Source organism: Streptomyces sp. NPDC007929, assembly GCF_042959065.1.
Taxonomy (GTDB): domain Bacteria; phylum Actinomycetota; class Actinomycetes; order Streptomycetales; family Streptomycetaceae; genus Streptomyces.
Genome location: NZ_JBIBKD010000004.1, coordinates 171097 through 225512, shown reverse-complemented (window position 1 = coordinate 225512; position 54416 = coordinate 171097). Strand labels below are relative to the sequence as shown.

The 54416-nt window shown below is 72.0% G+C and carries 54 protein-coding genes (1 of these 54 running past the window's edge); 22 read left to right on the top strand and 32 right to left on the bottom strand.

The window, feature by feature from the left end; all coding sequences use genetic code 11:
* The first annotated feature begins 52 nt into the window (after positions 1-52).
* From ACFZDE_RS14650 to ACFZDE_RS14640, 3 genes are all read left to right on the top strand, one after another.
* The gene (locus ACFZDE_RS14650) at positions 53-454 is read left to right on the top strand and encodes a DUF2795 domain-containing protein (protein WP_390995399.1); all 402 of its coding nucleotides are present in this window, start codon (positions 53-55) and stop codon (positions 452-454) included.
* Between the two features lie 76 nt (positions 455-530).
* Positions 531-962 (top strand): CBS domain-containing protein, encoded by a 432-nt coding sequence (locus ACFZDE_RS14645; RefSeq protein ID WP_390995396.1) that lies wholly within the window; start codon positions 531-533, stop codon positions 960-962.
* 76 nt (positions 963-1038) lie between these two features.
* On the top strand, positions 1039-1587 hold the full coding sequence (locus tag ACFZDE_RS14640; RefSeq protein ID WP_390995393.1) for a DJ-1/PfpI/YhbO family deglycase/protease: 549 nt from the start codon (positions 1039-1041) through the stop codon (positions 1585-1587).
* An 84-nt stretch (positions 1588-1671) separates the two neighbouring features.
* Here ACFZDE_RS14640 and ACFZDE_RS14635 read toward each other — a convergent pair whose 3' ends face one another.
* A complete protein-coding gene (locus tag ACFZDE_RS14635) occupies positions 1672-1959 on the bottom strand; it encodes a DUF6158 family protein (protein WP_031109777.1) in 288 nt (95 codons plus the stop codon).
* Positions 1960-2025: 66 nt separating this feature from the next.
* Here ACFZDE_RS14635 and ACFZDE_RS14630 point away from each other — a divergent pair, with 66 nt between their 5' ends.
* Positions 2026-3126, top strand: a complete 1101-nt coding sequence (locus ACFZDE_RS14630) for a Vms1/Ankzf1 family peptidyl-tRNA hydrolase (RefSeq protein WP_391200092.1) — start codon at positions 2026-2028, stop codon at positions 3124-3126.
* Positions 3127-3216: 90 nt separating this feature from the next.
* On the opposite strand, the gene ACFZDE_RS14625 is transcribed toward ACFZDE_RS14630, so the two are convergent.
* The gene (locus ACFZDE_RS14625; RefSeq protein ID WP_391200091.1) at positions 3217-4836 is read right to left on the bottom strand and encodes an ATP-binding cassette domain-containing protein; all 1620 of its coding nucleotides are present in this window, start codon (positions 4834-4836) and stop codon (positions 3217-3219) included.
* Positions 4837-4899: 63 nt separating this feature from the next.
* Positions 4900-5442 (bottom strand): MOSC domain-containing protein, encoded by a 543-nt coding sequence (locus ACFZDE_RS14620; RefSeq protein ID WP_391200090.1) that lies wholly within the window; start codon positions 5440-5442, stop codon positions 4900-4902.
* Between the two features lie 198 nt (positions 5443-5640).
* On the opposite strand from ACFZDE_RS14620, the gene ACFZDE_RS14615 reads away from it, so the two are divergent.
* Positions 5641-6462 carry a methyltransferase domain-containing protein gene (locus ACFZDE_RS14615; RefSeq protein ID WP_391200498.1) on the top strand — a complete coding sequence of 274 codons (822 nt, stop codon included), beginning with the start codon at positions 5641-5643 and terminating at the stop codon, positions 6460-6462.
* 53 nt (positions 6463-6515) lie between these two features.
* Here ACFZDE_RS14615 and ACFZDE_RS14610 read toward each other — a convergent pair whose 3' ends face one another.
* The 13 genes from ACFZDE_RS14610 to ACFZDE_RS14550 all read right to left on the bottom strand — a co-directional run bounded on the left by ACFZDE_RS14610 (position 6516) and on the right by ACFZDE_RS14550 (position 16539).
* Positions 6516-6779, bottom strand: a complete 264-nt coding sequence (locus tag ACFZDE_RS14610; RefSeq protein WP_030843810.1) for a gas vesicle protein K — start codon at positions 6777-6779, stop codon at positions 6516-6518.
* Between the two features lie 38 nt (positions 6780-6817).
* The gene (locus tag ACFZDE_RS14605) at positions 6818-7006 is read right to left on the bottom strand and encodes a gas vesicle protein (protein WP_003994122.1); all 189 of its coding nucleotides are present in this window, start codon (positions 7004-7006) and stop codon (positions 6818-6820) included.
* Between the two features lie 16 nt (positions 7007-7022).
* Entirely contained in the window at positions 7023-7778 is a 756-nt protein-coding gene (locus ACFZDE_RS14600) for a GvpL/GvpF family gas vesicle protein (protein ID WP_390995381.1), read from the bottom strand.
* A complete protein-coding gene (locus ACFZDE_RS14595; RefSeq protein WP_053673813.1) occupies positions 7775-8113 on the bottom strand; it encodes a gas vesicle protein in 339 nt (112 codons plus the stop codon). The genes ACFZDE_RS14600 and ACFZDE_RS14595 overlap by 4 nt, the downstream gene beginning before the upstream one ends.
* On the bottom strand, positions 8110-9234 hold the full coding sequence (locus ACFZDE_RS14590; protein WP_391200089.1) for an SRPBCC family protein: 1125 nt from the start codon (positions 9232-9234) through the stop codon (positions 8110-8112). The genes ACFZDE_RS14595 and ACFZDE_RS14590 overlap by 4 nt, the downstream gene beginning before the upstream one ends.
* Entirely contained in the window at positions 9231-9920 is a 690-nt protein-coding gene (locus ACFZDE_RS14585; RefSeq protein ID WP_391200088.1) for a DNA primase, read from the bottom strand. The genes ACFZDE_RS14590 and ACFZDE_RS14585 overlap by 4 nt, the downstream gene beginning before the upstream one ends.
* Positions 9917-10180 carry a gas vesicle protein GvpG gene (locus ACFZDE_RS14580; RefSeq protein ID WP_390995373.1) on the bottom strand — a complete coding sequence of 88 codons (264 nt, stop codon included), beginning with the start codon at positions 10178-10180 and terminating at the stop codon, positions 9917-9919. Before ACFZDE_RS14580 ends, ACFZDE_RS14585 begins: the two co-directional genes overlap by 4 nt.
* 4 nt (positions 10181-10184) lie before the next feature.
* Positions 10185-10958 (bottom strand): GvpL/GvpF family gas vesicle protein, encoded by a 774-nt coding sequence (locus ACFZDE_RS14575; RefSeq protein WP_391200087.1) that lies wholly within the window; start codon positions 10956-10958, stop codon positions 10185-10187.
* Positions 10955-11389 (bottom strand): gas vesicle protein GvpJ, encoded by a 435-nt coding sequence (locus ACFZDE_RS14570; RefSeq protein ID WP_391200086.1) that lies wholly within the window; start codon positions 11387-11389, stop codon positions 10955-10957. The genes ACFZDE_RS14575 and ACFZDE_RS14570 overlap by 4 nt, the downstream gene beginning before the upstream one ends.
* Positions 11390-11435: 46 nt before the next feature.
* Positions 11436-11807, bottom strand: a complete 372-nt coding sequence (locus tag ACFZDE_RS14565) for a gas vesicle protein GvpO (RefSeq protein ID WP_390995369.1) — start codon at positions 11805-11807, stop codon at positions 11436-11438.
* A 93-nt stretch (positions 11808-11900) separates the two neighbouring features.
* Positions 11901-12830 (bottom strand): non-homologous end-joining DNA ligase, encoded by a 930-nt coding sequence (gene ligD / locus ACFZDE_RS14560; protein WP_391200085.1) that lies wholly within the window; start codon positions 12828-12830, stop codon positions 11901-11903.
* Positions 12827-14674 carry a transketolase gene (locus ACFZDE_RS14555; protein ID WP_390995364.1) on the bottom strand — a complete coding sequence of 616 codons (1848 nt, stop codon included), beginning with the start codon at positions 14672-14674 and terminating at the stop codon, positions 12827-12829. Before ACFZDE_RS14555 ends, ligD begins: the two co-directional genes overlap by 4 nt.
* Positions 14671-16539: an FAD-dependent oxidoreductase gene (locus ACFZDE_RS14550; protein ID WP_391200084.1), complete on the bottom strand. Its 1869-nt coding sequence runs from the start codon at positions 16537-16539 to the stop codon at positions 14671-14673. Before ACFZDE_RS14550 ends, ACFZDE_RS14555 begins: the two co-directional genes overlap by 4 nt.
* 170 nt (positions 16540-16709) lie before the next feature.
* Here ACFZDE_RS14550 and ACFZDE_RS14545 point away from each other — a divergent pair, with 170 nt between their 5' ends.
* Entirely contained in the window at positions 16710-17672 is a 963-nt protein-coding gene (locus tag ACFZDE_RS14545) for a TIGR03557 family F420-dependent LLM class oxidoreductase (protein WP_391200083.1), read from the top strand.
* Between the two features lie 22 nt (positions 17673-17694).
* Here the strand turns inward: ACFZDE_RS14545 and ACFZDE_RS14540 are convergent, their stop codons facing one another.
* Positions 17695-18753 carry an SDR family oxidoreductase gene (locus tag ACFZDE_RS14540; RefSeq protein ID WP_391200082.1) on the bottom strand — a complete coding sequence of 353 codons (1059 nt, stop codon included), beginning with the start codon at positions 18751-18753 and terminating at the stop codon, positions 17695-17697.
* Positions 18754-18759: 6 nt separating this feature from the next.
* The gene (locus ACFZDE_RS14535) at positions 18760-19239 is read right to left on the bottom strand and encodes a phage holin family protein (RefSeq protein WP_391200081.1); all 480 of its coding nucleotides are present in this window, start codon (positions 19237-19239) and stop codon (positions 18760-18762) included.
* 48 nt (positions 19240-19287) lie between these two features.
* Here ACFZDE_RS14535 and ACFZDE_RS14530 point away from each other — a divergent pair, with 48 nt between their 5' ends.
* Positions 19288-19635 carry a VOC family protein gene (locus tag ACFZDE_RS14530; RefSeq protein WP_184907755.1) on the top strand — a complete coding sequence of 116 codons (348 nt, stop codon included), beginning with the start codon at positions 19288-19290 and terminating at the stop codon, positions 19633-19635.
* A 16-nt stretch (positions 19636-19651) separates the two neighbouring features.
* Here the strand turns inward: ACFZDE_RS14530 and ACFZDE_RS14525 are convergent, their stop codons facing one another.
* The 11 genes from ACFZDE_RS14525 to ACFZDE_RS14475 all read right to left on the bottom strand — a co-directional run bounded on the left by ACFZDE_RS14525 (position 19652) and on the right by ACFZDE_RS14475 (position 34919).
* Entirely contained in the window at positions 19652-20212 is a 561-nt protein-coding gene (locus ACFZDE_RS14525; RefSeq protein WP_391200080.1) for a GNAT family N-acetyltransferase, read from the bottom strand.
* Positions 20213-20255: 43 nt separating this feature from the next.
* Positions 20256-22037: a CocE/NonD family hydrolase gene (locus tag ACFZDE_RS14520; RefSeq protein WP_391200079.1), complete on the bottom strand. Its 1782-nt coding sequence runs from the start codon at positions 22035-22037 to the stop codon at positions 20256-20258.
* Between the two features lie 132 nt (positions 22038-22169).
* On the bottom strand, positions 22170-23102 hold the full coding sequence (locus ACFZDE_RS14515) for an LD-carboxypeptidase (RefSeq protein ID WP_391200078.1): 933 nt from the start codon (positions 23100-23102) through the stop codon (positions 22170-22172).
* Positions 23099-25063: a prolyl oligopeptidase family serine peptidase gene (locus tag ACFZDE_RS14510; protein WP_391200077.1), complete on the bottom strand. Its 1965-nt coding sequence runs from the start codon at positions 25061-25063 to the stop codon at positions 23099-23101. Before ACFZDE_RS14510 ends, ACFZDE_RS14515 begins: the two co-directional genes overlap by 4 nt.
* Positions 25064-25067: 4 nt before the next feature.
* A complete protein-coding gene (locus ACFZDE_RS14505) occupies positions 25068-26381 on the bottom strand; it encodes a M20/M25/M40 family metallo-hydrolase (protein ID WP_391200076.1) in 1314 nt (437 codons plus the stop codon).
* Positions 26374-27207, bottom strand: a complete 834-nt coding sequence (locus ACFZDE_RS14500) for a M55 family metallopeptidase (RefSeq protein WP_391200075.1) — start codon at positions 27205-27207, stop codon at positions 26374-26376. The genes ACFZDE_RS14505 and ACFZDE_RS14500 overlap by 8 nt, the downstream gene beginning before the upstream one ends.
* Before the next feature lie 74 nt (positions 27208-27281).
* Positions 27282-28379, bottom strand: a complete 1098-nt coding sequence (locus ACFZDE_RS14495; protein WP_391200074.1) for a GDSL-type esterase/lipase family protein — start codon at positions 28377-28379, stop codon at positions 27282-27284.
* A 102-nt stretch (positions 28380-28481) separates the two neighbouring features.
* Positions 28482-29207: a methyltransferase domain-containing protein gene (locus tag ACFZDE_RS14490; protein ID WP_391200073.1), complete on the bottom strand. Its 726-nt coding sequence runs from the start codon at positions 29205-29207 to the stop codon at positions 28482-28484.
* Between the two features lie 123 nt (positions 29208-29330).
* A complete protein-coding gene (locus ACFZDE_RS14485) occupies positions 29331-31769 on the bottom strand; it encodes a SpoIIE family protein phosphatase (RefSeq protein WP_391200072.1) in 2439 nt (812 codons plus the stop codon).
* Between the two features lie 164 nt (positions 31770-31933).
* On the bottom strand, positions 31934-34318 hold the full coding sequence (locus ACFZDE_RS14480) for a DHA2 family efflux MFS transporter permease subunit (RefSeq protein ID WP_391200071.1): 2385 nt from the start codon (positions 34316-34318) through the stop codon (positions 31934-31936).
* 157 nt (positions 34319-34475) lie between these two features.
* A complete protein-coding gene (locus ACFZDE_RS14475) occupies positions 34476-34919 on the bottom strand; it encodes an SRPBCC family protein (RefSeq protein WP_390995323.1) in 444 nt (147 codons plus the stop codon).
* 169 nt (positions 34920-35088) lie between these two features.
* Here ACFZDE_RS14475 and ACFZDE_RS14470 point away from each other — a divergent pair, with 169 nt between their 5' ends.
* The 3 genes from ACFZDE_RS14470 (at position 35089) to ACFZDE_RS14460 (ending at position 38479) form a co-directional block, all read left to right on the top strand.
* The gene (locus ACFZDE_RS14470) at positions 35089-36129 is read left to right on the top strand and encodes an Rv2578c family radical SAM protein (RefSeq protein WP_391200070.1); all 1041 of its coding nucleotides are present in this window, start codon (positions 35089-35091) and stop codon (positions 36127-36129) included.
* Positions 36130-36273: 144 nt separating this feature from the next.
* Positions 36274-37854 carry an alpha/beta fold hydrolase gene (locus tag ACFZDE_RS14465; RefSeq protein WP_391200069.1) on the top strand — a complete coding sequence of 527 codons (1581 nt, stop codon included), beginning with the start codon at positions 36274-36276 and terminating at the stop codon, positions 37852-37854.
* Between the two features lie 97 nt (positions 37855-37951).
* A complete protein-coding gene (locus tag ACFZDE_RS14460; RefSeq protein ID WP_391200068.1) occupies positions 37952-38479 on the top strand; it encodes a GNAT family N-acetyltransferase in 528 nt (175 codons plus the stop codon).
* Positions 38480-38538: 59 nt separating this feature from the next.
* Here ACFZDE_RS14460 and ACFZDE_RS14455 read toward each other — a convergent pair whose 3' ends face one another.
* Positions 38539-39114, bottom strand: a complete 576-nt coding sequence (locus ACFZDE_RS14455) for an adenylosuccinate lyase (RefSeq protein ID WP_390995311.1) — start codon at positions 39112-39114, stop codon at positions 38539-38541.
* A gap of 395 nt (positions 39115-39509) precedes the next feature.
* Here ACFZDE_RS14455 and ACFZDE_RS14450 point away from each other — a divergent pair, with 395 nt between their 5' ends.
* The 9 genes from ACFZDE_RS14450 to pssA all read left to right on the top strand — a co-directional run bounded on the left by ACFZDE_RS14450 (position 39510) and on the right by pssA (position 50443).
* A complete protein-coding gene (locus ACFZDE_RS14450; protein WP_391200067.1) occupies positions 39510-41315 on the top strand; it encodes a 3-hydroxybutyryl-CoA dehydrogenase in 1806 nt (601 codons plus the stop codon).
* A gap of 160 nt (positions 41316-41475) precedes the next feature.
* Positions 41476-42285 (top strand): TetR family transcriptional regulator, encoded by an 810-nt coding sequence (locus ACFZDE_RS14445; protein ID WP_390995305.1) that lies wholly within the window; start codon positions 41476-41478, stop codon positions 42283-42285.
* 403 nt (positions 42286-42688) lie between these two features.
* Positions 42689-44032: a crotonyl-CoA carboxylase/reductase gene (gene ccrA, locus ACFZDE_RS14440; protein ID WP_390995302.1), complete on the top strand. Its 1344-nt coding sequence runs from the start codon at positions 42689-42691 to the stop codon at positions 44030-44032.
* Positions 44033-44047: 15 nt separating this feature from the next.
* On the top strand, positions 44048-46096 hold the full coding sequence (locus ACFZDE_RS14435) for a methylmalonyl-CoA mutase family protein (RefSeq protein ID WP_391200066.1): 2049 nt from the start codon (positions 44048-44050) through the stop codon (positions 46094-46096).
* Positions 46093-47052, top strand: a complete 960-nt coding sequence (locus tag ACFZDE_RS14430; protein ID WP_390995296.1) for an aldolase/citrate lyase family protein — start codon at positions 46093-46095, stop codon at positions 47050-47052. Before ACFZDE_RS14435 ends, ACFZDE_RS14430 begins: the two co-directional genes overlap by 4 nt.
* 2 nt (positions 47053-47054) lie before the next feature.
* A complete protein-coding gene (locus ACFZDE_RS14425; protein ID WP_391200497.1) occupies positions 47055-47567 on the top strand; it encodes a MaoC/PaaZ C-terminal domain-containing protein in 513 nt (170 codons plus the stop codon).
* Positions 47568-47569: 2 nt separating this feature from the next.
* On the top strand, positions 47570-48775 hold the full coding sequence (locus ACFZDE_RS14420) for an acyl-CoA dehydrogenase family protein (protein ID WP_390995294.1): 1206 nt from the start codon (positions 47570-47572) through the stop codon (positions 48773-48775).
* A 170-nt stretch (positions 48776-48945) separates the two neighbouring features.
* Complete coding sequence (locus ACFZDE_RS14415; RefSeq protein WP_033309199.1) at positions 48946-49602, top strand: phosphatidylserine decarboxylase; 657 nt, start codon at positions 48946-48948, stop codon at positions 49600-49602.
* A gap of 58 nt (positions 49603-49660) precedes the next feature.
* The gene (pssA, locus tag ACFZDE_RS14410) at positions 49661-50443 is read left to right on the top strand and encodes a CDP-diacylglycerol--serine O-phosphatidyltransferase (RefSeq protein WP_037832427.1); all 783 of its coding nucleotides are present in this window, start codon (positions 49661-49663) and stop codon (positions 50441-50443) included.
* Positions 50444-50530: 87 nt separating this feature from the next.
* On the opposite strand, the gene ACFZDE_RS14405 is transcribed toward pssA, so the two are convergent.
* A complete protein-coding gene (locus ACFZDE_RS14405; RefSeq protein WP_391200495.1) occupies positions 50531-51649 on the bottom strand; it encodes a glycerate kinase in 1119 nt (372 codons plus the stop codon).
* Positions 51650-51850: 201 nt separating this feature from the next.
* On the opposite strand from ACFZDE_RS14405, the gene ACFZDE_RS14400 reads away from it, so the two are divergent.
* The 3 genes from ACFZDE_RS14400 (at position 51851) to ACFZDE_RS14390 (ending at position 54172) form a co-directional block, all read left to right on the top strand.
* Positions 51851-52822, top strand: a complete 972-nt coding sequence (locus ACFZDE_RS14400) for an ADP-ribosylglycohydrolase family protein (protein WP_391200065.1) — start codon at positions 51851-51853, stop codon at positions 52820-52822.
* A 44-nt stretch (positions 52823-52866) separates the two neighbouring features.
* Positions 52867-53361, top strand: coding sequence for an NUDIX domain-containing protein (locus tag ACFZDE_RS14395; protein ID WP_391200064.1), 495 nt, complete (start codon positions 52867-52869; stop codon positions 53359-53361).
* A gap of 79 nt (positions 53362-53440) precedes the next feature.
* Positions 53441-54172, top strand: coding sequence for a Sir2 family NAD-dependent protein deacetylase (locus ACFZDE_RS14390; RefSeq protein ID WP_391200063.1), 732 nt, complete (start codon positions 53441-53443; stop codon positions 54170-54172).
* Here ACFZDE_RS14390 and ACFZDE_RS14385 read toward each other — a convergent pair.
* Positions 54169-54416: the 3' portion of a methylated-DNA--[protein]-cysteine S-methyltransferase gene (locus ACFZDE_RS14385; RefSeq protein ID WP_390995285.1), read on the bottom strand. It continues 235 nt past the right edge of the window; only the last 248 of its 483 coding nucleotides appear in the window; its start codon lies beyond the right edge, outside the window; its stop codon occupies positions 54169-54171. The two genes, ACFZDE_RS14390 and ACFZDE_RS14385, sit on opposite strands and share 4 nt — an antisense overlap.

Below are 54416 nucleotides of genomic sequence, written 5' to 3'. Positions count from 1 at the left end.
CCCTCCGGTGTGCGGGTACGCGGTGCGGGCCCCCGAACGTCTGGAGGGAGACATGCAGCGAGGCAGCGACCGGCTGAGCGTCCACCGGGACGACGAGATGAAGCACGAACTGCAGGGCCTGCTCAGGTCGGGTCACCCCACGCGCAGTGAGGAGTGGCACGACCCGGAGCCGGCCGCCGAGGACGACCCCGAGGTCGCCCACGGGCCGGTGACGCCGAGCCGTGCGCCGACGTCCCTGGAGTCGGTCCGGCTGGAGCTGGCCCGGAACCTGGGCCGCAGGGCGTTCCCCGCGAACGCCCGCGAACTGGCCCGCGAGCTGCGCGGCAACCAGGCGCCCGACGCCCTGGTCGAGGCCCTGGAGGGCCTGCCGCGCCAGGAGCGCTACGGCAATGTCCAGGAACTGGCCCAGGCCCTGGTCCGGGCCCGTGAGACCGGGCCGCAGGAGTACGCGTAGGGACCGTGCCGGGGGCGGCGCCGGCTGCGCGGCGCCCCCCCACCGGCCGCCTGGGAACGGAGGGAAGGCGCCAGTGATGGCCGAGTACGTCAAGGACGTGATGACAGCGGGTGTGGTCGCCGTGCGCCCGGACGCCTCGCTCGTCGAGGCGGCGCTGCTGATGCGCACGCAGAACATCGGCGACGTGGTGGTGGCCGAGGGGCAGGACGTGATCGGCGTACTCACCGACCGTGACATCACCGTACGGGCCGTCGCCGACGGCGTGGACCCGATGACGGTCAGCGCTCGGACGGCGTGCACCCGCAATCCCGTGACGGTGACGCCGGAGGACCGGGTGGCGACCGCGGTCACCCTGATGCGCGAGCACGCGGTGCGCCGCCTGCCGGTGGTGGAGAACGGGCTGCCGGTGGGGATCGTGAGCCTCGGCGACGTGGCCGAGTCCGAGGACCCCGCGTCCGCGCTCGCCGACATCAGCCGCGCCGAGCCCGACGCCGGGGGAGACGCGTGAGCCCGGACCGGTCCGGGCGGATCGGCGTCACCGGCGTCACCACGACAAGCCCAACAGGAAAGGACGTCAAAACATCATGCGTATCGCGTTTCTGGTCGCGCCCGAGGGTGTCGAGCAGGTCGAGCTGACCGATCCGTGGCAGGCCGTGAAGGACGCGGGTCACGAGCCGGTCCTGGTGTCGACGCAGGCGGGCGAGATCCAGGCCTTCAACCACCTCGACAAGGCGGACACGTTCCCCGTGGACGTGGTCGTGGGCGACGCCTCGCCGGACTCGTTCGGCGCTCTCGTGCTGCCAGGCGGCGTCGCCAACCCGGACTTCCTGCGGATGGACGACAAGGCCGTCGCGTTCGTCCGGGACTTCTTCGAGCACGGCCGGCCCGTGGCGGCGATCTGCCACGCGCCCTGGACGCTCGTCGAAGCGGACGTCGTACGCGGCCGGGAGCTCACCTCGTGGCCGAGCCTGCGGACGGACATCCGCAACGCGGGCGGCACCTGGGTCGACCAGCAGGTCAAGGTCTGCGACCACGGGGCGAACAAGCTGGTCACCAGCCGTAAGCCGGACGATCTGAAGGCGTTCTGCGAGACCTTCCTGGACGTCTTCGCGAAGGAGACCGCGTCCGCGTGAGGGCCCTCGCGCACAGGGCGCCCTGAACGTCCCCCGCCGGCCGTGAACGGCGTCGGCGGGGGCATCGGGCGCGTCCTCAGGGGCTCAGGTGCCGGGGGCCGTGGGAGTCGCCGACTCCCCGCTCCCCCGCTCCCGGGCCCCTTCGCGTGTGCGGCCCGCGGCCACGGGGCGGCTCGGATTGCGGCGCAGGTACTCGCCCTCCAGCTGCGCCATGCGCTCGTTGTGGGCGCGCAGGGCGTCGTTCGAGCCGTAGAGCAGCGTGTCGTGGCGCGTGCGGTGGATGGTCTCCAGCTCTTTCATGAGCTGCTGGTCGTCCAGCCGGTCAGGGTCCACTCCGGTCATCGTGTCGCCCCGTTCCTCGTGTTCGTCCATGCGGCCCGGGTACCCGCCCCCGGAGCACCTGAGCACTGCCCCCGAGCGGCATCCGGGAGGAACACCATGGATCTCGCCTTTCTGCACCCACTGTACGAACACCCCGGGCCTTGGGCCTCCGTGTACGTGGACACCTCACGGCACACCGAGGCCACTCCCCACGAGCGGGAGCTGACGGCTCAGGCGATGGCCAGGGAGCTGGCCGCGCAGGGAGCGGACGAGGCGACGTGCCAAGCCGTGCGGAGCGCGATCGAAGGGCTGCGGCACTCCAGTGAACCGCACGGCCGGGCCCTGTTCGCACGCGCCGGCGAGGTCGTGCTCGACCCGCCGCTGGTCCGGCCCCCGCAGGGCGGTGACCAGGCCGAATGGGCACCGTTGCCGCGGGTCGCGCCGCTGCTGGAGCTGGCCGGGGAGGACCCGGTGTGCGTGGTGGCGTACGTCGACCGCAAGGGCGCCGACTTCGAGCTGCGCAGCGCGCTGGGCCAAAAGGATGCCGGGAGCGTCACCGGACGGCAGTGGCCGGTGCACCGGACGAGTTCCGCGGACTGGTCCGAGCGGCACTTCCAGCTGCGGGTGGAGAACACCTGGGAGCACAACGCGGCGGAGATCGCCGACGCGCTCGCCGTCTGCCAGGAGGAGACCAAGGCCGACCTGCTGGTTCTCGTGGGTGACGACCGGGAGCGGCGGTCCGTGCACGAGCGGCTGCCCAAGCGACTGCACGACCTGGTGGTCGAGGCGCCGCACGGCACCGGCAGCCGGCTGCTCGACGAGGACGTGGAGCGGGCCCGGGCCGAGCACGTGGGGCGGCGGGCCGAGGCGGAGCTGGAGCGCTTCCGCGCCGCCCGCACCCCGGGCGGCGAGGGCCGGGCCGGGGCCGCGGAGGGCGTGCCCGCGCTGGTCGAGGCGGCGCGCGAGCACCGTATCGGCGAGCTGCTGATCAGGACGGACGGACCGGACGCGCACCGCGAGGTGTGGATCGGGGAGGACCCCGACCAGGTCGCGGTGCGCCGCACCGACCTGAAGATCCTGGGCGAGCAGCACTCCTGGCCGGCCCGGGCGGACGACGCGCTGATCCGCTCCGCGGTGGCCACGGACGCGCCCGCGCTGGCGGTTTCCCAGGAGGAGGTGCCGGTGGGGGGCCTTGGAGCGCTGCTGCGCTGGAAGTGAGCGAGTCGTTCTGCGCCCGGCCGCCGTTCGCGTGCTTCCCGTAGCGCGTGTGCGGGTGCGTGGTGGCTGATCGCGCAGTTCCCCGCGCCCCTAACGGGCGCGTTCCACCCGGCGTTCGTCCCAGACCGGGTCCGGGGTCTCCCGGACCCGGCCGTCGCTGCCGAAGACCAGGAAGCGGTCGAAGGAGCGGGCGAACCAGCGGTCGTGGGTGACCGCGAGGACCGTGCCGTCGAAGGCCTCCAGGCCTTCCTGGAGCGCCTCGGCGGACTCCAGGTCGAGGTTGTCGGTCGGCTCGTCCAGCAGCAGTGCCGTCACGCCCTGTAGCTCCAGCAGGAGGATCTGGAAGCGGGCCTGCTGGCCGCCGGAGAGACGCTCGAACGTCTGCTCCGCCTGCTGGGTCAGCTCGTAGCGGCGCAGGCGGGAGGAGGCCGCGCCGCGGTCCTGCGCGTGCTCCTTCCACAGGATGTCGAGGAGCGTGCGGCCCTCCAGCTCCGGGTGTGCGTGGGTCTGCGCGAAGTGGCCGGGCACGACCCGCGCGCCCAGCTTCCACTCCCCCGTGTGCGCCACGTCGTCCCCGGCGAGCAGGCGCAGGAAGTGGGACTTGCCGGAGCCGTTGGAGCCGAGGACGGCGACCCGCTCGCCGTAGAAGACCTCCAGGTCGAAAGGCTTCATCAGGCCGGTGAGCTCCAGGCCCGCGCAGGTGACGGCCCGGACGCCGGTGCGGCCGCCCTTGATCCGCATCCTGATGTCCTGCTCGCGCGGCGGCTCCGGGGGCGGACCGGCCTCCTCGAACTTGCGCAGGCGCGTTTGCGCGGCCGCGTAGCGGGAGGCCATGTCGGGGCTGATGGCGGCCGCCTGACGGAGATTCAGCACCAGTTTCTTCAGCTGGGCGTGCTTCTCGTCCCAGCGCCTGCGCAGTTCCTCGAAGCGGGCGAAGCGCTCCCGCCGGGCGTCGTGGAAGGTGGCGAAGCCGCCGCCGTGCACCCAGGCGTCGGCGCCCGCGGGCCCGGGCTCCAGCGAGATGATCTTCTCGGCGGCGCGGGCGAGGAGTTCGCGGTCGTGGGAGACGAACAGGACCGTCTTGCGGGTCTCCTTCAGCCGTTCCTCCAGCCATCGCTTGCCGGGGACGTCGAGGTAGTTGTCGGGCTCGTCGAGGAGGAGCACCTCGTCGGTGCCGCGCAGCAGCGCCTCCAGGACGAGCCGCTTCTGCTCGCCGCCCGAGAGCGTGCGCACCTCCCGGAACTGCGCCTTGTCGTAGGGCACCCCGAGCGCGGCCATCGTGCACATGTCCCAGAGCGTCTCGGCCTCGTACCCGCGGGCCTCGGCCCAGTCGGCGAGAGCCTGGGCGTACGCCAGCTGGGCGGCCTCGTCGTCGACGGTCATGATCGCGTGCTCGGCCTTGTCGACGGCCTTCGCGGCCTCCTGGATACGGGGCGTCGCGACGGAGACGAGCAGGTCGCGCACGGTCGTCTCGTCGCGTACGGATCCCACGAACTGCCGCATGACCCCGAGCCCGCCGCCGACGGTCACGGAGCCGCCGTGCGGTTTGAGCTCACCGGCGAGCATCCGCAGCAGGGTGGTCTTCCCGGCGCCGTTGGGCCCCACGAGGGCGACGACGGCACCCTCCCCCACACGGAACGAGACGTCACCCAGCAGTGCCCTTCCGTCGGGCAGGTAGTACTCCAGGTGCGCGGCTTCGAGGTGTCCCATGGGCGCGATTGTGTGCGGGCGCGGGGGCCCGGGGCAAACGGGTTTCGGGTACGGGGGTGCCGGTCAGACCCGTTCCAGCGGCCGGTGCGGCTCGCTGGGCAGCTCCGCCCGGATCGGGTCGCCGGGGCGGACCACGCCGCCCTCGCGCACCACGCTCATGATCCCGGCCTTGCGCACCAGGTTCCCCGCCTCGTCCCGTCCGACGACCTGCTTCAGCAGTCCGTCGCGGAAGAGGTCGATCTGGAGGCAGGGGTTGCGCAGCCCGGTGACCTCCAGGACGGCGCTGTCGCCGATGCGCAGCAGTGTGCCGGTCGGCAGGGCGAGCAGGTCGATGCCCCGGGTGGTGATGTTCTCGCCGAGCTGGCCGGGCGCCACCTCGAAGCCGTTCTCGCCGACCTCGGTGAAGAGCTCCTCGTGCATGAGGTGGACCTGCCGCAGATTGGGCTGGGTGGGGTCCTGGGCGACGCGCGAGCGGTGCTTGACCGTCACGCCGGCGTGCACGTCCCCCTCCACCCCGAGCCCGGCGAGCAGCGTGATGCTGTCCCGGTTCGGCTTGGTGAACGAGTACTCCCCGTTGCTGCTGACCGCCGTCACATGCGCGTTCATCTCTCGGTTCCCCCTGATGCGGTGATGATGATCAGCCCCGAGCCTGCCCCGGGAGGGACGGCGTGTCCACCCCGTTCCCGGCGGGACACGGCACACTGACGGCCCGTCAGTCCATATTGCGGGATGCTGGTCTCAACATACGGAAATCCTGCGTACGGTGATCCCATGCCGACCCGACCGGAAGGGGTGGGATCCGCCATGCCGGAACCCCGGGAGACCGCCGTCTACACCCACGGGCACCACGAGTCCGTGCTGCGCTCGCACACCTGGCGCACCGCCGCCAACTCCGCCGCGTACCTGCTGCCCTCGCTCAAGCCGCACATGAGGATCCTGGACATCGGCTGCGGGCCCGGCACGATCACCGCCGACCTGGCCGGACTCGTGCCCGACGGGCGGGTCACCGGCGTCGACCGGGCGCCGGGGATCCTGGAGCAGGCGCGGGCCACGGCGGCCGGACGGGGTCTGGCCAACATCGACTTCGCGGTCGCCGACGCGCACGCCCTGGACTACCCGGACGACACGTTCTGCGTGGTCCACGCCCACCAGGTGCTCCAGCACGTGGGCGACCCGGTGCGGGCGCTGCGCGAGATGCGGCGCGTGGTCAAGCCGGGTGGTCTCGTCGCGGTACGGGACGCCGACTACGCGGCCATGACCTGGTACCCGGCGTCCGAGGGGCTCGACAGGTGGCTGGACCTCTACCGCCGGGTGGCCCGGGCCAACGGCGGCGAGCCGGACGCCGGGCGGCGGCTGAAGGCCTGGGCGCTGCGGGCCGGCTTCACGGACATCACGGCGACCTCAGCCACCTGGACCTTCGCCACACCGCAGGAGCGGGCCTGGTGGAGCGGGCTGTGGGCCGACCGCACCCTGGCGTCGGCCTACGCGGACCGGGCCGTCGAGGGCGGGCACGCCGACGCGGCGGGGCTGCGGGAGGTGGCCGAAGCCTGGCGGGAGTGGGGCACGCGGGAGGACGGGTGGTTCGGCGTGCTGCACGCAGAGATCCTCTGCCGCAAGGAAGCCTGACGCACGCGCGCGGCGCCCCGGGCCGGTCAGGGCCCGGGGCGCCGCGCCTGGAGTCAGTCCCTCGGAAGCAGCGGTCCGAGCGGCCCGAGGTCCAGGTTGAGGTCCTCGGGGCGCAGTCCGTAGCGGTCGCGCAGCTCCGTCATCCGCTCGTCGAGCAGCATCAGCGTGAGCCCGATCCGCTCCTCCTGCTCCTCGCTCAGGTCCCCCACGTCGAAGCGGCGCAGCGCCTGGCGCTCCATGAGCTGGCGCAGCAGCTCCACCACCGTCAGCACGAGCTTGACCAGATCGCGCTCGACCGTGTCGGGCTCCAGGTCCATGTGGGTACGGCGCGGCCGGGGATGGTCGTCGGGGGTGGTCACAGCAGCTCCTCGAACGGTGACGGCACCTGGGCGTTCACCGAGCTGATCAGCGCGTTGAGGTCGATACGGACGAGGTCGACGTCGGCGATGCGCAGGGTGATGTCCCCCGTGATCACGACGCCGCCGGCGAGCAGCCGGTCCAGCAGGTCCACGAGGGCGACCTCACGGCGTTCCACTACGGTCACGGATTCACCCCGCTGTTCATGTGGCCTCCCCGGCGAACGAGTAGGCCGCCCAGGGGCCGGTGAGTTCGATGCGCATGCCGGGCACCTCACCCTTCGTGCGGTCGACGAGTTCCACGAACTCCTCGGAATGCGCGCGCGGCACGAGGTAGGCGGCGTTCAGTACGTTCCGCCCGGTCGCCTTGGACAGCGCGGGGTTCTGCGGCGGATGCGTCCGGGCGTCCTCCGCGAACGCGGCGAGCTCCTCGTGCAGCCGGGTCGAGAAGGCCTCGGCCTTCTGCCACATCTCCTCGTGGGACCTGGTCTGCATACGCCGCTGCCGCAGATAGTCCCGGCCCGACGCGGGCTTCTGCGCGGGCCCGGCGCTCTCCTGCGGTTCGGACTCCGCGTACACCTTCACACCCCACTCGACCCGGCCCTCCAGCCGGTCGAGGGTGCTGAGGAAGTCCTGCTCGCGGGCCTCGATCATGGTCCGTACGCCGCTGTCGTCGTGGAAGACGGTGCCGAGCCGCAACGGCAGCGGGGTCGTGACGGTGGTGAGCGCGTCGATCACGCCCTGGTGGGCGCGGGCGGTCTCGGTGAGCCAGTCCAGGTCCTCCAGATGGGCCCGGAGCGGCTCCTGGGCGAAGTCCCGCTCCGGCACGTGACTCACCACGGCCACCAGGCCGTGGTGAGTCAGCGCCCTGGGCGGGTCGCCCGCCACACCCGTCAACTGGGCCTGGAGCGGGGTTCCGAAGGGGCGGCAGACGGCGTAGACGTACCGCAGTCCGGTCACGGGGCCTCCTTCTTCTCCGCGCGGCCGGGCTCCAGTTCCTCCAGCCGGGCCAGCCTTTCGCGCAACTCGGCGTTCTCACGGGTCAGTTCGTCCCGGCGGGCACGCGAGCTCAGGGCCGGGTCGGTCTCCCACCAGTCGATGCCCATCTCCTTCGCCTTGTCGACCGAGGCGACGATCAAACGGAGTTTGATGGTGAGGAGTTCGATGTCGAGCAGGTTGATCCGGATGTCGCCCGCGATCACGATGCCCTTGTCCAGCACCCGTTCAAGGATGTCGGCGAGGTTGGCACTGCTTCCCTGACCGTAGGGCTCGGGCATCCTGCTGGGCGTCGTCATCGCCGGCTCCCCGCCTCGACTTCCTCATCCTCGTCCTCGTACTCCTCGTCCTCGTCGTATTCGCCCTCGGGCTCCTCCTCGGGCTCTTCCTCCTCGTCGTACTCGTCCTCGGCGTCGTCGTCGTACTCGCCTTCGGGCTCCTCGCCCTCCTGGGGCTCCTCCTCGTCGTACTCGTCCTCGTCGTACTCGTCCTCGGGGCGCTCCTCCCCGGACTCCTCGGATTCCTCCGAGTCCTCGGACTCCTCCTCGGCGAGCGCGTCCTCGTGGCTGCGGACGACCTCGCCGTCGCGGATCTCCCCGCGCCAGCCGTCCTCCGCCTCGCCCTTGATCGTGATGAAGCGGACGAAGTTCTTGAGGTCGAGCCGGGCCCGGCGGCCCTGGGCGCGCCAGATGTTGCCGGTCTTCTCGAAGAACCCGGAGGGGTAGTACTCGATGACCAGCAGGACGCGGGTCAGGTTGTCGGTGAGCCGGTGGAAGGAGACGACGCCCTTCGTGGTGCCCTTGGCGCCCTCGGAGGTCCAGGCGATGCGGTCGTCCGGGAGCTGCTCGGTCGTCTTCGCCTTCCAGCTGCGGTTGGACCACCAGATCTTCGCCTGCCAGTCGGAGTGGGTGTCGTCGTCGCGGCTCGCGCTCTTGACGCCCTTCGCGAAGGTGCTGAAGTCCTGGTACTTGGTCCACTGGTCGTAGGCGGTGCGCAGCGGCACGCCGACGTCGATGTGCTCGATGATGACGGTGGGCTTGTTGCCGGAACGGCCCTTGCCCTTGCCTTTGCCCTTGCCGCCCAGGCCCTTGACGGCACCCGTGACCTTGTCCTTGAGATGCGAGCCGCCCATCTCCAGGGCGGAGCGCAGCGGCCCCTTGCCCTCGGCGACCTTGCGACCGCCGTCGAGGGCGAGCTTGGCGAAGCCGGGGCTGTTGCCCTCGGCGATGTCGTTCAGCTTGCCGGTGGTCTCGCCGAGCTTGCGGCCGACACCGGTCAGCATGCGGGTGGCCTGGGCCGCGAGGTACTCCTGCAACTCGGCCTTGAGCCGGTCTGCGGCCTCGCTGTGGGCCAGGTCGGTGAGCGGGTTCTTCGCCGCTCCGTTGGCGGCGGACTTCGCCGAGCCGAGCGTGTCGCTCATCCCTCACCGCCTCCCTTCGGCAGCCGGGACCGGGCGCTGCCGCCCCTGCTCCCGGACGTCGTCTTCCTGGCGGCCGACGTCTTCTTCGCCGCCGTCTTCTTCGCGGGGGCCTTCTTGGCGGCGGCCTTCTTCGCGGGGGCCTTCTTGGCCGGAGCCTTCTTCGCGGCCTTCTTCGCGGACGGCCGCTTCGCCGGGGCCTTCTTCGCCGCCGGCCCGGACTCGTCGTCCTCCGGCTCCTTGTCCTCGTGGTCCGCGGAGTCCTCGGGCTCCTCGTCCTCGTGGTCCGCGGAGTCCTCCGGCTCGTCCTCCTCGGGCTCCTCGTCCTCGTACTCGGAGTCCGCGTCCGCGTCCTCGCGACCGCCGGGCACCGCGCCGGTCAGCTGCTCGCGCATCTGGGTGGTGCGGCCGTGCAGCCGGTCGGACAGGGCGTCCAGCTGACGCTCGACCATGGCACCGGAGGCCGCCTTGCCCACGCCGCGCAGATCCTCGCGCAGCTGGTCCCCGATCTCCTTGAACTGCGGGTTGTTCCGCAGCTGCTGCTGGAGCAGCTCCGCGACCATCCGCGGGCTCAGGTTCAGCTTCTTCCCGGCGACCAGGCCTCCGACGGCCACGGCCATCTTCAGCTTCTTGGTACGCCCCAGGAGATATCCGGCCCCCACCGCGAGGCCCAGTCCCATTCGGTTCATCGTGTCGTCCCGTCGCCCGTTCCCGCGCTCCTGCGCGAAGCAATCTCCAGCCGGTCGAGAAGGTCGTCCTCAAGGCGGTCGAATTCCTCCTCCGTGATCTCCCCGGCCTCCAGCCGCTCTTCCAGGCGACCCAGTTCGGCCCGTACCGTCGCGGGGTCGTAGTAGATCCGTTCGGCCTCCTGGAGTACCTGTCTGATGGCCCAGGCGCTGCCGCGAGCCGGTGCGAGCGGCAGCAGCAGCACCTCCGAGATCAGGCCCATGTCCTCACCCCGATCCGGTCTCCGTGCCGCTCGCCACGGTGCCCGCGGGCTCGGCCGGGCCGGGCTCGACGAAGCTGTACGGCGGCAGCGGACCGTTGACCCGCACCTCCAGGTGCGGCATGTCCTTGCGCAGCCGCTCGACCGCGGCCAGGAACGACTCGGCCGTCTCCCGGTCCACCAGGAACGACACGTTCGCCAGCCAGCCCGTGGACTCGGGGCCCTCGCTCACGTCGTCGGCGGCCGGTTCCAGTGCACGCCGTACCGCCGCGCCGTCGTCGGCCTCCTTGGCCTTGACCGCGGCCGCGACCAGCTCGCCGAGGCGGATCTTGTCGTCGTAACTGCCGCCGCCCGACTGCCGGTTGGCCTCGGCGAGCCCGCGGATGTCGGGGCTCTCGGCCATCACCTGGTGCAGCACGGCCTCTTCGACGTGATTGGCCTTGACGTTGTACTCGACCCGGTTGTCCAGGGCCCGCAGCCGCTCCTTGTAGTGGTCGGCCCGCTCGGCCAGCACCGCGGTGATGGAGTTGTCGTCCGGGGCGACGCTGCCGAACCGCATGGGCAGCACGCAGCCGGCCGCGCCCGCCTCGCTGAGCACGTTCTGGTGGGCGAGCAGGTCCTTGCGCTTGGGCCGCAGCCCCTCGGGCGCCTCGCTGACGACGGCCGCCAGGTCGCCCTCCCGCAGGATGCGCACCTCGCGGGGCGGGTCGCCGACGCCGCCCATGCCCTCGGGCAGAGAGGGGTGCGAGCTCGCAGCGATGCCGTAGACGTAGGTGCTCACTCCTGCTCCTCCTTACGACGGGACGACGTGCTCTTGCGGGTGCGCGGACGGGACTCGCCCTGACGCTCGGAGCCGTCGTCACGCGCCTGCTTGAAGGCGTCGGATATGGTCTCGGCGGCGCCGGACAGCGCCCCCTTGGACTTGCCGCGCGCGCCGGACTCGGTCATCTCCCCGACCAGGTCGGGCAGGCCCGGGTCCTTGCGCGGCCCGGCCTCGAGGTCGAGGCGGTTGCACGCCTCGGCGAAGCGCAGATAGGTGTCGACGCTGGCGACGACGACCCGTACGTCGATCTTCAGGATCTCGATGCCGACCAGGGAGACTCGCACGAATGCGTCGATGACGAGCCCCCTGTCCAGGACGAGTTCGAGCACGTCGTAGAGACCGCTGCTGCCGCCTCCGCCGCCGGTCTGCTGTGCCGGTACGACAGTCATGCCGGATGTTCCTCCTCGTGTGTGGGTGCGGGTCGGGTCGGGCGGCCTAACGGCCGCCGGACCTGCGCGCGTCGGACCGCCCGCGTTCATAGCGGCGGACGCGCCGGTACCCCGTGAGCTGCCCCTCTGCGTCGAGCTCCACCTGGTAGCTCGCCATCAGGCTCATCGTGTCGGGCACGCGCTCGAGTTCGAGGACCTCGACCTCCAGCGCCCAGCCCTCCTCCGTCTGCTCGAAGGACGACACGGACTCGGCTTCCATGCCGGTGAGCTCCGCGAGCTGGCCGCGCGCCTGACGCAGCACCTCCATCGGGCTCGGCCGGCTGCGGGCCGTCCGCTTGTCGTCCGTTGTGCTCGACTTCCGGGAGTTCTGGGACTCCTGTGAATCCTGTGACTCTTGCGTGTTTTTTGTGTTCGACATGGCCACCTCCCCCTCCGTGTGGCCGCAAGACTGTTCGCCAAACCTCCGCGGGACCATGCATCTGCCACGCACCGGGAGATCGCCGGTGAGGTCTCAGCCGCGCAGGGCGTTCAGCCGCCGCCGGGCCGGTCCCAGCGCCCGGCCCCGGCTCAGCAGCCCTGACCAGGGGTTGGTGCGGGCCTGCTCGACGGCGTCGGCGACGGTCCAGCGGCGGGCGTGCAGCTCCGGGTCGTCCAGCCGGTCCCAGCCGATGGGGGTGGCCACGGGGGCGCCCGGGCGGGGCCGGACCGTGTAGGGCGCGACGGCGGTCTGGGCATAGGCGTTGCGCTGGATGTCGAGGTAGAGCCGGTCGCCGCGGTCCTTCTTTCGGGCGGCGGTGGTGAGCCGGTCGGGGTGGGCGTCGGCGAGGGTGCCGGCGACGTCCCGGGCGAAGGCACGCACCTCGTCGAAGTCGTGCCGGCCGCCCAGCGGCACGATGACGTGCAGTCCGCGCGAGCCGGTGGTCATCAGCGCCGAGGGCAGCCGAAGCTCGTCGAGCAGCTCCCCGAGCAGCCGGGCGGCCTCGCGTACGGTCTCGAAGTCGTCACCCGAGGGGTCGAGGTCGAAGACCAGCCGATCGGGGTGGTCGACGCTGTCGGAGCGGGACAGCCAGCGGTGCAGGGTGATGCTCGCCTGGTCGGCCAGGTAGAGGAGGGTGGCGGTGTCGTCGCAGACGGTGTGCCGGACGGTGCCGCCCTCCTTGGCCACCTCGACGCGCTCGATCCACTCCGGGTAGTGGTCCGGGGTGTTCTTCTGCATGAACGTCGGGCCGTCGATACCGTCCGGGTGCCGCTCCAGCATCAGCGGCCGGCCGCGCAGGTGCGGCAGCATGAACGGCGCGACGGCCCGGTAGTAGTCCACCAGGTCGGCCTTGGTGTACTCCGTTGCGTCGCCGCCGATGGGGAAGAGCACCTTGTCCGGCCGGTGCACCTCCACCGTGCGGCGGCCGGCCCGTACCCGGCGCGTGCCGTCGCCGCCGCTCACCGCACGACCGCCTCCTCGACCAGCAGCCGTCCGGCCGCCGCGATGGACTCCGCGTCGATGCCCGAGGCGCGCAGCTGCTCCTCGGGGGACGCCGAGCCCGGCATGCTCCGTACGCCGAGCCGCACCAGGCGCGGTACGGGGCGGCCGTCGGTGAAGGCGTCGAGGACCGCGTCCCCGATGCCGCCCTCGGGGTGGTGGTCCTCCACGGTCACCAGGCAGCCGGTCTCCTCGGCGGCCCGGCGCAGGGTGGCCCGGTCGACGGGCTTCACGGAGTACAGGTCGATCACCCGCACCGCGATGTCCTCCTGCTCCAGGGCCTCGGCGGCGGCGAGTGCCTCGTGCACGGTGACGCCCGCGGCGACGAGGGTCAGCCGGTCCCGGCCGGAGGAGCGCAGCACCTTGCTGCCGCCGACCGGGAACTCCTCGCCGGGGGTGTAGATCACCGGGCTCTCGCCGCGCGAGGTGCGCAGATAGCGGACGCCCTCCAGGCCGGCCATCGCGCCGACGAGCCGTGCGGTCTGGTTGGCGTCGCACGGGTACAGCACGGTCGAGCCGTGCACCGCCCGCATCATCGCCAGATCCTCAAGGCCCATCTGGCTGGGCCCGTCCTGGCCGATGGCGACGCCCGCGTGGGAGCCGACGAGATTGATGCCGGAGCCGCTGATGGACGCCATCCGGATGAAATCGTACGCGCGGGTCAGGAACGCCGCGAAGGTGGCGGCGTACGGCACCCAGCCGCGGGACGCGAGCCCGACCGCCGAGGCGACGAGCTGCTGCTCGGCAATGTAGCACTCGAAGTAGCGGTCGGGGTGCTCCTTGGCGAAGAACTCGGCGCGGGTGGAGTCGCCGACCTCGCCGTCCAGGGCGACGACGTCGCCGCGGCCGGTGCCGAGCGCGGCGAGCGCCTCGCCGAAGGCGTTGCGGGTGGCGACCTCCTCGCCCTTGTCCCACTTGGGGAGTTCGAAGTTCCCGGTGTGGACGGAGTGCAGCATGCGGGCGGCGGGCGGCTCCTGCACCTGGACCCGGATGTCGCGCGGGCCGCCGAGTTCGGCGATGGCCTCCTCGGCCTCCGGCAGCGGCTTGCCGTGCAGGCCCTCGCGGTCCTGGACACCCTCGACGCCCTTGCCCTTGAGGGTGCGGGCGAGGATGGCGGTCGGCTGGCCCTTGGTGGAGGCGGCCTCACCGAAGGCACGGTCGACGGCGTCCACGTCATGGCCGTCGACCTCGATGGTGTGCCAGTCGAAGGCCTGGAAGCGGCGGGCGTAGGCGTCCAGGTCGTGGCCGTGCCGGGTGGGGCCGCGCTGGCCGAGCCGGTTGACGTCGACGATCACGGTGAGGTTGTCCAGGTGCTCGTACCCGGCGTGCTCGGCGGCCTCCCAGACCGATCCCTCGGCCAGTTCGCTGTCGCCGCACAGCACCCAGGTGCGGTAGCCGGTGCGATCGAGCCGCTTGCCGGCCAGCGCGATGCCGACCCCGACGGGCAGGCCCTGCCCGAGCGAGCCGGTGGCCGTCTCGACCCACGGCAGGCGCTGCGGGGTGGGATGCCCTTCCAGGCGGCTGCCCAGCTTGCGGAAGGTGAGCAGCTCTTCGTCGTCGATGGCGCCGGCCGCCTTGTACGCGGAGTACAGCAGCGGGGAGGCGTGGCCCTTGGAGAGGACGAGGCGGTCGTTGCCGGGGTGGGCGGGGCGGTCGAAGTCGTAGCGGAGGTGGTGCGCGAGCAGGACGGCCATCAGGTCGGCCGCGGACATCGAGGACGTCGGGTGCCCGGAGCCCGCCGCGGCGGCGGCGCGGACACTGTCCACCCGCAGCTGCTGTCCGAGGTCGGTGAGTTCACCGGTGTTCATGAGTCTCCTTTCGCGGAGTCGTCGGGGTCGTCGGGGTCGTCCGGGACGTCGGTTCGTTTGACGGGGCCGGGGGCGGGGTGGCCGGGCGGGGGCTCGGTCTGCTTCTCGGCGGGTGCGCCCTCGGGCTGGTTCTCGGCGGGCTCGCCACCCGGCTGATTCCTGGCAGGTTCACCACCCGGCTGATTCCTGGCAGGTTCCCCACCCGGCGGATTCCTGGCGGGCTCGCCACCGGGCCGGTCGTTCGCGGGCTCACCGGCCGGCTGACTCGGGCTCGGGCGGCCCTTCGCCGTTTCGGTCTCCGCGCGCCACTGTGCGGGCCCGGAGCCGGGTCGGCCCGCGGTCGGGCGGCCCTTGGCCGTTTCCCACTCGGTACGGGGCTCCGCGGCCCCGGATCCGGGCCGTACCTGCGGCGGTCCGGATCCGGGCTGCCCCTTCGCGGGCTCTTCGTGGGACCGGGCCCCGCCCGGCCCTCCGGCGCCGGTGCCCCCGTCGCCGGTGTCGGCCGCGAGCGCCGCCCCCGGCCCGGACCGGGCGCCGGCGTCCTGTCGCTGTCCGGGTCCGCCCGGCACCCGGGCCACCTCGGGCGACGACGTGTCCAGCGGCACCGACCAGGACCGTACGAGCCCCAACTGCACGGCCTGGCGCGGCAGTACGGCATCCAGCAGCCAGTCGGCGGCGACCCGCACGCGGTTGCCGGGCATCGCGGCCAGGTGGTAGCCCCGGGTCACCGCGCCGGCCGGTACGCCGGAGAGGGTCACGCCGAGCGGGTTGGCGGCGGCCTTCACACCGCCCAGGTCGACGACGAACCCCAGATCACGGTGGCGGTACGGCGTGCGCGCCCCGCCGAGACCGAGCGACGCGGCGACGTTCTCCGCCGCGACCTTGCCGTGCCGCCAGGCGTGCTGCGCGGTCATCGGCGTATAGCTCCCGGGGTTCTCCAGGTCGGGCACCGCGGCCACGTCTCCGCAGGCGAACAGCTCCGGCCGCCCCGGCACCCGCAGATGCGGGTCGACCAGCAGCCGCCCCTTCTCCATGGGCAGCCCGAGGGACTCGACCAGCGGGTCGGGGCGTACGCCCACGCACCACACCAGCGTCCGGCTCTCGACGAACTCGCCGTCGGTCAGCAGGACCCCGTCGTGCGTGGCCTCCTTCACCGAGGTCCCCATGCGCACGTCCACGCCCCGCTCCCGCAGCACCCGGTCGGCGGTGGCGGACAGCTTCTCGTCCATCTCGGGCAGCACCCGCGGCGCCACGTCCAGCAACATCCAGCGCGGCCGCATGCCCCGCCGCAGCGGATGCCTGCGCACCTGCGCGTCGGTGAACATCTGCCCGTGCGCGGCGACCTCCGTGCCGGTGTATCCCGCGCCGACCACGACGAAGGTGCACCGCGCGGCGCACGTCCCGGGATCGTCCGAGGCCGCCGCGAGCTCCACCTGCCGGGTCACGTGGTCACGCAGGTACAGCGCCTCGGGAAGACCGCGGAAGCCGTGCGCGTGTTCGGCGACGCCGGGGATGGGAAGCAGTTTGTTGACGCTGCCCGCGGCGAGCACCAGCCGGTCGTAGGCGAGGGTGCCGCCCTCGCCCTCCGGGCCGGTGTAGTGCAGGGTGCGGTCGTCGAGGTCGATCCGCTCGGCCTCGCCCAGCACCAGCCGGACGTCCGGCAGCGAGTCCGAGAGGGAGACGGTGACCCGGCGCGGCTCCAGGACGCCGGCGGCAACCTGGGGCAGCAGGGGCAGATACAGGAAGTAGTCGGTCGGGTTCAGCACGGTGATGTGGGCCCGGCCCCGGGTGATGCGGGACAGGGTGCGGGCGGTGCGGTACCCGGCGAAGCCGGCACCGACGATCAGGATGCGGGGTCGACTCACGGTCGCTCGCCTCCGGCGCTGTCGCGTGGCTCGGGAGCCTTCCGCGTCCCCCTGGCCAGGGCACCCAAACGTCGCCCGGGCCCGCTCACCCGCCCCCCGCCGGTTTCCGGCCGCGGGCCCGGGTACCCGGTGCCCGACACGGACCGCCGACGTCGCGGAGGCACTCCCCCATGCCCGAATACGGCTACTTCCTCTCGTGCGAGCAGTACGGACCCGCCGAGCTGATCGAGCAGGCCCGGATGGCCGAGCAGGCCGGTTTCCAGGCGCTGTGGATCTCGGACCACTACCACCCCTGGAACGACGAGCAGGGCCAGAGCCCGTTCGTGTGGTCGGTGATCGGCGCGCTGTCCGAGGCGGTGTCCCTGCCGATCGAGACCGCGGTCACCTGCCCCACCGTGCGGATGCACCCGGCGGTGGTGGCGCAGGCCGCGGCGACCAGTGCGGTGATGACGGACAACCGCTTCCGGCTCGGCGTCGGCTCCGGCGAGGCGCTCAACGAGCACATCCTGGGCGACCACTGGCCGCCGGCCCACATCCGGCTGGACATGCTGGAGGAGGCCGTGCAGGTGATGCGGCGGCTGTTCACCGGCGAGGAGGTGAACCACCACGGTCCGCACTACACGGTCGAGAACGCCCGGCTGTACACCGTCCCGGACGAGCCGATCCCGATCGACATCTCCGGCTTCGGCCCCGCCGCGACACAGCTCGCCTCCCGCGTCGGCGACGGCTACATCACCGTGACGCCGGACGAGGCGATGGTGGAGCAGTACCGCAAGGGCGGGGGCGGCGGAAAGCTCGTCAGCGGCGGCACCAAGGTCTGCTACGACACCGACAAGGACGAGGCCGTACGCACCGTCCACCGGCTCTGGGCCAACGAGCAGCTGCCGGGTGAGCTCGGCCAGGTGCTGCCCTCCCCCAAGCACTTCGAGCAGGCGCAGCAGTTGGTCACCGAGGACATGGTGCGCGGGAACCGGGTGTGCGGCGACGACGTGGACGAGCACGTGGCGGAGCTGAAGCAGTTCGCCGACGCCGGGTTCGACCGGGTCTACGTGAACCAGATCGGCCCGGACCTGCGCGGCTTCTTCGACTTCTACCGCACGAAGGTACTGCCCCAGCTCCAGCAGGCGCTCTGAATCCGGCGGACGCTTTGACGCCTCAGCGGCGGGACGCCCCGGCCGACCCGCCAGACCTGGCAGACCTGGCAGACCTGCGGAACGCCAGGGCGCCCGCTCCCGCGATGAGGGCCGCGCCCAGCCGGCCGCGGTTGCGGGACAGCCACTGCTGCGGGCTCCTGCCGGTGGACTCGTCGTCGAAGCGCCCGTGCGCGCCGAAGTCCCGCCCGTGCGGGCCGTCCGCGGGGGACCAGAGGTTCGCCGGTCCCCCGGGCCGGCCCTCCTCCTGCTGGGCCTCGACGTTGGTGCGGGCCAGGTAGCGGTCCAGCACTCCGGGGATCACGGCGTTGGCGAGGAGCGTGGCGGCGGTGGAGCCGCCCACCCAGTACTCCCGGCGCCGCGCGTGCGACGCCGCGTGCACGATCGCCCGGGCCGCGACCTCCGGCTGGTACACGGGCGCCACCGGCCGCGCCCGCCCGGGCATCCGGTTCAGCACCCAGTCGAACTGCGGGGTGTTGAGGCCGGGCAGCTGCACCATCGTCGTCCGTACCCCGCTGCGCGCGTGCAACAGCTCGCAGCGCAGCGACTCGTTGAACCCCTGGATCGCGTGCTTGGCGCCGCAGTACGCCGACTGCAGCGGAATGCCCCGGTAGGCGAGCGCGGATCCGACCTGCACGATCGTGCCGCGGTCCCGCGGCAGCATGTGCCGCAGGGCTGCCCGGGTGCCGAACACATAGCCCAGGTACGTCACTTCGGAGACGCGCCGGAACTCGTCCGGGCCGACGTCCGTGAACGGAGCGAACACGCCGGTGAAGGCGTTGTTGACCCAGACGTCGATGTGGCCGTACGCGTCGACGACCTGCTGGGCGGCGTCGTCGACGGCCTTGGCGTCGGAGACGTCCACGGGGACGACGAGTGCCTCACCCCCGGCGCGTTCGACATCGTCGGCCGCCGCGGCGAGTCCCTCACGGCCGCGGGCGAGCAGGGCGACCCGGTCGCCGCGGGCGGCGAAGGCACGGACGGTGGCCCGTCCGACGCCGCCGCTGGCTCCGGTCACCACGACCACACGGCCGTGCTGGCGGTGGGTTCGTGCCGTGCGCACCGGGCATCACGCTCCGCGGTGCGGCACGTCCGGGGCGTCCGTCGGCCGCGGGGGGACGCGGCCGGGGACGTCCGCTCCGGCGGGCGGGGCCGGCGGTACGGGCGGGTAGGGCATGCCGCCCACCGCCCCGGCCGCGGCCTGCCGGGCGCCGTCGCCGCCCGGCGCCCTGCCGGTCACGTGGTCGGCCGCCGGGCGGGACGGCCGGGCCATGCCGCGCAGCACGTAGGCCAGCGCTCCCAGGATCACGGCGGTGATCAGCGCGGCCGCCCAGTCGGGCAGGCCGAGGGCGAGAACCAGTCCCACGGCGAGCGCGAGGGCCGCGCCCGCGTACAGGGCGAGCGCGCCGGACGCGGCGTACAGCGTGGCCTTGCGGCGCTGCCTCCGCGTCTGCTCGCGCAGTTCGTCCCGCACGGTCTCGCGCGCCACCTGTGCCAGTTCGTCGACGAGATGCTTGTCCAGATGCTCCAGGTGATCCAACGGCTTCATGCCCGGCCGGGTACCCTCACCCCCCTGCGCGTAACTAGGCTCGGTGGCATGGAGATTCTGGGTGCCACACTGCGCGTCTGCGTCGACGACCTCGAGACCGCGATCCCCTTCTACGAGCGGCTGGCGGGCGGCAGAGCCCAGCGTTTCGAGCGGGGAGGTGTCCAGGTGGCGGCGATCGGCTGCTTCCTGCTGATGAGCGGTCCTCCGGCCGAGCTGGAGGTGCTGCGCAAGGTCGCCGCGACGATCGCCGTCACGGACGTCGAGGAGACCCACAAGGTGCTGACCGAGCTGGGGGCGCACATCGTGGCGGGCCCGATCGCCTCACCGGCGGGCCGCAACCTGATCGCCCTGCACCCGGACGGCTCGGTCTACGAGTACGTGGACCGCCAGGCGTAGGTGTCGCCGCCGGGGCTCACGCCCGCCCCGATCGGGTGATCATCTCGGTGGTGATCGCCCAGCGTTCGTGGTCGCGCCAGGCCCCGTCGACGAAGAGCATCTTCGGCGAGAAGCCCTCCAGCCGGAACCCGCAGGCGCGGGCCAGGGCGATCGACGCGGCGTTCTGCGGCTGGACGTTGATCTCCAGCCGGTGCAGCCGCAGCGGACCGAACGCGTACCCCACGACGAGGTCGAGGCCTTCGCGCATCAGCCCCCGCCCGGCGGCGTGCGCGAAGGCCCCGTAGCCCAGTGCGCCGGACTGGAAGCCGCCCTCGACGATGTTGTTGATGTTGATGAACCCGCCGATGGACCCGTCGCTCTTGTCGCAGACCAGGAACCCGGCCTTGGACGGGTCCTCGATCAGCCGGCCCGCGTAGGCGGTGTACGCCTGCGTCGTGGTGGGCGGGAAGAGCCACGGCTGGTGCAGGGCCTTGCTCTCTCGGGCGCGGGCGGTGAACTCGGCACCGTCCTCGTAGGTGAAGTGGCGTATCCCCACCCGGGGGCCTTCGGCGAGATGGCGGGATGCGTGGTGCGGCACCCCGCCACAGTAACCGCGCTGCCCGGGTGTCCCCAGTCGGGCGTCAGGACCCGGCGACCGGCAGCCGCAGCACCCCGGTGTCGCGCGGCCCGCTGACCACGGTCACCGGTTTGATCCCCCGGTTGCCGAAGTACGCGTCGTCGCTCGCGGCGATCACGAACCGCAGCCGGTGCCCGGTCTCGTACCGGTGCACGATGCCGGGCAGGGTGACGGTGAAGCTCTTGGTGACGTCCGGGACGCGCACCGGCGCGACCAGGCGGCGCACCAGGCTGCGGGTGCCGTCGGGGGCGACGTCGTAGAGCTTGGCGAACAGGACGAGCTTGTCGGCCGCGTCGGCGGAGTTCTGGGTGCGCTCGGCCTTCGGGGAGACGACCTTGAGCGTGGCCCGGGGTGCGCCGACGACGTCGAGGGGGCGCTTCAGCGGCGCGCTCGTCCAGTCGATATAGGTGCCCTTGGTGTCGCGCGGGGGTGTGTCCGGCAGGCCGATGAGGCCGGCGAGCGAGCTTTCCGAATGGCTCGTGGAGGTCAGCCAGTTGGTGTAGCGGCGGCTGCCGCGGACCACGTCGTCCCGGTTCTCGACGAGGGTGCCGTCACCGGAGAGGTACAGGGTGCGGCCGAGGGCGGGAAGGCGGTCGGCGGTGGCGTAGGTGCGGTCGGGGTCGGTGATCCAGTCGCGGTGGTAGGCGAAGGCCGGTCCGGTGTCGACATGGGTCCGCCCCCGCAGATGGCGGTCGAACCAGGCGAGGACGCGCCGGCCGACGTAACTGGCCTCCAGATCGCCCTGGGACAGGTCGAGTTCACCGGTGCCCGGGCCGGTGCGGCCGCCGCTGTGGCCCCAGGACTGCCAGATCATCTTGACGGGGGTGCCCTGGGCCTTGAGCGTCCGGTAGGTGGCCGTGGCCTCGTTGAGGTTGAACAGGGTGTCGGCCTGCCCCTGGACCAGCAGGGTGGGCGTGTCGACGCGGTGGAGGTACGACACCGGGGAGACGCGATGGGCGTAGGCGAGCAGCTCGGCGGTGCGGTCGGCCGGGTAGCTCCCGGAGTTGAGGGTGTGGACGGTCCGGCAGGCCTCGCTGACGAAGTGCAGGCAGGCCAGGGAGTTGATGCGGGACGGGTCGAGGCCGGGTTCGAGCAGCGGCTGTCCCTCGCCGATGAGGTAGAAGCCGTTCGTCCACTGCCACTTGAAGACGCCCGGGACCTTGCCGCTGCCCACGGCGTTGTTGGGGTCGAGCGAGTAGGCCAGGTCGTTCCAGGTGATCATCGGGACGAGCGCGTCGAGTCGGTGGTCGACGGCGGCTGTGGCGAGCTGGACGGCGCCGCCGTAGGAGCCGCCGATCATGCCGACGCGCGGGTCGCCGGGTGCGTCACGGGTGACGAAGTCGGCTTTCGTGCCGTCGTCGGCGGCGCGGGTGCCTGCCAGGAAGTCGACCAGTTGCGAGGCGGCGGCGCCGTCGACGTCCGGGTCGTCGAGGGAGACGAGGCAGCCGCTGCGGCCGAAGCCGAGCCCGGAGTAGACGAGCGAGACGTAGCCGCGCCGGGCGAAGGCCTTGCCGATGGTGTCCGTCGAGCCGTCCGCCTTGCTGCCGCCGAAGCCGTTCGTGCCGAGCACGGCGGGCGCCGGGTGGTCGCGGTCCACACCGGTGGGACGGTACAGGTCGGCGTCGACGGTGCAGGCGCGGTCGCCCGCCCGCACGGTGAACTTCAGCGGTGTGACGGTGTAGGTGCCGGTGGCGCTCGCGGGTGGGGTGAGGGTGAGGGGCACGGCCAGGGCGGCGCCCAGAGCGAGGGCGAGGAGTGCGCGGGTTCTGGGCACGCGTCGGGACACACGGACCTCCACGGTGAGGGCAACCCGGATACCGACCAGTAGGTACTGGCCCGTTGTCATCGTGTGACACGTGTCAGGAGCCGTCAATCACCGAAACGAGGGTTTCCTGACCGGATTTCAGGGGCGGGCCGTTCAGCTCAGCGCCGGTTCGTCCAGCGTCAACGTGCCCGCTACGGCGTCGAGTTCGGCTCCGACTCCGAGGGGCACGGTCAGCGCGCCGTCACCGTGCCCGAACCCGAATTCCTCCACGACCGGCACACCCAGGGAGCCGAGCCGGTCGGCGAGCACCGTACGCAGCTCCCCGTACGGGCCGCACCCCGCCCAGGAGCCGAGGACGATCCCGGCGGCCCCGTCGAGCCAGCCGGTGCGCAGGAGTTGGGTGAGATACCGGTCCACGCGGTACGGGCTCTCGCCGATGTCCTCCATGAGCACCAGCCCGCCCCGCGCCCCGGGGTGGGCGTGCGGAGTGCCGAGGTCGCTCGCCAGCAGGCTCAGGCAGCCGCCCAGGGTGACGCCCCGGGCGCGGCCGGGGACCAGTGGGGTGCCGCCCGGCGGCACGGCGGTGACGGTCCGCACGGACTCCGGGTCGAAAAGGGTGGCCCGCAGATGCTCCTGGGCGCGGACGTGCTTGAGGAAGTCGACACCGGCGGCCGCGGGCCCGTACAGGGTGACCAGGCCCAGGCGGGTGGCGAAGGCCTGGTGCAGGACGGTGACGTCGCTGAACCCGGCGAACACCTTCGGGCCCGCCGCCCGCATGGCGTCCCAGTCGAGCAGGTCGACCATGCGCTGCGCCCCGTAGCCGCCCCGGGCGCACAGCACGGCGGCGACGGTGGGATCGCACCAGGCGTTCTGGAGGTCGGCGGCGCGCTGCCCGTCCGTACCGGCCAGGTAGCCCAACTCCCGGTGCAGACCGAGCACATGGGGTGTCACCACCGGGTCGAGGTCCCAGCCGCGCAGGAGGTCGAGCCCGGCCTGGAGCCGTTCCTCGGGCACCGGCCCGCTGGGCGCGACGACGGCGACACGGGCGCCGGGGGCGAGCCGGGGCGGCCGGACGAGCTGGTTCACTTGCTGAGCTCCAGAGTGGGAACGGCGGGCGGGTCCAGGCGGAACACCTGGGCGTAGAGGGAGAGTTCGGCCTCCAGGGCGCGCACCATGGTCTCCGCCCTGCGGAACCCGTGGCCCTCCCCCTTGAAGGCGAGGTAGGCGTGCGGCACCGTGCGGCCCTCCAGACGTGCCAGGAACCGCTCGCACTGGACGGGCGGGCAGATCACGTCGTCCAGGCCCTGGAGCAGCAGGAACGGCACGGTGAGACGGTCGGCGTGGGCGGCGGGCGAGCGTTCCGCGTACCGTGCGGGCACCTCGTCGAGCGGCCCGATCAGGCCCTCCAGGTACCGCGACTCGAAGTCGTGGGTCTCCCCGGTGCCCCAGCCGGCCAGGTCCAGGATCGGGTACTTGATGGTGCCGCAGGCGTAGACGTCGGTGGTGGTGAGCGAGGCGGCGGCGGTCCAGCCGCCCGCGCTGCCGCCCCGGACGGCGAGCCGGGCGCGATCGGCGGTGCCCTCGTCGGCGAGGGCCAGGGCGACGGCGGCGCAGTCCTCGACGTCGACCACGCCCCACTGCTCGCGCAGCCGCTCGCGGTAGGAGCGCCCGTAGCCGGTGGAGCCGCCGTAGTTCACCTCGGCGACGCCGATGCCGCGCGAGGTGAAGTAGGCGATCTCCAGGTCGAGTACGAGCGGCGCGCGGCCGGTGGGCCCGCCGTGCGCCCAGACGACGTAGGGCGGCAGCTCGTCGCCGGGCGCGACGCAGCCGGGGTGGTGCGGCGGGTAGATGTGGGCGTGGATGTCGCGCCCGTCGGGGCCGGTGAAGGTGCGGATCTGCGGCTCGGGGTAGTACGCGGGGTCGACGGCGTCGTCGTGCTCGGCGCCGACCACACGGGCCCGGCCGGTGCGGGCGTCCAGCTCGACGACCTCGTAGGCGCTGCGCGGGCTGGCGCCGACGGCGACGATCCGTTCGCCGTGGGCGGCGAGGGTGGGGGCGAACTCGGTCCAGGGGCCTGCGGCGTCGACGACCTCGCCGGTCTCGGGGTCCAGGATGCCCAGGGCGGTGGCGCCCCGGCCGTGCACGACGGCGATCAGACCGCTCTGAAGCGGCGTGAACCATCGCGAGCCGAGCTTCCACAGGGCGCCGCCGAACTCCTCCTCGCGCGGGCACACCGGTTCCCCGTCGAGGTAGAGGTTCCACCAGCCGGTGCGGTCGCTCGCGTGCAGCAGACGGCCGTCGTGGGTCCAGTCGGCCTGGGCGATGGCCTCGTCCGGCCCGCCGGCCACGGTCCGGGCGTCGCGCAGCGTGCCGTCGGGGGCGAGGTCGGCCAGGAGCAGTTCGGTGCCGTCCCACGGCATGCGGGGATGGTCCCAGGCCAGCCAGGCGGCCCGCCGCCCGTCGGGGGAGAGCTTCGGTCCGGTCACGAACCGGTGCCGCCCGTCGGTGAGTTCGCGTACGGCGTTCCGGTCCTCGGCGGCGGATCCGTCCAGCGGGACGGCGGCCAGGACGCGGCGCACATCGGTGGGTCCCTCGCCGGTGAACTCCTCCAGCACGCACCACACCTCGCCCCGCTCGGGCAGCGCCAGCGGCTCGGCCCAGCGCAGGCCGGCGCCGACGCCGGACACCGGGGTGAGCGGCCGGGGTTCCCCGCCGGGCTCGCAGCGGTACAGCCGCTGGTCGGCGAAGTTCACGAACACCACCAGCGGTCCGGTGTCCCCCGCGACGGCGGCCCAGGGGTGCCCGCCGTACTCGATGACCCGGCTGCGCACGTTCCACGGCGCGGGCAGCAACGGCTCCTCCCGGCCGTCGGCGTGCCGCCGCACCAGGGTGCGCCGGCCGCCCTCGGCGGGGCGCGGCTCGGTCCACCACACCTCGTCGCCGACGAAGCCCACGTACTCCGGGTGCCCGTCGTGCGCGGCGGTCAGGGCCGCGTCGATGGGCGAGGGCCACGCCCCGTAGGCCAGCGTCCGCACCGTCTCCCCCACTCTCCTAGGCCGTCCGCAGGAACCGGTCGAGTACGCGGACTCCGAAGTGCAGCGCCTCGACCGGTACCCGTTCGTCGACCCCGTGGAACATGGCCGCGTAGTCGTAGCCGTCCGGCAGCTTCAGCGGGGTGAAGCCGTAGCCGGTGATGCCGAGGCGGGAGAACTGCTTGGCGTCGGTGCCGCCGGACATGCAGAACGGCACCACGTGCCCCTCGGGCGCGAACTCCTCGATCGCGGCCCGCATGCCCGCGAAGGTCGCCGAGTCCACCGGCGACTCCAGGGCGACCTCACGGTGGTGGAACTCCCAGTCCACGTCCGGCCCGGTGAGCCGGTCGAGGGTGCTACGGAACTCCTCCTCGCCGCCCGGCATGAACCGGCCGTCCACGTGCGCGACGGCCTCACCGGGAATGACGTTGATCTTGTAACCGGCGTCCAGCATGGTCGGGTTGGTGCTGTTGCGCAGGGTCGGCTCGACGAGCTTCGCGGCCGGGCCGAGCTTGTCCAGCAGCGCGTCCACGTCGGTGAGGTCGCTCTCGATGCCGTAGAGCGCGGCGAGTTCGGTGAGGGCGGCGCGCACGGTCGGGGTCAGCCGGAGCGGCCACTCGTGCGCGCCGATCCGCGCGATCGCGCCGGCGAGGCGGGTCACGGCGTTGTCGCGGTTGACCTTGGAGCCGTGCCCGGCGCGTCCGCGGGCGGTGAGCTTCAGCCAGGCGGTGCCGCGTTCCCCGGCCGCGATCGGGTAGATCTGCCGTCCGTTGCCGTCGTGGAAGGTGAAGGCGCCCGACTCGCTGATGCCTTCGGTGCAGCCCTCGAACAGGCCGGGGTGCGAGTCGGCGAGGAACCCGGAGCCGTCCACGGCGCTGGCCTCCTCGTCGGCGGTGAACGCGATGACGATGTCCCGGCGGGGCCGCACGCCCTGCCGTGCCCAGCCGCGCACGACGGCCAGGATCATCGCGTCCATGTTCTTCATGTCGACGGCGCCGCGCCCCCAGACGACCCCGTCGCGGATCTCCCCGGAGAAGGGGTGCACGCTCCAGTCGGCGGCCGCGGCGGGCACGACGTCGAGATGCCCGTGGAGCAGCAGGGCGCCGGCCGAGGGGTCGGTGCCCTCGATGCGGGCCACCACGTTGGTCCGCCCCTCGGTGCGCTCCAGCAGGGTCGGCTCGATCCCGGCGCCGGCGAGCCGGGCGGCGGCGTACTCGGCGGCGGGCCGCTCCCGGCAGTCGCCCCCGCCCCGGTTGGTGGTGTCGATCCGGATGAGGTCGGACGTGTAGGTCACGACCTCGTCCAGCGCCTGCTCGTCCACCTGCTCAGCCATACTGCTCCTCCACCGCTGCCGAGACGATCGTGGTGACCGCCTTGAAGGCGCGGATGCCCTCGTACATGGTCCCGCTCGTGTACGCCACCTTGCGCTCCCCGGTCCGTTCCACACCCGGGACGACGGTGGCGGCCATCGCCAGGTGCTCGGCGTCGAACTCGACGGCCACGGTGAACGGGCCGCCGCGCACTGGTTCGTGACGCACCGCCAGCGCGGCGGCCTCCTTGGCCGCCGCCCGGATGTCGGCCGCGGTGCGACCGGGCGTGCGGCACACGGCCGCGTAGCGTGAGACATGGTCCTTCACGGCGACCTTCAGCGCCTCCGGCGCGTATCCGAGCGCGTCCTCGCAGGCGACGTCGTCCCCGGTGACCAGCACGACCGGCACGCCGTACTCGGCGACGACATGGGCGTTGAGCAGCCCCTCGCTCGCCCGTACGTCGTTCAGCCACACGCCCGTGATCGAGTTGGCGAGGTAGGTGTGCGCGAGGACGCCCTCCATGCCGGCGCCCGCGTGGTAGCCGACGAACGCGATGCCGTCGACGTCGCCGTGCTGCACGCCCTCGACCATGGACAGCGTCTTGTGCCGGCCGGTGAGCAGCTGGGCGCGGTCGTCGAGCTGTTCCAGCAGCAGGTTGCGCATCGACCAGTGCGCCTCGTTGATGATCACCTCGTCGGCGCCGCCGTCGTGGAAGCCGAGGACGGCGGCGTTGACGTCGGAGGTGAACAGCGGCCGGCAGCGCTCCCACTGGGAGGCGCCCGGCACCACGTCGTCGGGCCAGGTGACGCCGGTGGCGCCCTCCATGTCGGCGCTGATGAGGATTCTCATGACGAGCCGTCCAGGGCGGAGATCTTCATGGTTCGTCACGTTACGCGCTGCGGACCCGACGGGCTACGAGGTGGTCACCAGCGGATCGGCAGGTCGGCCACGAGCGCCGTGAGGCGGTCGGCCAGCAGGCGGTGGTCGCGGGCCGAGTAGTGCCAGTGGCAGCCGGTGTGGTCCAGGCCGGTGGTGTCGAGGGACCAGTAGCGGACCCGGCGGTCGCCCGCGCCGGCGCGTTCCCCCACGACTTGTTCGACATGGCCGGCGAACGGGCCCGTGCCCACGGCCAGCAGGGTCGTCGCGGGCCCGTAGCGCTTGCGCAGCTTCGCGAGGAAACCGCTGTAGGCGCTGCGGTAGGCGGCCGCGAGGCTCTCGTCCGTCCAGGGCTCGCCCGGGTTGACCGGGGTGGAGAAGTCGTTGGTGCCGAGGTGGACCACGACGAGCTGCGGCCGCCAGGTGCCGGGGTTGCGCCAGACGTCGCCGGGCACGTTCAGCAGCGCGCGGTCGTAGAAGGTCCGGTAGTTCACCTCCGGGGAGCCGCCGTTGTAGTTGCGCACCATGCCCTGGCCCGAATAGGCGTTGAGCTGGTAGTCGGCGCGCAGCGCCCGGGCGGCGAGGGCGCCGTAGCTCACGTCGGCGTTCGTGGTGCGCGCCAGTTGCCCGCCGTCGCAGTCGCGGGAGGTGGAGAGGTTGCCGTAGCCGGCCGTGAGGGAGTCGCCGATGAACTCGATCTGGCGACTGCGGGCGGCGGGCCGGGCCAGGACGGCACCGCCGGGTGCGGCGACGAAGCCGCCGAAGGAGCTGGTGGCCCACGGGGTGTCGTTGCGTTTGACGAGCCGGACGGTGTGCACACCGTCGCGCAGGCCCCTGACCCAGTGGGTGGTCCTCCCGGGCGTGACGAGAGTCGCGACGGTGGTTCCGTCGACCTGGACGTCGTAGTCGGCGGCCGGATCGTCGAGCATGACACCCACGCCGGTGCCCCGGATCCGGCCCTCGAAGTAGACGCCGGGCCAGCTGTACCGGAGGACGTCGCCGGTGGCCGTGACGCGTCCGGCGGTGTGCACGTTGTCCCGCACTCCGCGGTGGTCCGGTGCGGCGACGGTCGTGACGGCGCTCGTGCCGATCAGCGCCGCCGACACAGCCGACACGGCGAGCATGCGTAACCAGGGCAAGGGCATGGCTGTCCTCCGTGGGGCGGGGTGGGTGCACGGACGGAGCAGAGTGAACGTACACCGACAAATCTGTCGCCCACCAGACCACGCCCTGCCCCGGAGTTCGCCTCAGGCCGTCCGCCCCGCCACCATCCAGGTGGAGGGCAGCTCGACGCGCGTGCCGTCCGGGTGGTACTCCGTGGTGCGCAGTGGCAGCCGGCCGCTCGCCAGGACCGAGAGACCGGCCGAGCGCAGATACTCCGGCACGGCCTCGTCCGAGACCTCACCGGGTGTCAGGCCGTGCCGGAAGACCGGTGCGAGCTTGTCCGGCGGGCCGTCCGGGCCGCCCGCGAGCCCCATCAGCGCCTGCTTGGCGGCGCCCGAGAGCTCCACCAGGCAGGCCCGGCCCCGGTCGCCGACCAGCGTGGCGATCCCGTCGACCAGCGACTGCCGGTCGTCCGGCTCGCACTGGTGCAGGACGCCCCGCACATAGACGTTCGTGTCGCCCAGCTCCGCGTGCAGCGCCTGCACCTCTTCCTTCTCCACGGCGTCCAGCTGCCGGTAGGCGGCCTGGCCCGCCGGGTCGCGACGGCGGGCGTGGTCCAGCGCCGCGGCGGACAGGTCGAGGCCCAGGACCCTCGGGAAGCGGTCGGCGAGATAGCGGGTCTGGGTGCCGTTGCCGCAGCCGAGGTCCACCATCGGCAGGGCCGGATCGGCCAGGTACGGCTCGAACAGGGCGAGATGCGGGCCCACGGTCAGGACCGGTTCCGCGTCCCAGAACACCGCCCCCGGTTCGGCGGACGCCTCCCGCCAGAACGCCTCCCACGCCTCCCGGTACCGACTCGTCACGCTCATGGCCCACTCCCCAGGGTGCGAACGAATCCCGCCATTCGGCGGGCGAGTACGGTGTATCGCGCTCCGGCCCCGGCCACAAGAACGCGGGCACACACCTTCACGCCCCGTTCGCCCCGGGGGTGTTCAGCGGCGCGGCAGCGTCAGCTCGAACCACACCGTCTTGCCGCTCGTGGTCCGGCTGGTCCCCCACTCGCGGGACAGCGTGCTGACGACACGCAGGCCGCGTCCCGCCTCGTCGAGCGGGCCCGCGCTGAGCAGCGTCGGCAGCTCGTGGTCGTCGTCCTCCACCTCGCACAGCAGGGTGTCGCCACGGACCAGGCGCAGGACGACGGGCCGGGCGTACGCGTGCCGTACGGCGTTGGTGACGAGTTCGCCGGCCATCAGCTCGGCGGGCGCGACGAGTTTCGCCAGGCCCCAGTCGTGCAGTTGCTCCCGGACCGCCGCGCGGGCCCGGCTCACCTCGGCCGGCTCCAGGGCCAGTCGCCATTCGGCCACGTCGTCCGGCTCGATACCGCCCAGGCGGGCCATCAGCAGCGCCACGTCGTCCTTGCGGCCACCGCGGCCCGCTTCCGAGAAGGTCGCGGCGAGGGCGCGGATGATGGTGTCGCAGGCGTCGTCCATGGACGCCGCCGGGTGCGCCGCCGACGCGCAGAGCGTCGCCAGGCCCACCCCGATGTCCTCGCCGCGCACCTCGACCAGTCCGTCGGTGCACATCACCAGCCGGTCGCCGGGCTCGACACGCACCCGGAGTGCCTCGAAGGGCACTCCCCCGACGCCGATGGGCGCGCCCGTGGGCAGGTCCAGCAGTTCGCTGCGGCCGTCGGCGGCCCGCACCAGGACGGGCGGGATGTGCCCGGCGTTGGCGAGGTGGAGCTCCCCGGCGATCGGGTCGTAGACGGCGTAGAGGCAGGTCGCGAGGTAGGTGTCGCCGAGGCGCTGGGCGAGGTCGTCGAGGTTGCGCAGCAGTTGGGCGGGCGGCAGGTCGAGCCCGGCCATGGTCTGCACGGCCGTGCGCAACTGGCCCATCATGGCCGCCGAGTTCAGGCCGTGGCCCATGACGTCGCCGACGACGAGGGCGGTGCGCCCGCCGTGCAGCTTCACCGCGTCGAACCAGTCGCCGCCGACCCGCCCGAGCAGCGTGCCGGGGAGATAGCGGGTGGCGATGTCGCAGCCCGTCATCCGGGGCGGGATGCGCGGCAGCATGCTGTCCTGGAGGGTCTCGGCGACGTTCTCCTGGAACGTGTACATGCGCGCGTTGTCGAGCACGAGACCGGCCCGGGCGGCGAGTTCGGCGCCGGTGACCCGGTCCATGTCGTTGAAGACGGGCCGGTCCGGGTGGCGCAGCAGGATCATGAAGCCCAGGACGACATGGCGCGCCTTGAGCGGCACGACCAGCATGGAGCGGCCGGTGATCAGCGGCCTGATGTCGCGCTTTTCGAACTGCGCGGCGATGGCGTGCCCCATCTCCTCGCTGATGCGCGGCACGAGGACGGGTTCGCCGCTGGTCATGCACTGGAAGAACGGCGTGTGCGCGGGGAACGGCATGGCCTCGCCGACGGGGACGACGTCGTCCCAACGGCCGGGTTCGTCGGTGTGCTCCAGGGCGACCCGGTGCCACATCGTGGTGGTGTCGGGCATGCCGTCCTCGAACCCCTCGCCGGCGACGACCTGTTCACGCAGATAGGTCCCGGCGACGTCGGTGAAGCGGGGCACGACCGCCCTGCTGACCTCGACGATCGTGCGGGACAGGTCGAGGGAGGTGCCGATCCGGCCGCTGACCTCGTTGAGGAACTCCAGGCGCTCGCGGACGGCGGCGTACTCGAGGTCCTCGCTCTCCTCGCGCAGGTCCGCCGGCACGGGTTCGCCGGCGGCCAGGGCCCGCGCGGCCCGTTCGCGGCGCGCCTTGCGTTCGGCGCGCCGGGCCACGCCCCAGTCGGGGGTGACGGGCACCCGGTCGTTCTGGCTGAACTCCAGGACGGGGTAGCCGAGTTCGAGGATCTGCGCGACGATGCGGGCGCTGTCGCCGACGCTCATGCTGGGCAGGATCTCGGGGAGCCGGCGGGCGAGGTCCTCCGCGCCGGGGAAGTCGGTGTGCAGCGCGAAGGCGGGCGCGATCCGCTCGAACACCCCGTCGCCCGGGCGCAGCCCCTCTGCGTCGGCGGCCAGTACGAGCAGCCGCTCGGGGCCGGGGCCCACCAGGGGGTAGGCCCACCACAGGACGTCGATGCGGCCGTCGGCGGAGGCGGTGAGCCGGGCGCGGCCCGCGGCCGGGTAGGAGAGTCCGCCGTCGAGGGAGGATTCGAGGTCGGGGCCGAGTCCGTCGCCCAGGGCGCCGTGGATGGTGTCCCGCTCGTCGGGCAGGGCGCCGGAGACGGGGAGCAGGTCGAGGGCGGCGCGGCCGATCGCCTCCTCCTTGGGGACGCCGAACAGGCGCCGTGCGCCGCGGCTCCAGTGGGACACGAGGCCGTCGCGGTCGACCACGACCACGGCCAGGGGGACGCGGCCGGTCTCGGCGGGTCCGGTCACCGTGCCCTGCCCAGCCTTGTCGGTGCCATGGTCCATGGCCAGGCCCTCTCTCCCCACGGACGCAAGATCTGTGCCGGTGTCTCCACCGTACGGCTCCCGCCGGTGGCGATGTGAGGCATTGCGGGAATTGCCCGCGCGGGGTTCGCACCGGCGTACGACCCCGCGCGCCGCTGCCCGTCGGGCGTGCGGCCGGTGCCCGTTCAGTCCTCGTGGCTCAGCTGGAGGTCCCGCTCGGTACGGCCCCCTCCGGCGACCTGGAGCACGGTGGCGACGGGCGGGTAGCCGGCGGCGATGACGGTGTACTCGCCGGAGGACAGGTCGACGAAGCGGAAGGTGCCGTCGGGCCCCGTGGTGAGGGTGTCGACGACGTTGCCCGCCACGTCGAGCAGCGTCACGCGCGCGTCCTCGACGGGTCTGCCGCCGCCCGCCCGGACGGTGCCGCGCAGTACGGCTCCCCCGGCCAGTTCGATGTTCCGGCGGGTCTCGCGGGCGGCCTGGACGGTGACGGGAAGCGCGGCCGGGCGGAAGGCGGGCGCACTGGCGGCGAGGGTGTACTCGCCGGCGACGAGCTCGGTGATGACGTAGCCGCCCTCCCGGCCGCTGCGGGTGGTGGCGACGACCTCGCCGTGCACGTTGGTGAGCGTGACGGTGGCGTCCCTGACGGGCGTGCCGTCGGCGGTGACGACGGTGCCGATCAGGTTCCCGGCGCCGCCGAGGACGATGTCGAGTTCGACGGGGCGTTCCCCGACGGTCACGGTGACCGCCTGCGGCTGGTGGCCCCCGGCCGCGGCGATCAGCACGTACGAGCCCGGGCCCGGGGTGGCCAGCGCGTAGCGCCCGTCCTCGCCGCTCGCGCCGCGCCCGGTCTGCTGCCCGGTGACGTCGATGAGCGTGAGCGCCGCGCGGGGCACGACGGTCCCGTCGGGGTGCTGCACCGAGCCGCACACGGGCACGCCCGAGGTGTACGCGGCGCGGGCCTGCGGGACCGGGGCGTGCCCCGGCGCCGTGCCCGGGTCGGTGACGGAGGCGTTGTGGGACACCAGGGGTTTCTCCTTGAGGAAGAGGGCGATGACCAGTCCGAGGACGAGCACCGGCACCAGGTAGAGGAAGATCCGCGGCATGGCGTCGGCGTACGCCCGGATGTAGTCGTCGCGCAGGGCCGGGGGCAGCGCGTGCACGAGCTGCGGGGTGAGGGACTCGGGGTCAGGCAGCCCGGCCCGCGCGGGCAGCCGGTCGGCGAGGGCGTCGGCGAGCCGGTCGGCGAACAGGGTGCCGAAGACGGCGGCTCCGACGCTGCCGCCGATCTGCCGGAAGTAGTTGCTGGCGCTGGTGGCGGTGCCGAGGTCGGCGGGGCGCACGGAGTTCTGCACGGCGAGGATCAGCACCGGCATCACCATGCCGATGCCGGCGCCGAGGACGGCCATCCAGATGCTGTAGTGCAGCCGGGGCGTGCCGACCTCCAGCCGCGACAGCAGCCACATGCCGGTGACGGAGAGGGCGCCGCCGAGGATCGGGTAGGCCTTGTAGCGGCCGGTGTGGCTGATGAGCTGTCCGGCGAGGATCGAGGCGCCGACGATGCCGGCCATCATCGGCAGCATGAGCAGGCCCGATGCGGTGGCCGAGGCCCCGTCGACCATCTGCAGATACGTCGGCAGATAGCTGGCGGCGCCGAACAGGCCCACCCCGATCACCAGGCCGACCAGGCCGGTGACGTTGAAGACGGAGTCCCTGAACAGCCGGAGGGGGATGAGGGGTTCGACGGCGAAGTGCTCGGTGACGAGGAAGAGCACGGTCGCCGCCGCCGCTCCGCCCGCGAGGCCGAGAATCACGCGCGAGTCCCAGGCGTACTCGGTGCCGCCCCAGCTGGTCAGCAGGACCAGGCAGGTGGAGGCGGCGGTGAGCAGCAGCGCGCCGAGGACGTCCAGCCGGGCCCGGACGGCCGGTTTGGGAAGTTTCAGCGTGACGGCGACGACGGCGAGGGTGAGCAGGCCGAAGGGGACGTTGACGTAGAAGCACCAGCGCCAGGAGAGGTGGTCCGTGAAGTAGCCGCCGAGCAGCGGCCCGGCCACGGAGGCGAGGCCGAAGGCGGCGCCGATCAGGCCCATGTAGCGGCCGCGCTGCCGGGGCGGCACGATGTCCGCGATGATCGCCTGGACGCCGATCATGAGGCCGCCCGCGCCGACGCCCTGCACGGCGCGGAAGGCGATCAGCTGGTCCATGCTCTGGGCCCGCCCCGCGAGCGCGGAGCCGGCGACGAAGACGACGATCGCGAACTGGAAGACGCCCTTGCGACCGAGGAGATCGCCGAGCTTGCCGTAGATCGGCAGTCCGACGGTGGCTGTGAGCAGGTAGGCGGTGATCGCCCAGGACATCCGGTCCAGGCCGTGCAGTTCACCGACGATCTTCGGGAGCGCGGTGGCGACGATCATCTGCTCCAGGGCGGCCAGGAGAAGGGCCGGCATGAGAGCGAGGAAGATGATCCGCACCCGGCGCGGGCTGGGTCCGGTGTCCGGATCCGGCGGGGGCGCGGGGGTGTCGGGGGGCGCTACCGCCGGTTCGTCCTGCGCCAGAGTGATCCCGCCCACTCACCGCTCCCCTCGTCGCGCTGCCGCACCATTCCCGCGTAAAAGCGACAACTACGAGCAAGCGCGACGAGTTACGGCACAGGAGCGAACCGTACGGAGATCACTCGAACCGGTGAGGGGGTGCAACACCCCCTGAAGTTCCGCGTCTTGGGGCGGGTTACTTCTCCACCTCGGTGGCGAGCCGGGCGAGCACCGCGTCGTAGATCCGGCCGAGGCCCTTGGGCGCGAAGGTCTTCTCGAAGAAGCCGCCGATGCCGCCGGCGCCGGTCCAGGTGGTGGTGACGACGACCCGGGACTTGCCCTCACCGGCCGGGGTGACCCGCCAGGTGGTGACCATGGAGGAGTTGCGGTCCTTCTCGACCAGCTCACCGTCGGTGGGCTCGCTGACCTCCAGGAGGCAGTCGCGCACCCGCTTGCTGGTGGCCTGGAGCCGCCAGTGGACGAGGGTGCCCTCGCCGTCGCCGCCCTCACGGACCTCGTACTCGCTGAACTGCTCGGGCAGCAGCTTCGCGCGGGTGCCGCTGTAGTCGGCGAGGGCGTCGAACACCGTCTCCGCGTCCGCCGCGACGATCCGCTCCGTAGTGGCCTCGACCTGCGCCATCGCTTTCCTCCAGGACTGGTTGCTCAGGGGTCGGGGCAAGCCAACCACCCCGCCGTCCGGCCCCCCAAATCGGGGTGTCGCAACCCGGTCGAACACGTTCGGAAAACACCCTCGCACGATCAAGGGAACATGTGTTCTATTCTGTGGTCAGTGCTACCGAGGAGGCGTCATGCGCTGGGAGAACCTCACACCGGACTCCGAACACAGCCGGGCCGACGCCGCGCTGTTCGGCGCGGACGCGGTCACGACCCGCACGTTCGACACCCCGGAGTTCCGCGGGATCACCTTCCACGAGGTCCGGGCCCGTTCGATCATCAACCGGGTGCCCGCGGTCTCGCGGATGTCGTTCCAGTGGACGGTCAATCCCTACCGGGGCTGCTCGCACGCGTGCGTGTACTGCTTCGCGCGCAAGACCCACAGCTACCTGGACCTCGACACCGGACTCGGCTTCGACAGCCAGATCGTCGTCAAGACCAACGCGCCGGAGCTGTTGCGCCGGCAGCTCGGCTCGCGCCGCTGGCAGGGTGAGCACATCGCGATGGGCACCAACGTCGACTGCTACCAGCGCGCCGAGGGCCGCTACCGGCTGATGCCGGGCATCATCGCGGCGCTGCGCGACCACGCGAACCCCTTCTCGATCCTGACCAAGGGCACGCTCATCCTGCGCGACCTGGACCTGATCACGCAGGCGGCGCGGGTGACCGACGTCGGCATCTCGGTGTCGGTCGGCTTCACCGAGCAGGAGCTGTGGCGCACCGTAGAGCCCGGCACGCCCGCACCGGAACGGCGCCTGGAGGTCGTGCGCACCCTGGCCGAACACGGCGTCGGCTGCGGGGTGCTGATGGCGCCGGTGATCCCCTTCCTGAGCGACACACCCGCTCAACTCCGCGCCACGGTACGGGCGATCGCGGCGTCCGGCGCCACGTCCGTGACCCCGCTGGTACTGCATCTGCGGCCCGGCGCCCGCGAGTGGTTCATGGCCTGGCTGGGACAGCACCACCCGTACCTGGTGGCCCGTTACGAGCGGTTGTACGCGGAGGGCTCCTACGCCCCGAAGTGGTACCAGCGGCGGATCACCCGTCAGGTCCACGAACTGGCCGAGGAGTACGGCATCGGCCCCACGCGCGCGGGCATGCCGCGCCGGATCCGGCAGGCCGAAGCGGCCGAGGAGCCGCCGGTGACGGGGCCGACCCAACTCTCGCTCCTGTAGGAGCCGCGGGCATTCGAGCGCAACCGAAGATCCGATCGGGTCATGAGCCACACGTCATGAGTTCTCCCGGGGCCGACTTCCGGGACGATGCGGCGAGGACGGCGACCCTCGCGGTCCTCCATCCCGCCGTCCTGGGAGGACTCCATGGGAAAACGCGCAGCCGCGCTGTGCGGCGCCGCAGTCGTCCTGGCCGGGGCCTACACGGCCGTTCCCGCGCAGGCGAGCGCACCCGGCCTCGCGACCACCGCCACGCCTGCCGCCGAGCCCACCTGGAAGAGCTGCGCCACCAAGAAGCACCCGACGCTGCAGTGCGCGTCCCTGAAAGTGCCGCTCGACCACCGCAGACCGCGCGGGGAGAAGATCACCCTCGCCTTGTCCCGTGTCCCGCACACCGCCCGGACCTACCAGGGCCCGCTGCTGGTCAACCCCGGCGGCCCCGGCGGCAGCGGACGAGCCCTCGCCGGGTTCGTCGCGTCCGCGCTGCCCGCGAAGGTCGCGGCCCAGTACGACGTCATCGGCTTCGACCCCCGCGGCGTGGGAGCGAGCGAGCCCGCCCTGGACTGCGGGCCGGACCACTTCGCCCCGGTCCGCCCGGACTCCCTGCCGGCGACGCCCGCGCTCGAGAAGGCCAACCTCGCCCGCGCCACGTCCTTCGCCGCCGCCTGCGCCCAGAAGCACGCGCACGTGCTGCCGCACATCGGCACCGCCGCCGCCGTCCACGACATGGACGCGATCCGGCGGGCCCTGGGCGCGCGGAAGATCAACTACTTCGGCTACTCCTACGGCACCTACCTGGGCGCCGTCTACGCCAGGTTCTTCCCCGAGCGGGTCCGGCGTCTGGTCCTGGACTCCGTCGTCGACCCGACGGACGTCTGGTACGAGGCCAACCTCAACCAGGACGTGGCCTTCAACGACCGCCACCGCGCCTTCCTGGCCTGGGTCGCCCGGTACGACGGCACATACGGGCTGGGCACCGACCCGGAACAGGTCGAGGCCGCCTGGTACGCGATGCGCGCGGCCCTGGCGAAGAACCCGGCGGGCGGCACGGTCGGCGCCTCGGAACTGGAGGACACCTTCATCCCGGGCGGCTACTACAACGGCTACTGGCCGGTCCTCGCCGAGGCGTTCGCGGCGTACGCGCACCACAAGGATCCCGAGCCGCTGGTCGAGGCGTACGAGGACATCGGCGCGGTCGACCCCTCCGGCGACAACGGCTACAGCGTCTACACCTCGGTGCAGTGCCGGGACGCGGGCTGGCCGCGCGACTGGCAGCAGTGGCGCGAGGACCACTGGGCGGTGCACGCGAAGGCGCCGTTCATGACCTGGAACAACGCCTGGTACAACGCACCGTGCGCGTTCTGGCCGGCGGACGCGCTGCGCCCGGTGAACGTGGCCAACGGCGAGCTGCCGCCGGTCCTGCTGTTCCAGGCGACGGGCGACGCGGCGACGCCGTACGAGGGCGCGGTCACCATGCACCGTCTGCTGGCCCGTTCGAGCCTCGTGGTCGAGGAGGGCGGCGGCAACCACGGCGTCACCCTGAGCGGCAACGCCTGCCTGGACGAGCACCTGGCGGCGTACCTGACGGACGGCACCGTGCCGCGCGGGTACGGCCGGGCGGACGCGGTGTGCGAGGCACTGCCGGATCCGAAGCCGGTGGCGGTGACCTCGAAGGCCGCCTCCTCGCACGGCTCGGCGCTGCACGGCCTGCTCGGCTTCCGCCGCTGAGCGGCTGACGACCCGTCGGGGGGGCGGGCGCTGTCGGTGCCGTGGTCCACCATGGGCCCATGAGTGAGCTGACGAGGATCCCCGCGGTGGTCGCGCCATGAGCGGGTCGCGGATACGGGAGATGACGCTCGCCGACTGCGCGGGCGTCGCGGCGGTCCGTGTCGGCGGCTGGCGCAGCGCCTACCGGGGTCTGGTGCCGCAGTCCTACCTGGACGGGCTCAGCGTCGAGGCGGACGCCGAGCGGCGTCGTACGCACCTCGCGCAGGGCGACGGCCGGGTGGTGAATCTGGTCGCCGAGGACTCCGGCGGCGCGATCGCCGGCTGGGCGTGCCACGGGCCGTACCGGGACGGGGAAGTCCGCACCGATGACGCCGAGTTGTACGCCCTGTACGTACACCCGGACCGGGTGGGACGGGGTGTGGGGCGGGCGCTGCTCACGGAGTCGGTGGCGCGCTGCTGGGCCGCGGGCCACGACCGTCTCCTGCTGTGGGTGCTCAAGGAGAACGACCGGGCCCGCCGCTTCTACGAGCGGGCCGGCTTCCGCGCGGACGGCGCCGAGGAGCCCTTCGAGGTGGACGGGGTCACGATCCCCGAGGTCCGGTACGCCAGGCCCCTCCCCGGCTGACGTCGCGGTACGGCGGGCCGGCCACCGTGAACGTACGGCGGCCCCGTCCCCCGCTGTCGTCACCTCTGCTTCGGGATCCGCCCCAGCGCCCGCACCGCCGCCTCGGCCAGCGCCGGATGGGCGAGTGCCTCGTTCAGGACGGGTCTGGCCCGGGCGTCCCCGAGCGCGCCGAGTCCGTCCACACAGGCCAGGGCCACGCGCCGGTAGGGGTCGTGCGGGCGCAGACGCCGCTGAAGCGTGGTGATCAGCGCGGGCACCGCCTCCGGGGCCCGGAGCGTGACCAGGAGCCGCACCGGGTGCAGGGCGTAGGCGACGCGCAGTTCGTTGGTGGCGAGGGCGGCGGCCGCGCGGGCGGTGCGCGGGTCTCCCAGCCGGGCCAGGGCGTGGGCGGCGGAGGCGCAGCGCGGCGGGTCGCGGTGGTTGAGCAGCAGCACCAGGGCCTCGAAGGCCCGCGGGTCCCGTGCGCACCCCAGCCGGAACGCGGCCAGTTCCCTCGCCCACAGGTGCTGCCCGGGTTCGGTCAGCGCCGCCGCCAGGGCGTCGAGGTCGTCGGTCGCCACGAGCCGCTCGAACGCGGGCGGCGCCCCGGACTCCTGCCGTAAGCGCTCCGTGAGTGATCGCAACTCTTCGTCCATGACTCAGAGGTTAGGCGGGGCGTGAGCCGCGCGGGACGTACATCACAAACCCGGGGGCTGGCGCGCTCGTTACCCGCCGGTTAAGCTCAGACGAGCGAGTTACCCACTCGTCTTTCCTCGCGGCGGTCTGGTGACGCGGCAGCCGCGGGAGCAGTCGGTTCGGTGCCTCAGGTACCGCAGTACGGCTCGGCCCCGGGACAGGGCCGGTCGGAACAGCCGTTCGCTTCAGGGCGTGTGCACGCCCGGGGCGCGGCACCGGGCGTGTGCGCTTAGCAGCCCGGCCAGCACCCGCACTTCACCCCGCCCCCGGTGCGCCCGTGGTCCGGCCCTGCCGGACCGACTCCGGCGCACCCGGAGCGCGTTCCCCGTCGTCACCCTCATCCTGGAGTCCCGCGATGGCCTCTCCCCTTTCCGACCCGTCCCAGTCCCCGCTGCAGACCGTGGCCGTCGTCGGCCTCGGCACGATGGGCACCGGCATCGCCGAGGTCCTCGCCAAGGCCGGCCGCACCGTCGTCGGCATCGACATCAGTGAGACCCAGGCGGCGAAGTGCGTCGCCGCCCTGGAGGCCTCCACCGCCCGCGGCGTCGAGCGCGGCCGACTGACCGAGCAGCAGCGCGCCGAGATCCTCGGCCGGGTCCGCACCTCCGCCGACCTGCGCACCGCGGCCGACGCCGACCTGGTCATCGAGGTGGCGCCGGAGTCGTACGAGATCAAGCACCAGATCTTCCGGGAGCTGGACGGGATCGTGCGCCCGGAGACGATCCTGGCGACCGGCACCAACGCCCTGTCCGTGACCCGGCTGGCCGCCGACTCCGCCCGCCCCGAGCGGGTGCTGGGCCTGCACTTCTTCAACCCGGCGCCGGCCATGAAGCTGGTCGAGGTGGTCTCCTCGGTGCTGACGGCGCCGGCGGCCGTCACCGCGGTCACCGACCTCGCGCTCGACCTGGGCAAGGAGCCCGTGGCGGTCGGCGACCGGCCCGGATTCGTCGCGGACGGCCTGCTGTTCGGCTACCTCAACCAGGCGGCCGCGATGTACGAGGCGAAGTACGCCTCCCGCGAGGACATCGACGCCGCGATGCGGCTGGGCTGCGGACTGCCCATGGGCCCGCTGGCGCTGCTCGACCTGATCGGCGTCGACACCGCGCGCACGGTCCTGGAGGCCATGTACGCCTCCTCGCGCGACCGGCTGCACGCCCCGGCGCCGATCCTCAAGCAGCTCAGCGAGGCGGGGCTGACCGGCCGCAAGGCGGGGCGCGGCTTCTACACGTACGAGGCGCCGGGCAGCCCGGTCGTCGTGCGGGACGCGCTGACCCCGCTGGAGGGCGGCGACCTGGTCCCCGGCCGGGAGATCCGCTCGGTCGGTGTCGCGGGCTCGGGCACCATGGCCTCGGGTATCGCCGAGGTGTTCGCCAAGGGCGGCTACAAGGTGGTCATCGCGGCCCGCAGCGCGGAGAAGGCGCAGAACGCCAAGGCCCGGATCGGCAAGTCCCTGGCCCGCTCGGTCGACAAGGGCCGGATGACCGCGGAGGCGGCCGCCGAGACCCTGGACCGCATCACCGCCACGGGCACGTACGACGACTTCGCCGGTGTCGACCTGGCCGTGGAGGCGGTCGCCGAGGACCTGGAGATCAAGCGGCAGCTGTTCGCGGCGCTGGACAAGGTCTGCAAGCCGGGCGCGATCCTGGCCACCACGACCTCCTCGCTGCCGGTCGTCGCCTGCGCCCGGGCCACCTCGCGCCCGCAGGACGTGATCGGCATGCACTTCTTCAACCCGGCGCCCGCCATGAAGCTGGTCGAGGTGGTCCGTACGGTGCTGACCGCCGACGACGTCCACGCGACGGTCCGCGAGGTGTGCGGCCGGATCAGGAAGCACCCGGTCGACTGCGGTGACCGGGCCGGCTTCATCGTGAACGCGCTGCTGTTCCCGTACCTGAACAACGCGATCAAGATGGTCGAGGAGCACTACGCCTCGCTGGACGACATCGACGCGGCGATGAAGCTGGGCGGCGGTTACCCGATGGGCCCGTTCGAGCTGCTGGACGTCGTCGGGCTGGATGTCTCGCTCGCCATCGAGAAGGTGCTGCACCGCGAGTTCCGCGACCCGGGGCTCGCTCCGGCGCCGCTGCTGGAGCACCTGGTGGCCGCGGGCTGCCTCGGCCGCAAGACCGGCCGTGGCTTCCGCGAATATGCCAAGCGCTGAGCGTCCCGGCGACCGGTTCCGGTCCGGCGCGGGGTGGGGTGGCCTGCTCGGCCCGGACCGGTTCCACCCGGCCGGGCGGGCCGCCCCCGCCCCGCCCTCCGGTGGCGCGGGAGAGCCGGGCCCTGCGCGGCGAGCTGCGCACATGCAGTACGTTCAGGGCATGCCCCAGCCCGCCAAGTCCTCACGTACCTCCGCCACGGCCGACGCGCCGGAGAGTGCCGCCGGCTCTCGCGCCGCCGCCCAGCGGCTCAAGATGCGCCGGGAACTGGCGGCCGCCGCGATGGAGCTGTTCGCGACCAAGGGGTACGAGGCGACCACCGTCGACGAGATCGCGGCCCAGGCCGGGGTCGCCCGCCGCACCTTCTTCCGGCACTTCCGCTCCAAGGAAGAGGCGATCTTCCCCGACCACGACGACACCCTGATCCGCGCCGAGGCGGTGCTCAACGCCGCGCCCGCGCACGAGCATCCGCTCGACACGGTGTGCCGCGGCATCAAGGAGGTCATGCGGATGTACGCGGCCCGCCCGGAGATCTCGGTGGCCCGCTACAAGCTCACGCGCGAGGTGCCCACTCTGCGCGAGGCGGAGATCGCGTCGGTGGCCCGCTACGAGCGCCTCTTCACCCGTTATCTCCTCGGCCACTTCGACGAGCGCGCACACGCCGACGACGCCAACGACGACCCGCTGCTGGCGGAGGTCGCCGCGTCCGCGGTCGTCACCGCCCACAACCACGTCCTGCGGCGCTGGCTGCGCGCGGGCGGCCAGGGGGACGTGGAGGCGCAGCTGGACCACGCCTTCGCGATCGTGCGCAAGACCTTCGGCTCGGGCATCGGGGCCGGGCGGTCCACGGAGCCGCAGCCGGCCGCGGCCACGGCCTCGGCGCAGGGCGAGGTGCTGGTGACCGTCGCCCGCACCGACGCGCCGCTGGACGAGGTCATGCGGACCATCGAGCAGGCCCTCAAGGAGCGCTGAGCGGCCCTTGGAAGGGTTCTGAGCGGCTGAGGCCGCTGTGATGACGGCCACCCCTCGGGGTGGCCGTTTTGGCATGTCAGAGGCCGTTTTGCAGGCCCTCGGAGAGCCCGTTCGATCGATCATCGCTCATTTGTCACGTAAAGATTTCATCTGAGATCAAGTTCTGGCACTCAGTGCCTTGCGGGGTGACACGCGGTGTCATACGTTGAAGAGGTCCGGACGACGTCCCGGCGAGCTCACCCGCTTGCCCGTCCGGGCGCCTGCGTCACAGGCAACCTCCCGCGCCACCCAGCGCTGCCGATCAGCACCACCGCCGAACCGACGGCACACCCTCAACCCTCAGCAGCACCGACGTACCCATCGGCGCCCCTCCCTCAGGGCGCTCACCGCCGGAGGCAACACCGTGACCGTTAAGGACATCCTGGCCGCGATCCAGTCGCCCGACTCCACGTCGGAGGACTTCGCCGCCCTCCAGATCCCCGAGTCGTACCGCGCGATCACCGTGCACAAGGACGAGACGGAGATGTTCGCCGGACTCGCCACGCGCGACAAGGACCCCCGCAAGTCGATCCACCTGGACGAGGTGCCGCTGCCCGAGCTCGGCCCGGGCGAGGCCCTGGTGGCCGTCATGGCCTCCTCGGTCAACTACAACTCGGTGTGGACGTCGATCTTCGAGCCGCTGTCCACCTTCGGCTTCCTGGAGCGCTACGGCCGCACCAACGAGCTGGCCAAGCGCCACGACCTGCCGTACCACATCATCGGCTCCGACCTCGCGGGCGTCGTGCTGCGCACCGGCCCGGGCGTCAACGCCTGGCGGCCCGGTGACGAGGTCGTCGCGCACTGCCTGTCCGTCGAGCTGGAGTCCAGCGACGGCCACAACGACACGATGCTCGACCCCGAGCAGCGCATCTGGGGCTTCGAGACCAACTTCGGCGGCCTCGCCGAGATCGCGCTGGTGAAGTCCAACCAGCTGATGCCCAAGCCGGACCACCTCAGCTGGGAGGAGGCCGCCGCCCCCGGTCTGGTCAACTCCACCGCCTACCGGCAGCTGGTCTCCCGCAACGGCGCCGGTATGAAGCAGGGCGACAACGTCCTGATCTGGGGCGCGAGCGGCGGACTCGGCTCCTACGCCACCCAGTTCGCGCTGGCCGGCGGCGCCAACCCGATCTGTGTCGTCTCCAGCGACCAGAAGGCGGACATCTGCCGCTCGATGGGCGCCGAGGCGATCATCGACCGCAACGCCGAGGGCTACAAGTTCTGGAAGGACGAGAACACCCAGGACCCCAAGGAGTGGAAGCGCTTCGGCAAGCGCATCCGCGAGCTCACCGGCGGCGAGGACATCGACATCGTCTTCGAGCACCCCGGCCGCGAGACCTTCGGCGCGTCGGTGTTCGTCACGCGCAAGGGCGGCACCATCACCACCTGCGCCTCGACCTCGGGCTACATGCACGAGTACGACAACCGCTACCTGTGGATGTCGCTGAAGCGGATCATCGGCTCGCACTTCGCCAACTACCGCGAGGCCTGGGAGGCCAACCGGCTCATCGCGAAGGGCAAGATCCACCCCACCCTGTCGAAGGTGTACTCCCTCGAGGACACCGGCCAGGCCGCCTACGACGTGCACCGCAACCTGCACCAGGGCAAGGTCGGCGTGCTGTGCATGGCCCCCGAGGAGGGCCTGGGCGTGCGTGACCACGAGAAGCGCGCCCAGCACATCGACGCCATCAACCGCTTCCGCAACATCTGAGACCCGGGGTCATAGATGACTGAGCGTCAGCCCGCCGAAGGCGTGCGGGAGAAGGACCGGCCGTGGCTCATGCGCACGTACGCCGGCCACTCCACGGCCGAGGCGTCCAACGAGCTGTACCGGCGCAACCTCGCCAAGGGCCAGACGGGTCTGTCGGTGGCGTTCGACCTGCCGACGCAGACCGGCTACGACTCCGACCACATCCTCGCCCGTGGCGAGGTCGGCCGGGTCGGTGTGCCGATCGGGCACGTCGGTGACATGCGCCGGCTGTTCCAGGACATCCCCCTGGAGCAGATGAACACCTCGATGACGATCAACGCCACCGCCATGTGGCTGCTGGCGCTCTACCAGGTCGTCGCCGAGGAGCAGGGCGCGGACATCACCAAGCTCCAGGGCACGACCCAGAACGACATCGTCAAGGAGTACCTGTCCCGGGGGACGCACGTCTTCCCGCCGGGGCCGAGCCTCCGTCTGACGACGGACATGATCGCGTACACGGTCTCCCACATCCCGAAGTGGAACCCGATCAACATCTGCAGCTACCACCTGCAGGAGGCGGGCGCCACACCGGTGCAGGAGATCGCGTACGCGATGTCCACCGCGATCGCCGTCCTCGACGCCGTGCGCGACTCCGGCCAGGTGCCGCAGGAGCGCATGGGCGACGTCGTCGCGCGCATCTCGTTCTTCGTGAACGCGGGCGTCCGTTTCGTCGAGGAGATGTGCAAGATGCGGGCGTTCGGCCGCATCTGGGACCGCATCACCCGCGAGCGGTACGGCATCGAGAACCCCAAGCAGCGCCGCTTCCGCTACGGCGTCCAGGTCAACTCCCTGGGCCTGACGGAGGCACAGCCGGAGAACAACGTCCAGCGGATCGTGCTGGAGATGCTGGCCGTCACCCTCTCCAAGGACGCCCGCGCGCGTGCCGTGCAGCTGCCCGCCTGGAACGAGGCCCTGGGCCTGCCGCGCCCCTGGGACCAGCAGTGGTCGCTGCGCATCCAGCAGGTGCTGGCGTACGAGAGCGATCTGCTGGAGTACGAGGACATTTTCGAGGGCTCGAAGGTGATCGAGGCGAAGGTGGCGGAGCTGGTCGAGGCGTCGTTCGCCGAGATCGACCGCATCCAGGAGATGGGCGGCGCGATGGCGGCCGTCGAGTCCGGCTACCTCAAGTCGCAGCTGGTCGCCTCGCACGCCGAGCGCCGGGGCCGGATCGAGTCCGGCCAGGAGAAGATCATCGGTGTCAACGCCTTCGAGGGAACCGAGCCGAATCCGCTGACCGCCGACCTGGACACCGCGATCCAGACGGTGGACCCGGCGGTCGAGGCCCGGGTCATCGCCGGTCTTGAGCAGTGGCGGAACAGTCGCTACCAGCCGCCGTTCAACCACCCGCGGCCCTGCAAGGCCCTGGAGCGGCTGAAGGAGGCCGCGCGCGGCGAGGAGAACCTCATGGAGGCCACCCTGGAGTGCGCCCGCGCCGGGGCGACGACCGGCGAGTGGGCCGGGGCGCTGCGCGAGGTGTTCGGCGAGTTCCGGGCGCCCACGGGTGTCTCCTCGGCGCCGGTGGCCGTTCCGGTCGAGGAGGGCAGCGCGCTGGCCGTGGTCCGCCGCAAGGTCGACCTGACGGCCAAGGACCTGAACGTGGGCAAGCTGCGCTTCCTGGTCGGCAAGCCGGGCCTGGACGGCCACTCCAACGGCGCCGAGCAGATCGCGGTGCGCGCGCGGGACGCCGGCTTCGAGGTGGTCTACCAGGGCATCCGGCTGACGCCGGAGCAGATCGTGGACGCGGCCCTCGCCGAGGACGTGCACGCGGTCGGCCTGTCCATCCTGTCCGGCTCACACGCCCAGCTGGTGCCGGACGTCCTCGAACGGCTGCGTGTGGCCGGTGCCACAGATATACCCGTGATCGCCGGTGGCATCATCCCGAATGGTGACGCCGAGCAGCTCAGGGCAGCCGGAGTGGCCGCGGTCTTCACCCCGAAGGACTTCGACATCACCGGGATCATCGGCCGCATCGTCGACGAGATCCGGAAAGCGAACAAGCTCGACCCCCTGGAGGTCCCCGCATGACCGTCAACCGTCTGCGTCCCCGCCGCTCCTGTCTCGCGGTGCCGGGAAGCAACCCCCGCTTCCTGGAGAAGGCGCAGGGCCTCCCGGCGGACCAGGTCTTCCTGGACCTGGAGGACGCGTGCGCGCCGCTGGCCAAGCCCGAGGCGCGGCACACCATCGTCAAGTTCCTCAACGAGGGCGACTGGACGGGCAAGACGCGGGTCGTGCGCGTCAACGACTGGACGACCGAGTGGACGTACCGCGATGTCGTCACGGTCGTCGAGGGCGCCGGCCAGAACCTCGACTGCATCATGCTGCCGAAGGTGCAGACGGCCCAGCAGATCGTCGCGCTGGACCTGCTGCTGACGCAGATCGAGAAGACGATGGGCTTCGAGGTCGGCAAGATCGGCATCGAGGCGCAGATCGAGAACGCGCAGGGCCTGAACAACGTCAACGAGATCGCGCAGGCCTCCCCGCGCGTCGAGACCATCATCTTCGGCCCGGCCGACTTTATGGCGTCCATCAACATGAAGTCGCTGGTCGTGGGCGAGCAGCCGCCCGGCTACCCGGCGGACGCCTACCACTACATCCTGATGAAGATCCTGATGGCCGCCCGCGCCAACAACCTCCAGGCGATCGACGGCCCCTACCTCCAGATCCGCAACATCGACGGCTACCGCGAGGTCGCCCAGCGCGCCGCCGCACTCGGCTTCGACGGCAAGTGGGTGCTGCACCCGGGCCAGGTCGAGGCGTCCAACGAGATCTTCTCGCCGTCGCAGGAGGACTACGACCACGCCGAGCTGATCCTGGACGCGTACGACTACTACACGTCCGAGGCGGGCGGCAAGAAGGGCTCGGCGATGCTCGGCGACGAGATGATCGACGAGGCCAGCCGCAAGATGGCGCTGGTCATCTCCGGCAAGGGCCGCGCCGCCGGTATGCAGCGCACCAGCAAGTTCGAGATTCCGGAGGCGTGACCATGCAGTTCGGGCGCACCTACGAGGAGTTCGAGGTCGGGGCGACGTACAAGCACTGGCCGGGAAAGACGGTCACGGAGTACGACGACCACCTGTTCTGTCTCCTCACCATGAACCACCACCCGCTCCACATGGACTCGAACTATGCGGAGAAGACGACCGACTTCGGCAAGAACGTCGTCGTCGGGAACTACATCTACTCGCTGCTGCTCGGCATGAGCGTGCCGGACATCTCCGGCAAGGCGATCGCCAACCTGGAGATCGAGTCGCTCAAGCACGTGGCGCCGACCTTCCACGGCGACACGATCTACGGCCAGACGACCGTGCTCGACAAGTGGCCGTCGAAGTCGAAGGACGACCGCGGCATCGTCTACGTGGAGACCAAGGGCTACAAGCAGGACGGCACGCTGGTCTGCGTGTTCCGCCGCAAGGTGATGGTGCCGACCGAGACGTACATCAAGGAGCGCGGCGGCGAGCAGCCCGGCCGCCCCGAGCTCAGGGAGCAGGAGAAGTAGCCATGGCGCGACTCGCCCAGACCGCCGGTCTGACGGACATCCAGCAGGAGATCCTGTCCACCGTCCGGGACTTCGTGGACAAGGAGATCATTCCGGTCGCGACCGAGCTGGAGCACCGCGACGAGTACCCGCAAGCGATCGTCGACGGCCTCAAGGAACTGGGCCTGTTCGGCCTGATGATCCCCGAGGAGTACGGCGGCCTGGGCGAGTCCCTCCTGACGTACGCGCTGTGCGTCGAGGAGATCGCCCGGGGGTGGATGTCGGTGTCCGGCATCATCAACACCCACTTCATCGTGGCGTACATGCTCAAGCAGCACGGCACGCAGGAGCAGAAGGACCACTTCCTGCCGAGGATGGCGGCCGGCGACATCCGGGGCGCGTTCTCGATGTCGGAGCCGGGCCTGGGTTCGGACGTGTCGGCGATCACGTCGAAGGCGGTGCGGGACGGCGAGGAGTACGTCCTGAACGGCCAGAAGATGTGGCTGACGAACGGCGGAACGTCGTCTCTGGTGGCCGTGCTGGTCAGAAGTGACGAAGGTCACCCCGAGGGTACGGCGCCCCACAAGTCGATGACGACCTTCCTCGTCGAGAAGGAGCCCGGGTTCGGCGAGGTGCGTCCCGGCCTCACCATCCCCGGCAAGATCGACAAGATGGGCTACAAGGGGGTCGACACCACCGAGCTCATCATGGATGGCCTGCGGATTCCCGCCGATCGCGTGCTCGGCGGGGTCACCGGCCGTGGCTTCTACCAGATGATGGACGGCGTCGAGGTCGGTCGCGTCAATGTGGCGGCGCGTGGCTGTGGGGTCGCTCAGCGTGCGTTCGAACTGGGCGTCCAGTACGCGCAGCAGCGTCACACCTTCGGGAAGGCGATCGCCCAGCACCAGGCGATCCAGTTCAAGCTGGCCGAGATGGCTACCAAGGTCGAGGCCGCCCATGCGATGATGGTGAACGCAGCACGCAAAAAGGACTCCGGGGAGCGAAACGACCTCGAGGCCGGGATGGCGAAGTACCTCGCCTCCGAGTACTGCAAGGAGGTCGTCGAAGACGCCTTCCGGATCCACGGCGGCTACGGCTTCTCCAAGGAGTACGAGATCGAGCGCCTCTACCGCGAGGCCCCGATGCTGCTCATCGGTGAAGGTACCGCCGAGATCCAGAAAATGATCATCGGCAGGCGGCTGCTCGAAGAGTATCGATTCCAGGGCTAGATGTCCGGATACGGGGTGTTTTCTTGGAGAAGAAGATCACACCCCGTCAACACTCTTCTGCCGCCGACTCGGCTGCCTGGCTTACCCAGTTACGGCTCCGAGCCGCTACGATCGCCGGAAAGCCGCCGTCCCCCGTCAGAGTGCGGCATCATCCGCTACGAAGGTCATCCATGCCCCACAGCCAAACCTCTGCACCACGCGACAGCCGGGCCGGCGTACGCCTCGCGCGCGGAGCATCGCCGTGGCTCCTTCCGACCGTCGCCACCGCAGCCCTCAGTCTGGCGCGGGCCCGGCGCTCCGGCGCCGCCAAGGCCGTCGCCGTTCCCGCCACCGCGCTCGCGGCGGGAATGCTGTGGTTCTTCCGCGACCCCGAGCGCGAGATCACCCAGGGCCGGGTCATCTCGCCCGCCGACGGTGTGGTGCAGAGCATCATGCCGTGGAAGGACGGCCGCACGCGCGTCGCGATCTTCATGAGCCCGCTGAACGTCCACGTCAACCGCGCGCCCCTGGCGGGCACGGTGACGTCGGTCGAGCACATCCCCGGTGGCTTCGTTCCCGCCTTCAACAAGGAGAGCGAGAACAACGAGCGTGTCGTCTGGCACTTCGACACCGAGCTCGGCGACATCGAGATGATCCAGATCGCCGGCGCGGTCGCCCGTCGCATCGTCCCCTACCTGCCTCAGGGCACCAAGGTCGAGCAGGGCGAGCGGATCGGCCTGATCCGCTTCGGCTCGCGTGTCGACCTCTATCTGCCCGAGGGCGTGGAGGTCGCGGTCGAGGTGGGACAGAAGACCGTGGCTGGGGTGACTCGCATTGACCGTGATTGATCCTGATACCAAGGCCGGCTGGGTCCCGGAGGCCGACGAGGTGGACGAAGAAGAGGAGATGCCCCTCTCTCTTCGCCTGTCGATAGCGGACACGCTGACGCTCGGCAACGCCACGTGCGGCTTCATGGCGGTGTACTTCACCACCACCGGCATCCTGATCCCCGACCTCATGGGCAGCCAGGAGTCCGGCATGGCGCGCAACAGCGCGGCCACGGCGGTCATCCTGATGCTGTGCGCGGCGGTCTTCGACCTGTTCGACGGCCTGGTCGCGCGCAAGCTGCGCTCCTCCCCCATGGGCGCCGAGCTGGACAACCTCTCCGACCTGATCAGCTTCGGCCTGGCGCCGGCGTACTTCGTCCTCGTCTACGGCATGGTGGCCGAGGGCGCGTACCAGCGGGTCGCGGCGGTCGGGGCGATCGTGGTGCTGCTGGCGGTAGTGCTACGGCTTGCCCGGTTCTCGTGCGTCACGGTCAAGGACGGCACCTTCCAGGGCATGCCGTCACCGTTCGGCGCACTGACGGTCGTGTCCATCGTGCTGCTGGAGCTGCCCTTCGTGGCGACGCTGCTGGCGATCCTGGGAACGGCGTGGCTGATGGTGAGCCGCGTGGAGTACCCCAAGCCGCGGGGCCGGCTCGCCGTGGCGATGCTGTCCTGGATCGTCGTGGGCATGGGCATGATGGCGGCCTGGGCGTTCGACGCGCCGAGCGGCCAGCTGCTGCTCCAGACGGGCTGTGCGCTCCAGCTGGTGATGGGTGCGGTGATCCCGCTGTTCGCGACGGCCCGCCGGGTGAACAACTTCCGCGGCAATCGCCGCGAGGCGCGGGCGGCGCAGCTGCCGTAGCGACGGAAGACATGAGGAAGGCCCCGAGCTCTCGGCTCGGGGCCTTTCTCATGTCCGCGGCGCTGGGGACAGGCGAAGGCGCCCGGCTCAGGTCAGGAAGTCCCTGGCGATGCGTTCCGCGACCCGCTCCAGGATCGGTCCCGCCTCGGCGATGCACTTCGCCACGTCCGGTTCCTCGTCCGTCAGGGGGTAGGCCCTGCGAAAGCCGGCCCGGCCCAGGGTCTGGGGCGGCAGGGCGAGACGGCCGCAGACCGCCACGACGTCCTTGTCCGCGGCACGGGCCGCCGCGGCGACACCGGCCGGGGCCTTGCCGTGCAGGGTCTGCTCGTCGAGGGAGCCCTCGCCGGTGATGACCAGGTCGGCGCGGTCCAGGGCGGGTGCGAAGCCCAGGACGTCGAGCATCACCTCGATGCCGGGGCGGAACCGGGCGCCCAGCAGCAGAGCGCCGTAGCCGATGCCGCCCGCCGCTCCGGCGCCCGGCGACGCCGCGTACTCGGCCGCCTCGGGGCCGACAGCGGCCTCCAGCACCTTCGCGAAGTGCGCCAGCGCGGTGTCCAGGGCCGTCACATCGTCGGGCGAGGCGCCCTTCTGCGGGCCGTAGACCGCGGGGGCGCCCTTCGGGCCGGTCAGCGGATTGTCGACGTCGCTCGCGAGGACCAGCTCGACCTCGCTGAGGCGGGGGTCGAGGCCCGACAGGTCGGCCGTGGCCAGTGCGGCCAGTCCGCCGCCGCCCGGGGGCACCGGCTCGCCGTCGGCGTCCAGGAACCGGGCGCCCAGCGCGGACAGCATCCCGGCGCCGCCGTCGGTGGTGGCGCTGCCGCCGACCCCGAAGACGATCGTGCGGGCGCCCGCGTCCAGCGCGGCCCGCAGCAGCTCGCCGGAGCCGTACGTGGAGGCCGTGAGCGGGGCGAAGACCCCGTCGGGCAGCCGTTGCAGCCCGCTCGCCTCGGCCATCTCCACGACCGCGGTGCCCTCGCGCAGCGCGTACGCCGCCGTCACCTCGTCGCCGAGGGGGCCGGCGACCCGTACCTCCCGGCGCTCGAAACCGGCCGCGACGGCCGCGGCCACGGTCCCGTCGCCGCCGTCGGCCACGGGCAGCGCCTCGACCTCGAGCCCGGGCAGCACCCGGTGCAGTCCGGCCGTGACCCGCTCGGCGACCTCGACGGCCGTCAGCGACCCCTTGAACTTGTCCGCGGCGACGAGCACCCGCCGTGTCCCACGGGTGTCGCTCACTGCAGCGTCCGCCACTTGCACTCCCCTTGCTCTCCGGGCCCTCACGCATGTCAGGGCCAGTCGCGCCGCTGTGACCTTAACCGGAGGAGCCCCCGCCCGTCAGCCTTTGCCCACCCCCTGGACCGGCGTCCTCAGCGGCGCGGGGAACTGCGCGAACACGGGTAGACGGCAACCATGACCCTCGTTGACACCGGAACGGCGCTCTCCGACCGCATCCTCGGCGGCTGGACCGGCCGCATCGCGGGAAACATGCTGGGCAAGCCGGTCGAACAGGGCGATGTGTGGACCCGCGCCCGCATCGACCGCTACCTCGAAGGGGCCTCGGCGCTGCCGCTCACCGACTACCTGCCCGAGCCGGTCAGCGAGCGCGACGGGGCCGAGCTGCGCCCCGAGTGGCGCCAGTGCGTCCGCGGTCGCATCCACGGCAGCTGCCGTGACGACGACGTCGACTACGCGATCCTCGGCCTCGACCTGCTGGAGACCCACGGCTTCGGCTTCAGCACGGAGCAGGTCGGCGAGCTGTGGCTGCTGCGGCTGCCGTATCTGCAGACGTTCACCGCCGAGCGGGCGGCGTACCGCAACCTCGCGAGCGGGCTGAGGCCGCCGCTGACGGCGACGTACGACAACCCCTACCAGGAGTGGATCGGCGCCCTCATCCGCGCCGACGTCCATGGCTGGACAAGCCCGGGTGACCCGCGCCGGGCCGCCTTGCTGGCCCGCCGGGACGCGGTGCTGTCGCACACCGGCAACGGGGTGTACGGCGCGATGTGGGCGGCGGCGCTGATCGCGGCGGCGTTCACGGCGCCCACCGTGCGGCGCGCCGTCGACGAGGCCCTGGCGGTGATCCCGGCGAGCAGCCGCCTGGCCCGCGCGGTACGGCGGGTGGTCTCGCTGCACGACACCCGGATGTCCTGGGAGGACACGCTGACCACGGTCGCCGAGGAGACCGCGGGCATGGGCTGGATCCACACCGTCCCGAACGCCGCCGTCCTCACCGCCGGTGTGTTCGGCGGGGCCGGCGCCATCGCCGACCAGTGGAAGGCCCCGCTGGAGGACACGGTCCGCAGCGCGGTCTTCGGCTTCGACGGGGTACGGATCAGCGAGCTGGCGCAACGGACGCTGCGGCTGGCGGAGCGGGCGGCCTGATCGAGCGGATGTGAGGCGGACGGCCCGGTGGATACCCTGCACCGATGACCGCCTCCGCTGACTACGCCGCCTACATCGCCTCGCTGCCCCGTGTCCTGGCCGGTGCCGCCACCCTGTTCCGGGACGGTGAGGGCCGTGTGCTGCTCGTCGAGCCGAACTACCGGGAGGGCTGGGTGCTGCCCGGCGGCACCGTCGAGTCCGACGACGGCGAGTCCCCGCGGCAGGGCGCGCGGCGCGAGACGGCCGAGGAGATCGGCCTGGACCGGGAGCCCGGCCGGCTGCTGGTGGTGGACTGGGTGCACGGCACGGGCCGCCCGCCGCTGGTGGCGTACGTGTACGACGGCGGAGTGCTGGGCGAGGACGAGTTCAAGGCGATCCGCCTCCAGGAGGAGGAGCTGCTGTCCTGGCGCCTGGTCTCCCGAGAGGAACTGCCGGAGTATCTGCGGGGCACCCTGCGCGGCCGGGTCCTGGCCGCACTGGACGTGCTGGCGGACGGCTCGGGCACGGCGGAGCTGGAGGACGGACGGCGGGTGTTCTGACCGGCCCGGCCGCATCCCCTCGGCACACCGCCCGATATCCCGTCGCCGCCGCCCCGGGGCCCGTCCTAGTGTCGGTGGCATGACCAAGCCGCTCGTCGCCCTGCTCACCGGTGCCGGCATCAGCACGGATTCCGGGATCCCGGACTACCGCGGGCCAGGCGGGCTGTGGCGGCGGGATCCCGAGGCCGAGAAGCTCGTCACGTACGAGTACTACATGGGCGATGCCGGGATCCGCCGTCGCTCCTGGCTGATGCGGCGCGAGACGGGAGCGTTGCGGGCCGAGCCCAACGCGGCGCACCGGGCGGTGGCGGAGCTGGAGCGGTCCGGGGTGCCGGTCCGGGTGATCACGCAGAATGTGGACGGGCTGCACCAGCTCGCGGGGATGCCCGCCCGCAAGGTGCTCGAACTGCACGGCTCGGCACGGAGTGTCGTCTGCACTGGCTGCCGGGCCCGCGGTCCGATGGCGGACGCGCTCGCCAGGGTGGAGGCGGGCGAGGAGGATCCGCCCTGCCGGGAGTGCGGCGGGATCCTGAAGCCGGCGACGGTGATGTTCGGTGAGCGGCTCGACCCCGTCGTCCTCGGCGAGGCGGCCGCCATCAGCAAGGCCTGCCAGGTCTTCGTGGCCGTCGGCACGAGCCTTCAGGTTCAGCCCGCCGCCGGTCTCGCCGGTGTGGCCGCCGACCACGGCGCCCGCCTGGTCATCGTCAACGCCGAGCCGACCCCGTACGACGACCGTGCCGACGACATCGTCCGCGATCCCATCGGCACGGCGCTGCCGGAGTTGCTGCGCGGGCTCGGGGAGACCCCCTAGAACAGGGCGGCGCCCCGCTCGAGGTCCAGCAGGCGCCGCTTGCGTTCCAGGCCGCCGCCGTAGCCGGTCAGGCCGCCGTTCGCGCCGATGACGCGGTGGCAGGGGACGATGATGCCGATGGGGTTACGGCCGTTGGCGAGGCCGACGGCGCGGGAGGCGGTGGGGGCGCCGAGGGTGTGGGCGAGCTGCCCGTAGGTGCGGGTCTCGCCGTAGGGGATGCCGCGCAGCGCGTCCCAGACGGTGC

Excerpts from the sequence above, each read along its gene's own strand:
- ACFZDE_RS14425 (WP_391200497.1), top strand. The coding sequence starts at position 47,055 with ATGCAGTTCGGGCGCACCTACGAGGAGTTCGAGGTCGGGGCGACGTAC.
- ACFZDE_RS14590 (WP_391200089.1), bottom strand. The coding sequence starts at position 9,234 with ATGAGCGACACGCTCGGCTCGGCGAAGTCCGCCGCCAACGGAGCGGCG.
- ACFZDE_RS14420 (WP_390995294.1), top strand. The coding sequence starts at position 47,570 with ATGGCGCGACTCGCCCAGACCGCCGGTCTGACGGACATCCAGCAGGAG.
- ACFZDE_RS14580 (WP_390995373.1), bottom strand. The coding sequence starts at position 10,180 with ATGGGCCTGATCTCGGAGGTGCTGCTGCTGCCGCTCGCACCGGCTCGC.
- ACFZDE_RS14640 (WP_390995393.1), top strand. The coding sequence starts at position 1,039 with ATGCGTATCGCGTTTCTGGTCGCGCCCGAGGGTGTCGAGCAGGTCGAG.
- ACFZDE_RS14460 (WP_391200068.1), top strand. The coding sequence starts at position 37,952 with ATGAGCGGGTCGCGGATACGGGAGATGACGCTCGCCGACTGCGCGGGC.
- ACFZDE_RS14450 (WP_391200067.1), top strand. The coding sequence starts at position 39,510 with ATGGCCTCTCCCCTTTCCGACCCGTCCCAGTCCCCGCTGCAGACCGTG.
- ACFZDE_RS14620 (WP_391200090.1), bottom strand. The coding sequence starts at position 5,442 with ATGAACGCGCATGTGACGGCGGTCAGCAGCAACGGGGAGTACTCGTTC.
- ACFZDE_RS14490 (WP_391200073.1), bottom strand. The coding sequence starts at position 29,207 with ATGAGCGTGACGAGTCGGTACCGGGAGGCGTGGGAGGCGTTCTGGCGG.
- ACFZDE_RS14555 (WP_390995364.1), bottom strand. The coding sequence starts at position 14,674 with ATGAACACCGGTGAACTCACCGACCTCGGACAGCAGCTGCGGGTGGAC.
- ACFZDE_RS14435 (WP_391200066.1), top strand. The coding sequence starts at position 44,048 with ATGACTGAGCGTCAGCCCGCCGAAGGCGTGCGGGAGAAGGACCGGCCG.
- ACFZDE_RS14400 (WP_391200065.1), top strand. The coding sequence starts at position 51,851 with ATGACCCTCGTTGACACCGGAACGGCGCTCTCCGACCGCATCCTCGGC.
- ACFZDE_RS14650 (WP_390995399.1), top strand. The coding sequence starts at position 53 with ATGCAGCGAGGCAGCGACCGGCTGAGCGTCCACCGGGACGACGAGATG.
- ACFZDE_RS14585 (WP_391200088.1), bottom strand. The coding sequence starts at position 9,920 with ATGAACCGAATGGGACTGGGCCTCGCGGTGGGGGCCGGATATCTCCTG.
- ACFZDE_RS14455 (WP_390995311.1), bottom strand. The coding sequence starts at position 39,114 with ATGGACGAAGAGTTGCGATCACTCACGGAGCGCTTACGGCAGGAGTCC.
- ACFZDE_RS14485 (WP_391200072.1), bottom strand. The coding sequence starts at position 31,769 with ATGGACCATGGCACCGACAAGGCTGGGCAGGGCACGGTGACCGGACCC.
- ACFZDE_RS14500 (WP_391200075.1), bottom strand. The coding sequence starts at position 27,207 with ATGAGAATCCTCATCAGCGCCGACATGGAGGGCGCCACCGGCGTCACC.
- ACFZDE_RS14595 (WP_053673813.1), bottom strand. The coding sequence starts at position 8,113 with ATGACGACGCCCAGCAGGATGCCCGAGCCCTACGGTCAGGGAAGCAGT.
- ACFZDE_RS14545 (WP_391200083.1), top strand. The coding sequence starts at position 16,710 with ATGCCCGAATACGGCTACTTCCTCTCGTGCGAGCAGTACGGACCCGCC.
- ACFZDE_RS14390 (WP_391200063.1), top strand. The coding sequence starts at position 53,441 with ATGACCAAGCCGCTCGTCGCCCTGCTCACCGGTGCCGGCATCAGCACG.
- ACFZDE_RS14445 (WP_390995305.1), top strand. The coding sequence starts at position 41,476 with ATGCCCCAGCCCGCCAAGTCCTCACGTACCTCCGCCACGGCCGACGCG.
- ACFZDE_RS14565 (WP_390995369.1), bottom strand. The coding sequence starts at position 11,807 with ATGTCGAACACAAAAAACACGCAAGAGTCACAGGATTCACAGGAGTCC.
- ACFZDE_RS14395 (WP_391200064.1), top strand. The coding sequence starts at position 52,867 with ATGACCGCCTCCGCTGACTACGCCGCCTACATCGCCTCGCTGCCCCGT.
- ACFZDE_RS14535 (WP_391200081.1), bottom strand. The coding sequence starts at position 19,239 with ATGAAGCCGTTGGATCACCTGGAGCATCTGGACAAGCATCTCGTCGAC.
- ACFZDE_RS14570 (WP_391200086.1), bottom strand. The coding sequence starts at position 11,389 with ATGACTGTCGTACCGGCACAGCAGACCGGCGGCGGAGGCGGCAGCAGC.
- ACFZDE_RS14495 (WP_391200074.1), bottom strand. The coding sequence starts at position 28,379 with ATGCCCTTGCCCTGGTTACGCATGCTCGCCGTGTCGGCTGTGTCGGCG.
- ACFZDE_RS14475 (WP_390995323.1), bottom strand. The coding sequence starts at position 34,919 with ATGGCGCAGGTCGAGGCCACTACGGAGCGGATCGTCGCGGCGGACGCG.
- ACFZDE_RS14465 (WP_391200069.1), top strand. The coding sequence starts at position 36,274 with ATGGGAAAACGCGCAGCCGCGCTGTGCGGCGCCGCAGTCGTCCTGGCC.
- ACFZDE_RS14645 (WP_390995396.1), top strand. The coding sequence starts at position 531 with ATGGCCGAGTACGTCAAGGACGTGATGACAGCGGGTGTGGTCGCCGTG.
- ACFZDE_RS14430 (WP_390995296.1), top strand. The coding sequence starts at position 46,093 with ATGACCGTCAACCGTCTGCGTCCCCGCCGCTCCTGTCTCGCGGTGCCG.
- ACFZDE_RS14470 (WP_391200070.1), top strand. The coding sequence starts at position 35,089 with ATGCGCTGGGAGAACCTCACACCGGACTCCGAACACAGCCGGGCCGAC.
- ACFZDE_RS14415 (WP_033309199.1), top strand. The coding sequence starts at position 48,946 with ATGCCCCACAGCCAAACCTCTGCACCACGCGACAGCCGGGCCGGCGTA.
- ACFZDE_RS14610 (WP_030843810.1), bottom strand. The coding sequence starts at position 6,779 with ATGGACCTGGAGCCCGACACGGTCGAGCGCGATCTGGTCAAGCTCGTG.
- ACFZDE_RS14630 (WP_391200092.1), top strand. The coding sequence starts at position 2,026 with ATGGATCTCGCCTTTCTGCACCCACTGTACGAACACCCCGGGCCTTGG.
- ACFZDE_RS14615 (WP_391200498.1), top strand. The coding sequence starts at position 5,641 with ATGCCGGAACCCCGGGAGACCGCCGTCTACACCCACGGGCACCACGAG.
- ACFZDE_RS14530 (WP_184907755.1), top strand. The coding sequence starts at position 19,288 with ATGGAGATTCTGGGTGCCACACTGCGCGTCTGCGTCGACGACCTCGAG.
- ACFZDE_RS14505 (WP_391200076.1), bottom strand. The coding sequence starts at position 26,381 with ATGGCTGAGCAGGTGGACGAGCAGGCGCTGGACGAGGTCGTGACCTAC.
- pssA (WP_037832427.1), top strand. The coding sequence starts at position 49,661 with ATGCCCCTCTCTCTTCGCCTGTCGATAGCGGACACGCTGACGCTCGGC.
- ACFZDE_RS14625 (WP_391200091.1), bottom strand. The coding sequence starts at position 4,836 with ATGGGACACCTCGAAGCCGCGCACCTGGAGTACTACCTGCCCGACGGA.
- ACFZDE_RS14635 (WP_031109777.1), bottom strand. The coding sequence starts at position 1,959 with ATGGACGAACACGAGGAACGGGGCGACACGATGACCGGAGTGGACCCT.